Source organism: Psychromonas sp. (assembly GCF_047632995.1).
Lineage (GTDB): Bacteria > Pseudomonadota > Gammaproteobacteria > Enterobacterales > Psychromonadaceae > Psychromonas.
This window is the reverse complement of the sequence record NZ_JBLIEK010000019.1, coordinates 1-46,211: the sequence shown is the minus strand read 5'-3', so window position 1 is coordinate 46,211 and position 46,211 is coordinate 1. Positions and strand designations below refer to the sequence as shown.

The following is a 46,211-nucleotide window of genomic DNA, read 5'->3' as shown; positions in this document are numbered from 1 at the left end:
GCGGACAAGGCATAGCAAACGGCCAAAGTCGTGGACAAGGCGAAGCAAACGGGCAAGGTCGCGGACAAGGCGTAGCAAACGGCCAAGGTCGCGGACAAGGCATAGCAAACGGCCAAAGTCGTGGACAAGGCGAAGCAAACGGGCAAGGTCGCGGACAAGGCGTAGCAAACGGCCAAGGTCGCGGACAAGGCATAGCAAACGGCCAAGGTCGCGGACAAGGCATAGCAAACGGCCAAGGTCGCGGACAAGGCGTAGCAAATGGTCAAGAGCAACAGGGTTAAAACAAACGTCTAACCTAAAATAGACCTGCTTTATTGAAGAAGAATGTAAAAAAGCAGGTTTATTATTTTCAAGTAATATAAGGCAACAATGAACAAATTATCTTGGCTGCAAAAAAATCTAATATTCAGCATTCCGTTGACTATGATACTTGCCTTAATTTATGGCTCTTTCAGTGAGGTGAGTTATCTTAAAAATCTGATTATCCCGCTTACTTTCCTTATGGTTTTACCTATGATGATCACCCTGCCTATCCGTAAGGTATTTGAAGGTGGGGATATGAAAGTACAGTTTGTGACTCAGTTTCTTAATTTTGCAATTACTCCATTTATTGCTTTTGCTATCGGTTTAGCCTTCTTTTCTGATAATAAATATCTGGCATTAGGACTTTTATTAACAGGTCTGCTACCGACATCAGGTATGACTATCTCATGGACGGGTATGGCAAAAGGGAATATGGCTGCCGCCATTAAAATGACCATTTTTGGTCTGTTACTCGGTTCTCTCCTAACCCCACTTTATATTAATCAGCTGATGGGCGCAGAAGTAGAAATTGAGATGATAAAAATCATCCAGCAGATTACTATTATTATCATTATCCCGCTTATTCTTGGTCACCTTATTCAACGAACGCTCATTCGCCGGTACGGTATGGCACATTATCAGGAGAAATTAAAAAATCAATTTACGCCAATATCAACCTTAGGGGTGTTGGGTATTGTATTTGTTGCAATGGCACTAAAAGCAAAAACAATTTTCCATGATCCATTTCTATTAGTTAATATTTTTATACCGCTTTTACTACTTTATGTAAGCAATTTCATTATCAGCACTGTTATTGGAAAACTGTTCTTTAACCGTGAGGATGCGATTGCACTGCTTTACGGTAGTGTAATGCGTAATCTATCTATCGCTCTGGCGATAGCAATGACCGCATTTGGTGAGGAAGGCTCTGATATCGCATTAGTGATTTCACTTGGTTATGTTATTCAAGTGCAGATGGGTGCATGGGTAGTTAAATTTACCGAGCAAATTTATGGCAAAGCAGAAGCACCTATTGCCGAGCAGTTTATACATGAAGGGATATTCTCACTGCACCAGTCAGATACACTACAGCAAGCGATTCATCTACTTTCAGAAGAGAAAATTCATTCTCTGGCGGTACTCGATCAGCACGAAAAAATAACGGGCATACTCACTCTTAAGCAAGCTCTTAATTTAGTAGCAGAAGAGAAATCGATGCAGACATTATTATCAAGCCTGACGCTAATAAAACCGACTCTAATGGATATACAACAACCAATAGCCTTAGTCGCTAAAGAGATGAAACGTACCCATAACTACAAGGTGCTTATCACTAATAAAAAAGGTCAGATCGAAGGGGTTATTTCCAGTATTGATATACTAGAATTTCTTAATGCATCGATTGATAAGTAGCGACTATATAAATAATTTTTTAACCACACTATGAAGATTTGCTTCAATAGGATTAATAAAAAGGTAATTAATATGAACGATATTGAACAAAATATAGTTGCATTCCCACAGTTGAATAAGCCGGCGCCTGCTTTTGAAGCAAAAACAACACATGGCGTAAAAAAACTAGCTGATTACAAAGGCAAGTGGCTAATACTCTTCTCTCACCCAGCAGATTTTACACCCGTATGCACAACAGAGTTTATCGCTTTCGCCAAACATCATGATGAATTTTTAGCAGAAGGCGCAGATCTACTAGGTTTATCCATTGACAGTTATTACAGCCATGTTGCATGGGTACGTAATATAAAAGAGAAATTTTCAGTGGATATAAAATTCCCAATTATCGAAGATTTATCGATGTCCGTGGCTAAGTCATACGGAATGGTTCATCCTGGTGCCTCCGACACATCGGCAGTACGCGCTACTTTTATCATCGATCCCGAGGGTGTTTTAAGAGCAATGGTTTACTATCCCATGAGTAATGGCCGTTCAATTCCTGAGTTTTTACGTTTACTTCGAGCTTTAAAAACAGCGGATGCCCATAAAGTTGCCACGCCTGAAGGTTGGCAGCCGGGTGATAAAGTTATAGTACCACCACCACAGGATAGTGCTGCAGCAGAAAGTCGTATGAGTGAAGGTTATGAATGTACCGACTGGTATTTCTGTAAAAAAGAGATATAAATAACCTTCGGTAATATCGTTCGGGTATATCAATGCCACTGCATATTAACAATATATACCCGTTCAACCCCATCCTCCTTTGAGGATGAAAGTAAAATACCTTCTTCAATAATCTAAAAAGAGTATAAATGAATAATCCAGAAAAAATATTATTACAAAATGAAATTAATAAACTTGATCTTATTGATTCAACTTTACTGGTAGGGCAAGTCGCTAAACAGCCAAACCATCAATACTGCATGTTGTGTGGGGAGCAGTCCACTTTCGGTTTAAAACTTGCTTTTTATGGTGATCAGCAGGGAGTTGTTTGGGCAAGGGCTAAAGGCAGTATCCACCAGCAGGGTTACCAAGGTATTTTACATGGCGGTTTTATTGCGGCACTACTCGATGCAGGGATGTGCCAATCTATTTTTAACCAAGGTGCACAAGCGGTAACTGCAGATATAAATATCCGCTATCTTGCCGAGATCCCGCTTAACGCAGAGATCTTGATCCGCGGAAAAATAAACAAACACTCATTATCACTTTATAAAGTGGAAGCAGAGATCTATGTTAAGCAACAACTAATGGCTAAAAGTACAGCACGTTTTATGAAACGCCAATAAGGAAAAATGATGACAACCACAATCACATTGCTCGTTGATAACCGGGCAGAAACAGGATTGAAACATGAACATGGCCTGTCTGTTTTAATTGAGCAGCAAGGCAAACGGATCTTATTTGATAACGGGCAAAATGATGCACTGTTTTATAATGCAGAAAAATTAGCTACCCCCCTTCACTCTCTGGATCTGATTATTCTAAGCCATGGCCATTATGATCATGGTGGTAATTTAGCACGCCTGTTAGACATCAACCCTGATGCACTTTTTTATGCACATCCCGACTGCATGCAAACCCGCTACTCGCTCCACCCTAATAAAGCCCCCCGCACTATCTCTTTAACAAAAACGGTCGTCGAGGCAATTGAGGCATTCCCTGATAATCAAAAAAAATTTATCACTAGTCCGACTGAAATATGCTCAGGAATTTGGCTAACAGGTCAGATCCCACGTCTTTGTGAGATTGAAGATACCGGCGGCCCTTTTTTCCTAGATAAAGAGAAAAAGCAGGTCGATCAACTCAATGATGATATGAGCCTGTGGATTGAAACAGAAGATGGATTGACAGTTATTTGCGGGTGTTGCCATTCCGGCATTATCAATACACTTAACTATATCAAACAGCAAACAGGCGAAGCTGCGCGAATCAATAATTTACTGGGCGGTTTGCACTTGGTAAATGCAAATCAACAACGGCTAAACGGCACCATTGATTATTTAAATAAGCAACATATTGAAACCATCTACCCGGCACATTGCACGGGCGATAACTCTATCTTATTACTCAAAAAACAATTTAAGAATAAGCTGCAAACTGCCAAAGCAGGATTGCAACTGACACTATAACAGTCAGAGAAATCTACTATTGAACGCGCTATTTAAGGGCGGCCCAGCAGCCTAACTATAAGCACAATCAGTAACAAAACCAGATAATGGGAAATCATGAGTAACAAAGAGTTTAAAAAATCGCAGGTATTTACTATCTCTGCCGCGCATATGCTACATGACACATATTCAGCATTTTTAGCCCCCTTATTACCCCTTTTGATCGAAAAATTGGGAATGTCTTTATCAATAAGTGCTTTATTAGAGATTGCCAGAAGAATTCCGACACTTTTAAATCCGTTTTTTGGCCTGCTCGCTGAAAAAACAGGGGTAAAGTATTTTGTGATTTTAACGCCTGCAATCACGGCAATATCAATGAGTTTAATTGGGCTTGCACAATCATATACTGTTCTTTTTATCCTGTTATTTGTATCAGGAATCAGTTCTGCACTTTTCCATGTACCTTCTCCAGTAATTATAAAAGAAGCATCGGGCGACAAAATAGGAATGGGCATGAGCTGGTTTATGGTCGGTGGAGAATCGGCAAGAACAATCGGACCATTACTCGTAACAGCTGCCGTCACTCTTTGGGGATTGGAAGGGATCTATAAACTAATGCCTTTAGGCCTGATAGCATCTTTTATCTTATACCTGAAACTCAAAGATATTGATCTGCATCGCCCGATTAGAAAAGCAAAGGAAAAAGGTGATACCAGAAAACTATTGAAAAAATACACACCATTTTTTACAGTTTTGGCCTCTTATCTGTTTTTTCAGGCGGGGATGAAAAGTGCCGTAACACTTTATCTGCCTGTCTATTTAACAAGTCAGGGGGAGAGTCTTTGGTACGCAGGTATCTCTTTATCTATCCTGCAGTTTTTTGGTGTCTTGGGGGCTTTTTTTGCCGGAAATATATCTGACAGGATAGGTAGAAAAAATACGCTGCTTATTAGCAGTATTGCCTCAACTTTATGCATGGGGCTTTTTATCTACTTCGGCAGTATCTATATACTCGCCTTTTTAGGTCTGTTTCTTTTGTCTTCAGGTCCAGTGATTATGGCCAGTGTGCAGGACACACACACCCATATGCCAACATTTATGAACAGTATGTATATGTTGATAAGCTTTAGTATCTCCTCAATGGTTATCTTTGGCGTTGGACTTTTAGGAGATAATTTAGGCCTGCAAACAACCTATATTATCTGCAACGTTTTAGCGATTGGCTCGATTCCTTTTGCCTTTTTGTTAACAAAACAGATCAAATAGAAATTGTAAAATCACGCGAGTGTCAACAGACTAAAATTCTCATTATTATATACAAAATTAATATGCTTATTTAAGTCTGAAGGCGCTGTTGCTTAAGGTAACGTTCTCACTTAACTCAGATGATCATTAAAACTGATTTGTTCTTAGCATTACTAACGTGCAGCCAATAACAACTTCAATATCATTCTCAATAAATTTTGCTTGTAGCTCAGAATGTTCAGTCCCTGGATTTAAAATAATTCTTTTAGGCGCTAAGTATAAAATATCATCAAGATATGACTCTAGAATTTTAGGGTTTACATAAACAGTTAGAGTATGAATATCATTATGGCGATCTTTTAATGAAGTTAAATTAGGAAAAACATTATAACCTTCAACCTTTTTATAACGTGGGTGAATGAGATGAACCACATGTTTATATTCCTCTAACATTTTTAATGCTTTATATGCATATCGATCCGGTTTATGACTTGCTCCTAAAATCGCTGTGTTTTTCAAAGTGTGCTTCCTTATTAATTTATATTGATATCAATACCTTAATACGGGAATAAGCTTAAAAGCTTATTCCGTACTTCTTCATTTTACGAAATAGCGTAGTTTTATGTATCCCTAATGCTTTTGCCGTTGCTATTTTACTGTGGTTATTTTTTAAGGCATCCATAATCACCTGTTTTTCAGCCTCCTCCCTGCCACTTCCCAACGCACCTGGAATGTCACCTTGCCGCTTTTCCAGCGCTAAATTTGCCGTCTCGGCAAAGGGAAAACAACTCAGTTGAATATAATCTTTTTGCGATAGCACACAAGCACGTTCAATGCTGTTTTCCAATTCTCGAATATTGCCCGGCCAGGCATAAGACTGCAGAGAATGCAGTGCCTCTGCGCTGATCCCCTGAATCGATTTATTATGCAGTTGATTAAAGCGCTTAATAAAAGCTTCTACTAAAAAAGGAATATCTTCAAATCGTTGTGCCAATGTCGGCAAAGATATTTTAATCACATTTAAACGGTAATAAAGATCTTCGCGGAATTTACCCTGAGACACCAAATCCGATAAATTTTTATTGGTTGCTGTGATAATTCTGGCTTGCGTTTTTTCTACCTTATTACTGCCAACAGGTTCAAACTCATGTTCTTGTAAAACCCGCAATAAACGCACTTGCAGTGCAGGCGAAATATCGCCGATCTCATCTAAAAACAAGGTTCCCTTACCTGCTCTGGCAAAGTAGCCCAGCTTGTTTTCAAGTGCGCCAGTAAACGCCCCTTTTACATGACCAAACAAGGTGGATTCTAATAAATTTTCCGGTAATGCGGCACAATTAACGGCGATAAAGGGGGCTTGGTTTCTGCTGCTTAAATAATGTAGCGCTTTGGCTGCCACCTCTTTTCCTGTTCCGGTTTCGCCATTAATCAATACCGTTGTAGAGGTATCCGCTACTGCTTCAACCAGACTTATCACCGATTTCATCGCGTCACTATGGCTGCTTAAAAGTGGGGTTTTTGACTGTTGATCAAGCTGCTTTTTTAATATTTCTATTTCCGATATATCGCGGAACGTTTCCGCCCCGCCGATTATCTCTCCTGAATGATCTTTTAACACTGCGGTTGATAAGGTAACAGGAATTTTTCTGCCACGACTGTTAATAAAATAACAACGCTTGTCGATAATCGGTTTACCCGTGCGCAGTGTTTCCCGCAAGGCGCATTGCTCACCGCATAAACTCGAACGAAAAACTTCCGAACAATGCCGCCCTAATGCAGCATTACGCTTAATACCTGTAATGGTCTCAGCAGCGCGGTTAAACGAGCTAATTTTCCAGTCTCGGTCAACACTAAAGACACCATCAGAGATACTCTCTAAAATAGTACTGTTATCTAATGTCTGTTTGCTGGCCATTACATTACTCTCCACAAAAAGAGCGCATTAAGTGCGCTTAATTCATACGCGGCAAACCACCAGAAAAGTGAAGGGCCGGTGGTTTGTGCAAGGTTACTTATGCATCTTCAAATTAATCATACGGATAGTAGCGCCAACACCGGCTAACACTTGATTAGAATTTACCCCTCGCGTGGTTAATCTTTGTCCATTATCCTGCCAAGTCACCAAACATTCTGTTAATGCACTTGTTTGTCCACCAGGGGGAATACGCAGCTGATAATCGAGTAACTCTGGAAATTCAAAATGCTCTTCCGCTAATACTTTTTTCATCGCCCCGATAAAGGCATCAAAACCGCCATTACCGCTACCGCTGCGTTTGTAAATTTTATCGTTAACACGAACCCGGATACTGACTGTCGATTCAAGATCTAAACCTGAGTTAATTGAACAGTTTAATAGCTCAACATAATTATAATCGTTGCGTTCTAAAAGATCCGCAATAATAAAAGGTAAATCGTCAGCACCAATACTGGCTTTTTGATCGCCCAGTCGAACGATACGTTTCAACAGTTTTTTCTGCTGATCAGGATCAAGCTCGATATCCATCGCTTGTAAGTTTTTAGCCAGAGAAGCTTTGCCACTCATTTTGCCAAGTGCATAACGGCGAGAGCGTGCGAAACGCTCGGGTGTTAATGCGGATATATACAGCCCCCCTTTTGTATCACCATCAGCATGAATACCGCTGGTTTGGGTGAATACATCGGCACCCACAATTGGGGTGTTATCAGCAATGCGTTTGCCTGAAAAGTTTTCAACCAGTTGGCTTAAATTGTGGATTTCACTTTCATCAATATTCACTTTTTTGCCAAGTTTATCTTGCAAAACTACCGCAACTTCAGTTAATGAAGCATTCCCCGCACGTTCGCCTAAACAGTTCATCGTACAGTGAATCGAAGAGACTCCGGCTTTGACTGCAAACATCGCATTAGCGGTTGCCAGGCCGTAATCATTATGCGGGTGGAAATCAAACTGTAAATGGGGGAAACGAGCAATCATATCGCTTAAACTGGCAAAGACCTCATCGGGAGACATCACGCCTAAGGTATCAGGCAGCATAAAATGCTGGATGCCGCTATCTTGCAGTTTAGCAACCATATCATAAACATACTCAGGACTGTCTTTATAACCATTTGACCAGTCTTCAAGGTAAATATTTACGCTTAATCCCTGCTGCTGTGCATATTCAATCGTTTGCTTTACATCATGAATATGCTCATCGAGTGTTTTACGTAACTGATCACTGCAATGTTTTAAACTACCTTTGGCAAGCAGGTTTAATACCCTGCCGCCGGTGTCCGTTATCCAATCAACACTTAAAGTATGATCGACAAAGCCCAGTACTTCAATCCGCTCAACCACCCCTTCTGCAGCCGCCCAGCGGTTAAGCTTTGTCACCGCCTCTTTCTCACCTTCAGAAACGCGCGCTGATGCAACTTCGATGCGGTCAATTTTTAGCTTCTGCAATAGTGCTTTCGCGATACTGACTTTTTCAGCAGGAGAGAATGAAACAGCTTGAGTCTGCTCGCCATCACGTAAGGTTGTATCCATTAACTGCACAGTGGCATTTTGCTGCGTCATTGCCTTACTCCATCTATAAACGGGTTTAAAAGCTTATTGAATTGAGTATTAAAATCAATCCGATAAGTTTTCTCTCAAAAAATAAATAAAAAGGCGCAACAGGTGCGCCTTTTATTACAAAAATCTAATCATTGCACTTTCAAAATTTTAACGTGATGATTATTTCCATAACCATGGAAGTGATTTTTTCTGTTTCTCTTCAAACGCGGTGATCTTATCTTCGTGTTTCAACGTCCATGCTATGTCATCAAGACCTTCAAGCAAGGTTTCCTTACGGAACTGATCAACGTCAAAATTGATTTCAATACCGCCAGGTGTCGACAATTTTTGTGCTTCAAGATCAACACTAAACGCAACACCTTCATTTGCAGAAATTTCAGCCATTAATGCAGCAAGTTGCTCTTTGCTGACTATAATAGGCAAAATACTGTTTTTGAAACAGTTGCTGAAGAAAATATCAGCATAACTTGTTGATATAATGGTGTTGAAACCGTAATCTGCGATTGCCCATTGAGCATGCTCACGCGAAGAGCCACAACCAAAGTTTTCTCCGGCAACTAATATCTTAGCGCCTTTAAAAGCCGGTTTGTTGAGCTCAAAATCCGGGTTTGGTGTAACGTTATCGGCAAGGAAACGCCAGTTATGAAACAGGTGAATACCAAAACCTGTGCGTTCCACTTTTTTCATAAAGTTTTTAGGAATTATTTGGTCTGTATCAACGTTACTGCGATCCATTAATGCCGCAATACTCGTATGTTTAATATATGGTTGCATTATCTATTCCCTATTTCCAATCTCGAATGTCTACAAAATGGCCTTCAACTGAAGCAGCCGCAGCCATCGCAGGTGAAACAAGGTGAGTACGACCGCCTTTACCTTGACGACCTTCGAAATTACGGTTTGAAGTAGATGCGCTACGTTGACCCGCTTTCAGCTCATCACCGTTCATTGCAAGACACATTGAACAACCTGGATCACGCCATTCCCAACCGGCGTCGATAAATATTTTATCTAGACCTTCAGCTTCAGCTTGACGTTTCACCGGGAAAGACCCAGGGACTGCAATAGCTTGTACGCCTGCAGCCACTTTTTTGCCTTTCAGCAATGCCGCAGCGGCACGGAAATCTTCAATACGTCCGTTTGTGCAAGAACCGATAAATACGATATCAATATTGATATCAGTAATTTTTTGTCCCGCTTTCAGATCCATATATTTAAGTGCATTTACACATGCTTGTGATTTAACTGCATCGTCAAAATCACTTGGTGCAGGAACAACACAGTCTACCGAAACAACTTGCTCAGGAGATGTTCCCCATGAAACTTGCGGTGCAATATCTTTGGCGTTAAGCGTAATAACCTTGTCAAACTCAGCACCTTGATCTGTCGTCAACGATTTCCAGTATGCAACAGCTGCATCCCAATCATCACCTTTAGGCGCAAATTCACGGTCTTTTAGGTAATCAAATGTAGTTTGGTCTGGCGCGACTAAACCGGCGCGAGCACCCGCTTCAATTGCCATATTACAAAGTGTCATGCGACCTTCCATTGTAAGGTCAACAATGGTATCTCCCGCAAATTCCATTACGTAACCCGTGCCGCCAGCAGTACCAGTCACAGCGATAATTGCCAGTGCAATATCTTTCGCAGTTGCAAAATCAGGAAGTTTGCCTTCAACTTTCACCAGCATAGTTTTAGCTTTATTCTGCTGCAGCGTTTGTGTTGACAATATATGTTCTACTTCAGAAGTACCGATACCAAATGCTAAAGCACCAAATGCTCCGTGTGTTGCAGTATGACTATCACCACAACAAACCACCATGCCCGGATGGATAAAACCATGCTCAGGTACAATAATATGGATAACGCCAGTTTGGTTGCTGTCCATGCCGTACAGGTTGATATTATTTTCAGCACAGTTTGCGGCCATGGTTTCAACTTGTTTTTTCGCAATAGGATCAACAATATTGTAACGATCTTTTGTCGGTACACAGTGATCGATAGTGCCCAGGATGCTGTGTACGTTGCGCACTTTACGGTTTTCTAGACGAAGACCTTCAAAAGCTTGAGGACTTGTCACTTCATGCATCAGATGTCTGTCAACATACAGAAGCGGAGAACCTGATTCTGGTTCATAAACCAAATGTTCATCCCAGATCTTTTCATACATAGTTTTAGTCATTGTTTTCCTTACCACGCTATACGCATTTTGCTATTACAATCTATCGTCCGTTGATAGATACCCGATTAGGATCATTATCAGAGATGGATTGTTTGAGGTTTCCAGAATCTTCATTCTAATTGATCAGCATCAATCTCACAAGATACGAGCTAAAAAATCATTTCTATTATTGATTATTTATGCAATTAATAACAACTTATATTCACTTTAAAACTTTTTTTACCAATAGCTTAACGCACAATGTCTGCTGCAATAAATTAATGACAGGACTTTTTTGAATATAAATGGATGATTTTCGATTAATTCCGTAAGATATGGTGATTAAATTTATCTCTGGGAATATCTATGCAATTTGAAATCATTACTACACAAGCGCAATTGCATGACTTTGTCACCGCACTCGATAATAGCCCTATCTCTCTCGATACTGAATTTGTACGTACTCGTACCTTCGTCGCTAATCTTGGTTTATTGCAGGTTTCACAAAATAAGAAAATCACCTTAATCGATCCGATTGCTATCAATGACCTATCTGAATTTTGGCTGGCAGTTGATGGGAAAAATTTGATTTTGCATGCCAGCAGTGAAGATTTAGAAATCATTCGTGATCATAAGGGCGATCTCAATTTCAAACTGTTTGATACACAGGTCGCGTGCGCATTCTTGAATTTTGGCGCGTCACTTGGTTACGCTAAAATGGTTGAAATCTTGCAAGATGTGATCGTCGATAAAGGTGAATCTCGTGCTGACTGGTGTGCACGCCCGCTAACGGCAAATCAGCTCAATTATGCGGCGGCTGATGTATTACATCTGCAACCTTGCCTGGAAAAATTGCAGCAGCAGCTTGAAAATAAAAACATGACCCGATTTTTTGAACAAGAGTGTCAGACAATTATGGATCTTAAAATGAAAAAAGAAGATCCGGATAATGCTTATAAGTCGTTAAATAATCTATTTAAATTAGACAGACAAGGCATTGCTGTTATCAAAGCTCTGGCTAAGTGGCGTTTGCATACAGCAAAAGAGCGCAATCTGGCACTTAACTTTGTCGTTAAAGCTGACCACCTCTGGTTATTAGCAAATTATCGCCCTGCCTCTATTGATGATCTGCACCGTTTGCATTTATCACCAAGTGAAATCCGAATCCACGGTCAAACCGTTTTGAATATTATCAATGCAGTAGAAAAGCAGGATGAAAGCAGTTATCCCCCTTTTATTAAACGTTTAGTGGATTTTCCCGCTTACAAGAAAACACTTAAATCGATGCGAGACAAAATCACACTCTGTGCTGAAGAACATGATTTACCTATCGAGTTAATCGCTTCTAAACGTATTATCAATGAATATTTAAGCTGGTTATGGAAACTCGACGATATCCAAAGAGAGCGCGCTGACAGACCTAAATTATTGACAGGCTGGCGATTTGAGCTGATCGGGCATCAATTTGAACATTAGTAGCTGACATGTGTATTTTGGGGTTTATTAACAGACCTCAAAAATTTTCCTGCAGAACTTAGGCAGCCTCTCATTTTTAATAAAAAGCACTGTTGTTATGTCTAAATTAAAATCATGGTTACAAAGCGCTGAAATATATCTTGAAAAGCGCGTCGTCATTTTATTCTTCTTCGGTTTTTCTTCTGGACTGCCCCTGCTTTTAATCTTTACTACGCTCGGATTATGGCTGCGCGGAGCGGGTATTAGTCTGGAAAATATCGGCTATTTTAGTTGGATTCCACTCGCTTATGGTTGGAAATGGGTTTGGTCCCCCTTGGTTGATCGCGTCTCCATTCCACTTTTAACTAACTGGTTAGGGCGCAGGCGTGCTTGGTTATTGTTATCGCAAATTGCCGTTGTATTGGCATTGATTGGTATGGCAAATAGTGATCCTCAGCAAAACTTGAGCGCATTTGTTATCTTCGCCCTCATTGTTGCTTATAGCTCGGCTACCCAAGATATCGTGATTGATGCTTTTCGTATTGAATCTGCGCCGGAGAAATTTCAAGCAGCGATGGCCGCAGCATATATGACAGGTTACCGCATCGCTATGATGGTTGCCGGAGCAGGAGCATTGATCATTACTGCCTGGGCAAGTGATGGCGATGCGTATCAGTTATCTGCATGGTCCATCTCCTACTTGGTTATGGCGGGATGCATGAGTGTGGGAATTATTACCACCTTTGTTTGCCATGAGCCAGATTATGAGAATAAACAAAAAGACAGGGATGCACTGATTGCCAGCAAACTCAAACATCAGCATCTACCTAAAACTATTGCGCACTTTTTAGCCTGGCTTGATATTGCGATTGTTGAACCCTTTGCCGACTTTTTCAACCGTTATGGCAAACCTGCCGCGGTTATCTTACTGCTCATTGGCACTTACCGTATTTCCGATATTGTAATGGGAGTTATGGCCAACCCATTTTATCTGGATATGGGCTATACATTAGGCGAAGTTGCGGCAATTTCCAAAGTGTTTGGTGTGATAATGACTCTGCTGGGCGCGGCGCTTGGCGGTGTTTTGCTGAGCCGTTACAGTACCTATTCAATTCTGTTTTTAGGTGCGTGCTTAGTGGTTATCACGAACCTTATTTTTGCCGTTCTGGCTTTTGTGGGTAAAGATCTGGCTTTATTAACCCTGATTATATCAATGGACAATATCAGTGCGGGGATTGCCACCACGGCATTTATCACTTATATCTCTAAGCTCACTAATATTGAGTTCTCAGCTACGCAGTACGCCCTGTTTAGCTCCCTGATGCTATTATTCCCTAAATTTATTGCCGGTTTCTCAGGCGTATATGTTGAGAGCTTTGGTTATATTGAGTTTTTTGTCGGATCGGCATTAATTGGCGTCCCCGTGTTGGGGTTGATTATCTTACTCAAGAAAATAATTGACGAATAAGCGCGTTGTCCAGGACGGTTTTAACCTGTATTTTGCGAACAATATTGAGGAAGTGATTAGCTCGTAGAGAGTGTCTGCCTATCTGAAGGCGATATCGGTATTACCATCAAAGCAATACCGATAAATAGAGAGTGATCTAGATTTAAAAATGAACTGCTTACAACTCCAGCTCGAGTATGCGTTGGTTATTCTCTTCATACTCTTCGCGCGCAGCTGTAATTTCATGGAGTATATTGTCTACATCGGTTTCTTTATTTGCTTCAATAAATATCCCCGTTAATACTGTATTGCTGGATAATAACCCCGCTTCATATAACATCCATATTTCCTGACCATATTTACTTTGTTCAAGTTGCGGCGCAAATTGAGAATAATAACGGGTCATATTAGCCACATCACGCAGTAACATCCGCTTGGCATTATTGTTCGCTGACGCATCGACCGCTTGCGGTAAATCGATTATCACAGGTCCCCGCTCATCAACCAACACATTAAATTCAGACAGATCGCCGTGGATAATGCCAACATTTAACATGGATACAATATAATTCATTATTTCAAGATGGTCTTCCAATGCCTGCTCTTCTGACATAGAGATATCATTAAGACGAGGCGCTGCACAGCCTTCTTCATCGGTGATCAAATCCATCAAAAGCACACCTTCAAAACAGCCATAAGGTTGCGGCACACGCACACCTGCATCGGCTAATTTATAAAGCGCATCCACTTCCGCATTTTGCCAAACGTTTTCTTGTTGTTCACGGCCAAACTTTGAATTTTTTTCCATTGCGCGAGCACGTCGGCCATTGCGCACTTTGCGTCCTTCACTGTATAAAACAGCTTGTTTAAAACTACGTTTACTGGCTTCTTTATATACTTTAGCGCAACGAATAAAATCGCCACACTGCACTACGTAAACAGTTGCTTCTTTGCCGCTCATTAACTGTTGTAAAACACTGTCGACTAAACCATCGTCCACAAGTGGTTGTATTCTTTTCGGTATTTTCATGTTCTCTTTGTACTTTAAATAATGATTAAAAATAAAAGCAAATGCTTTTAACTGCTTTGAAACCTCTCAGAAGAGGTTTAATATGGCTTTATTTTATTATAGTTGCATTTAAAAACGCAGGCTAATTCTGATTCTCCCTGTTATTGAGTCACCTTTTTTATGATCAGCGCGCAAATAAACAAGCCATCTATTAAAATGTGCGCTCGTCGTTAACTTAAACAAGTGACAACGAAGTTCAAAATAGGGAGATAAAAACTACGTTAGCATGGAGGGAGCATAGCATAAACGGGTAAGCAAACATCTTAAATTAGTTATTCTATCAATCAAGGTATTTTAATTAGTCGCCTAAGGAGAGTGAAGTACACTAAACAATTGGACTTATTCCTGCTTTATGTAAAGTCCAATCACTACAGCCTGCAACTCTTTTCATTTTCTCCTGTACCTATAAGCATAAATTCTAAAAAAAATTTAAAATTATTGCTATAAAAAAACTAACGAGGCTTAGTAATAATTTCTTCGCTTTCAGATGCCTGACCTTGCATTATCATTATCTCGACACGGCGATTACGGCGACGTGCAGCCTTGGTGTTATTGTCGCTCAGCGGTTTGCTGTTGGCGTATCCAGAAACTACTAATTTTTTATCTTTCATTCCCTGCACTTTCAACATTTCATGGGCAACCGAAATAGCGCGCTGGGCAGACAGATCCCAATTGGAACGGTACAGTTCGGATTGTACCGGTTCATTATCAGTGTGCCCTGAAATGGTGATCACGCCAGGTACATCCACTAATATTCCAGCGACCTTATCTATTATTGGACGAAATCGAGGCTGTAAAAATGCAGATCCAGATGGAAACGCGCCTTTTTCACGCACACGAATAATTAACTGTTGGCCAAGTGCCTCAATTTCAATCGCACCATCTTCAATCTCTTCTCTTAGTTCAGCTGCTATTTTTTTAGCTAGTCCGTGCTGCGCAGAAACGCCGGGAGCCGGGGTAAAATCTTGCAACTGAGTTTCCTGAGATTCACTTGTTTTATCTTGCCTTGGCGCCTCTTCTTTTTGTCCTTCAGCATCGCTTTCAGATTTCGATTGCGACATGTTTTCAGCCTGCGCATCCTCTTTTTCCGGCGTGGCTACTTTGCGTTCTTTTACATTTTCTTGACCACCGACTCGGCTTGAATCACCCTCCTGGAAATCCAACTTAGCTTTTGTCACCTCAATGGTTTGTTGCATAATAACTTCAATAGGGGTGGGATCGGGTCTACCGGGGGTAAACTCCTGGGCGATAACGGACGTTCCTTTGGGGATATCTTTCACTTCCAGCATCGACTGCACACCAAATGCATATTTCATAGATCCGGCAATTTGCTTGAATTTGAGCACATCCATTTCCGAAAATGAAAGCAATAAAACAAAGAAACACATTAACAACGCCATTAAATCCGCAAATGTCCCCATCCAAGGAGGCAATCCCTCTGGCGGACAGTTGCACTCTTCTTTCATTATTCGCCACTCGCTTCATCAGTGGTCTTTATATTTCGTTTTGATTCGGGAAGGTAATTACGCAATACCCCCTCAATTACACGCGGATTTTGACCGTCTTGAATACCTAAAACAGCGTCGAGTATCAGACTACGATTGAGTTTTTCTTCCGCCGATCTTAATTTTAATTTATCAGATATAGGGATACAAGCCATATTGGCAATCATGGCCCCATAGAGAGTGGTTAATAAAGCAACCGCCATTGCCGGGCCGATTGACTTAGGATCATCCATATTTGAAAGCATTGCCACCAGCCCCACCAGCGTTCCAATCATCCCCATCGCAGGTGCGACATCGCCAAACTGTTTAAATATTTGCGCCCCGACTTCATGACGGTCAGACGTTAAACGAATATCATTTTCCAATGTAGCCCGCACCACATCTGCATCATGTCCATCAACCAGCATATCAACCCCTTTTTGCATAAAAGGGTTACTGATTTCAGCTTCTTCTAGTGCTAAAAAGCCCCCCTTACGTGCTGCATCTGCCATCTCAACTGATTTAGAAATCAATTCTTCAGTTGAAGCTGCTTTAAACATAAAGGCTTTAGCCGCAATTTTAACCGCGCCCAAAAATTGTCCCATGTTATATTTCATCATAACCACAAAGAATGAACCGCCGAATACGATTAGAATTGATACTGTATCCACAAACATACTAATGGAGCCGCCCAATACCATTGCCATAATAACAAAGCCAAAGGCGCCGAGTATTCCTATCAGAGTTGCTAAATCCACAAAATTTTCCTTTAAAATGACAAACCACAACGAAATGCAAAGTATAGCTTTTTCTATTTATATTACAGTTAAACATTTATAATGTTTAACAATATTTTGCATTCAGTCGGAAGCAGATCACAACTTCACTGTTTAGAGACTATTAATCTGAATGATAATTGACTTGTTATCATGTCATGGTACTTTAAAAAATCAAGCGTAAAGGGAGCAATATGGCGTTGAAAAAACCTGAAAACATGCATTACGAGGAAGCAATTAACGAACTGGAAAATATTGTCAGCCAGTTAGAAGAAGGTGACCTACCTTTAGAAGATGCTTTAAAACAGTTTGAGCGCGGCATTTCTCTGGCGAGAAGTAACAGCCAAAAACTACAAAAAGCACAACAACAAGTCAATATTTTGATGCAGCAAGATACCTTGGCACCACTTCAAGAATATAATGAATAATAAACTCTATGAAACAATTTTCAAATACGCTAAATAACTACCAGCAACGCGTAAACAGACAATTAAAGCAATATATCCATAGCGCAGATCCAATTTCACACACGCTCAATAACGCGATGGATTATGGTACGTTATTAGGTGGGAAACGTGTCCGTCCATTTTTAGTTTATGCTGTCGGAGAAATGCTTGGGTTAACATTAAAAAGCCTTGATCCGCTTGCTTGCGCCGTTGAGTGTATTCATGCTTACTCTCTTATTCATGATGATCTTCCGGCAATGGATGATGATGATCTGCGCCGCGGCCAACCAAGCTGCCATAAAAAATTTGATGAAGCAACGGCCATTTTGGCGGGTGATGCATTGCAAAGTTTAGCCTTTGATATTATCTCTATGCCGAATCCATCGATCAATAGCCAAACACAAATCAAAATGATTAATCGGCTTGCTAAAGCATCGGGTGATCATGGCATGTGCGCGGGGCAAGCTTTGGATTTGGCGGCTGAAAACACACAAGTGGACTTAACAACATTAGAAACTATCCATAATGCAAAAACAGGCGCATTAATACAAATTGCTGTTGAGTTAGCTGCATTAAGCAAGCCAGAGCTGCCTGCTGAACATCTGCGATTATTAAATACTTTTTCAAAGTCGATTGGACTCGCATTCCAAGTTCAAGATGATATCTTAGACGTTATCGGCGATACACAAACACTTGGCAAACCGCAGGGCTCAGATAACTTACTGAATAAATCGACCTATCCCAGTTTACTGGGATTAGAGCAAGCGATGGAAAAAGCGCAGCTGCTTTATCAAGAAGCGCTTCATGCTTTATCGCAATTGCCTTATAATACTGAGTTGCTTGAGTCATTTGCTCAATACATTATCAAACGAGATAGATAATTTACGACCATTTTTGCTGCAACCGCTGACCATAACGTTAGCGGTTTTCTCTTTTAATTTTTTAATAAATGCGACTACTATTTATGCCTTTGGATTTAAAAAACTACCCGTTGCTTGCAAACATTAACTACCCTGAAGATCTGCGTTTATTAAAAAAACAGCAATTACCAGAATTTTGCGATGAATTACGCCTTTTTCTGCTTAATACGGTCAGTCAAAGCAGTGGTCATTTAGCCTCTGGTCTCGGTGTTGTTGAATTAACAGTGGCATTGCATTATGTCTATCACACCCCTTTTGATCACCTTATTTTTGATGTTGGACACCAAGCATACCCGCATAAAATATTAACGGGTCGACGTGACCAAATGAGCAGCATTCGCAACTTTAAAGGTTTACACCCCTTTCCATGGCGTGAAGAGAGTGAATACGATGTATTAAGTGTCGGCCACTCATCGACTTCGATTGGTGCTGCATTAGGTATGTCAATTGCGGCTGAGAAGGAGCAAAAAGACCGTAAAGTCGTTGCCGTTATTGGCGACGGGGCAATTACAGCAGGCATGGCATTTGAAGCACTTAACCATGCGGGTGCACTGCACAACGATATGTTAGTGGTACTTAATGACAATGAGATGTCAATTTCAGAAAATGTAGGTGCGCTAAACAACCATTTAGCTAAAATCTTATCAGGCGATCTATATACCCGGCTGCGTGAAAGCAGTAAAAAAGTACTCTCAAATATCCCGCCAATTAAAGAATTAGCGCGGCGCACCGAAGAGCATATCAAAGGGATGGTCTCACCTGCGACGATATTTGAAGAGTTTGGTTTTAATTATATTGGCCCTATGGATGGCCATAATGTAATAGATTTAGTCGATACATTACACAATATGCGTAACCATTCAGGCCCGCAGTTTTTACATATTATGACCAGAAAAGGCAAAGGTTATAAACAAGCGGAACTCGATCCTATCCGCTATCATGCGGTACCAAAATTTACGCCTGATCAGGATCTCCCAAAATCAGCACCAAGCTCAGCGACATTCTCACAAGTATTTGGTGATTGGTTAAATGATATGGCAGACCAAGATGAGAAGCTTGCTGCAATCACACCAGCCATGAGTGAAGGGTCAGGCATGGTCAAATTCTCTAAACGCCATCCAGATAAATTTTATGATGTAGCGATTGCAGAGCAGCACGCCGTCACGCTTGCCACCGGCATGGCTATTTCAGGCTTAAATCCGATTGTTGCTATCTACTCCAGTTTTTTACAGCGCGCCTATGATCAGCTGATTCATGATGTTGCCATTCAAAATCAAGGTGTCCTGTTTGCTATCGACCGAGCCGGCATTGTCGGCGCGGATGGCCCGACCCATCAAGGTGCTTTTGATTTAAGCTTTTTACGCTGCGTACCCAATATGATAGTCATGGCGCCCTCCGATGAGCAGGAATGCCGCAATATGCTCTACACAGGACACTTACTTAAGCAGCCCGCTGCGGTTCGTTATCCACGCGGCGTCGGCACAGGCATTAAAATAGATAAGCAGATGACACAATTGGAGATAGGTAAAGCGAAGATCGTTTATGAAGGCCAAAATATGGCCATATTATGTTTTGGTACCTTACTGCAACAAGCATTACCCGTCGCGCAAAAACTTGGTGCTACGCTAGTTGATATGCGCTTTGTAAAACCGCTTGATAAAGAATTACTGAATCAGCTGAGTAAAACGTATAAACAGTTTGTTACCATTGAAGAAAATAGTATTGCCGGAGGCGCTGGCTCAAGCGTCAATGAGTATTTCATGGCTCAAAAGATAAATAGGTCGGTCTTAAATATAGGTTTGCCGGATCAATTTATTGAGCAAGGTACGCAACAGGAGATCTATAAACTGCTTGGTTTAGACAGTGCCGGTATTGAACTGCAAATAAATAGCTATTTTAACTAATTCGTTGTTAATAGATGCCAATATGGAATACCGTTTATGGAAAAGATGGTCGCCAGGTTATATTTATTGTCTGTTGCCCAAATTTTATTTTGGAAAAAAAGCGGGATAATGCGATGCTGCTCTTGCATCTCGCCAAAAAGGTTAACTTTATCTTCAATCGAGTTTAGTGATTTTTCTTGCTCAAATAGTGCGCCAATATAGCTGGCTAACTCACTATCAACAAATAAATCCTGGTAGATATTATTACTGTCCATCAAAGAGGTCTGCCAAACGGACAGCGTGAAATCATAATCAAATAGCTGCTTATTCCACACTCCAACGTCCGTTACTTCAGTGACAACCAGTTTTATCCCGACCCTTTTCATCATATTCACTAATGCCTTAGCAACTTCTGGCGTATTGCCCACTTCGTCAACTAAAACCAGTAAGGTCAAATAAGCTGGCATCTCTATTTTATCTAATAGATATTTTGCTCTTGGCACATCATAGGTTGGTAATTGGGGATTGGGTAATTCCAGTTCCACTTGCTGCACAGGTGTAAAGGTGGCTCTGACACTGCCCATATTGTTAATAATGTGTTTGACCATCCCTTCTTGATTGATCGCCAGATGGATTGCATTTCTCGCCACACTACGTTTAAAAACATCCGATCGTTTATCGTTAATGGTAAAAAAAACAACGTTCGAGGAAGTCACTTCAACGAGTGATTTAGATTTAGCAAAATGCACAGTATCAATTGTTTTATTGGAAATGGAGGCACTGATATCAATATCATTAGCTAACAGGGCAAACTGCCGCGAATTAGCCGATTTTATTTTAATAAAATTAAGCTCATTGGTGGCCGCTTGCCCCTGCCAATAATCTTTATTAGCGACAACATCGAGGTGAAGAGCTGGATTATATTGTTTGATTTGGTAAGGACCGGTGCCTGAAATTAACAATTTATTGTGCTGCGGAGATATTATCTCTTGCGCTGTATTGGGATCTATTTTGTTTTGCGTATAAAACGCCGCGTCGAGCACAAAAAAATGGGTTAAATAGTCTAAAAGTTGCGTGTTAGATAAAGCGCTGTGCAGATCAAAACTGTATTTATCGACCCGTTTAATAGAGTTGATCCCGGCAAAAAAGCGCTTTAATTGCGGCTCTTTTACTATTTGCGAAAAGGTCCAGATGACATCTTTACTGCTAAGCTGATTACCTGAGTGAAATTTAATGTTTTTCCTCAAATAAAAGCGGGTAACCCCCGGCTTAATGGTTCTCCATTTTGCCACTAAACGCTTCTCTATTTGGCGCTTATCTGTCCAACGAAATAACGGATCAAAAAACAGATTAGCATATTGCAACTCAAGTGGATCGGTTGCATAAGGCGAAAAGAAGACAGGAAGATCATCCACAGCTATCTTAACCATGTCTGACGCTTGGCCATTTTGATTCGCATTGGCAAACGCAGCGGGTAATAGCGTTAGCGAAGCAAGTATGAGCAGATAAGATAACAATCGAGCCATATTATTAACCGTAAAGTTGAATTAAAAATTGTAACGCGATAGCGGCACATAATCCTGCAATAATATCATAAATCATAATGCCAAAGCCGCCATCCACCTTTTTATCTAACCCAAAAATTGGATAAGATAGCTTAATTGTAATCCTTGTAAATCATCACGTTTCATAATGTTAACCTAGCGAAAATGATCCCAGCCTTGAAGCGAAAAAGAGACAGCTTGATGGTCGTCGAATAACTGGATTAACGGCTGCTGCAACAAAGTAACGGCGCCAATCACGGAAATATTAGCCGCTGTAACGTCACTTTTTTCTAGAAGCGTATTTAACCGGGTAATATTTGCAGCGCTGATAGTAAACAACAGTTCATAATCATCACCCCCTGTTAAGGCATATTGATACGCACGCTGCTTATCAATAGTACCGACTTCTATTTCTTCGCGCAGTGAGTCGGATAAAGGTAATTTATCAAGATCGAGTTTTGCAGCACAATGTGAAGATTTTAAGATATGCGTTAGGTCCTGCGTTAAACCATCAGAAATATCAATACAGCTAGAGGCTAAACTGCGTAATAAAATGCCTAATTCAACGCGCGGCTCAGTCAACTCTAAGGCATCGATAAACGCCTGCTCATTTTCCAGCGCTATTGTTTTTTGCTTGCACGCCAGTCCTAATCCACCATCACCTAACTTTCCTGAAACACAGATAAGATCATCAATAAGCGCACCATTGCGCTGCAACGCCAGACCGCGCGGAATAACACCTTGCGCTGACACTGTGATGGATAATGGCCCTTTGGTCGTATCACCGCCGACCAGCGCAACGTTAAATTTATTGGCGAGTTCAAAAAAACCCCGTGAAAATTCGCTAAGCCAGGACTCATCCATCTCTGGCAAAGTAATAGCCAATGAAACCCACTTAGGCATTGCGCCCATTGCGGCTAAATCACTGAGATTTACTGCCAGCGCTTTATAACCTAAACGATAGGGAGAAACATCGGAAAAAAAATGGATATCACAAACCAAACTATCAGTACTCACCGCCAGATGGTGACCGTCAGGTACCTCTAGCAGCGCACAATCATCACCAATTCCCAGCACAATACCACTACCCTCTGCTACCGGGTTATTGTTAAAATATTGGCTAATCAAATCAAATTCGGTCAAACTCATTTTCGGTTTAACTTTAATACACGCTTAGTTGATAGATTTTCATCATCAGCTATTTTACTGTTTTTATTAACAAATATTTTCTTAGGGGCGCGCGGATTATTCTGCTTATTCAGGCCGCGCGGACGCGTTTGCGCGCTCGTTGCATTGCGGGCTGATTTTGGCTGCGTCGTATTCACGGCAGTTTTCGAAGAGGAGGAGACCGCACTGTTAATTTCAGCCATTTCCTTTCCCGTTAAATTACGCCATTGCCCCGATTTTAAGTTATCTAGCGTTACCTTCATAATACGCGTACGTTTAAGCTGCATTACTTCATAACCCAGGTATTCACACATACGACGGATTTGGCGGTTTAAACCTTGCGTCAAGACAATAGTAAATACAAAACGGCTCTGCACTTTTACACAGCATGGCTCAGTAATAGTGTCAAGAATCGGAACGCCGCGCTCCATTCGCTCAACAAAACGCTCACTGAGGGGTTTATCTACGGTGACTAAATATTCTTTATCATGCACATTCTCTGCGCGAAGAATTTTATTAACAATGTCTCCATCACTGGTTAAGAAAATCAGACCTTCGGAGGGTTTATCTAAGCGGCCGATAGGAAAAATACGCGCTTTATGGCCGATTGCATCGATAATATTGCCATACACATCGCGTTCAGTGGTGCAGGTGATACCAATGGGTTTGTTATAAGCAATGTAAACACGATCGGAATTGTTTTCCGCAATTGCATTGATCCGCTTGCCATTTACGAAAACCTTATCACCGGGCTGTACTTTTGTGCCAAGTAAAGGTATCTGACCGTTGATTTGAACGCGCTGCTGCTCAATTAATTTGTCCGCCTCACGACGGGAACAAAAACCTGAGTCACTGATATATTTATTCAGCCGTTTTTCACTGCTTGTGTTCACAATATTATCCCATATACATTATTTTAAACCCAAATTACTTGAGTTTATATGGCGCATATTATACCCGTTATCATTCAAGATGCAAAAATCAGCAAGCCGTAGATGAACAGGTTTTAGGCGTGAAGGTGAAGATCTAACGGGTTAAATATAGACTTCACAACAACCAAGATGTTTGCCTGACGCTTCTAGCTCGTTGTTATAAACCCATGGCAATCGGGTGTTGCAGCGGCTGTTAAATGCATTTTTATTGGTAACGGGTAGATACAGCTAGTCGGAATTGGGTATTTAAGACTCTGTTGATAGCGCCACAGTAAGCCTCAATATGCCCCCCCCCTTCCTTGTTATAACAAAATTAAGTAAGCTAAATCATCCCTGCTTTTCAGTCTCAGAGTCACTCTTTTCTACAAACTCACTGCGCCACAAAACCACCTTGCACTCAGAGCAGGCATGGTAATGTTTGCTATTGTCGGGATTTTCTTTGTCCGAATTCAATAAACGCTCAACTGTTGTCGTAGCCCCACAATAACGGCAACATAATTTCCCCTCTTCATTTTTAGACTTAGCTATTTTTTTGTATTCATCTAAAAAAGGTAATGTTTCCCAGTCTGTTTTACGGGCGGGTTTATTGTGGATTTGCACATAATAAATAAGAGCGATAATAGCAAAAAGGATCAGATATGCGGTCATGACGTTCCTTAACAATAGATTTTGTAGTAAAAGTATTGATAGGATAAAAAGAATAATTTACCTTTTGATCATATCGCTATTTGTTTAGCGTAATAGTAACAAACTGAATGAGTGAAATTAACAGGTAAATTAAACATTCAATCTTGTTCAGTGATTTTCAGGTAAAAAAAAAGCTTCAACATAAGTTGAAGCTTTTTCTTGAATTGGTGCCCGGAGCGAGACTTGAACTCGCACACCCATAAGGCGAGGGATTTTAAATCCCTTGTGTCTACCGATTCCACCATCCGGGCAATCACTTAAGTCGTTCTAAGCAAGTGCGGCGTATTCTATAGAAGTTTTATTGCAGCGCAAGCTGTTAAGGTGAAATAATTTAATAAAAACGCTCAACAGATTGAAAAGCAACCAAATAATACTGTTTTGTTAATATTTTTAACTTTTTTGGGCAAAAAAGTGTTCTGCTAAAGCAGATAATGAAAAAGAGTCATTTTTATAGTGGAATAACAATGAGATGAATTATTAGTCAGTTATTGTATAAAGTGATTATTTTGATTTATATGTGCAATGTTTTTTTTAAAGGATAACTGGCGAACAACCACGTTGTCTCATACAATAGTCATCGCATCATTCCACTTCCAGAAAAACAGACAAATCTTAATACCATTCAAAAAACAAACCACTCAAGGCAGATAAATGCTCATCAAACATAAATTAATCCTTAATACCAGCGTATTCATTGTCAGTATGATAGCAATGCTATCGCTAATGAATTTCTCTTCATCATCTCTGCAAAAAGATATATCAATTGCGCATGATCTCGGACAAATAGAGGTTAATGTATTACAGCTAAGACGCAATGAAAAAGACTTTATTGCACGTAAAGAAGAAAAATATCTCGATACCTTTAATAAAAACATAGCCGTTTTAAATAGCGATATTGACAGCATTAGTCACGATCTTGAGTCAATAGGGGTATCAACGACTGAAGCCAAAAAACTTAAAAATGTGTTGGCTGAATACCAGAAACATTTTACCGCACTGGTAAATTCACAAAAAGTGATTGGTTTTGATTCAAACAGTGGTTTGTATAAAAAATTAACAGACGCCGTTCATATTGCAGAAGTAGCGGTAGGTGATGTCGATTACCGTGCATTAAGTATGATGCTGAAATTAAGACGCAGTGAAAAAAACTTTATGCTCCGTCTTGACGAGAGATATGTTAACGATTTCCAGGACAGTTTCAAAAAGCTAGACACTATCATCTACAAAAGCTATCTCCCTCATTCACAAAAAACTACTATTAATGATGCCTTGAAAATTTACCATAGTGCATTTATGGCTTTAGTAAAAGAACAAAAAAAACAGGGTTATCGCCCAGATCAAGGGTTACAAAATCAGATGCGTGAAACTGTTCATAAAGTTGATAATCTGCTTGCTACCATGGTAAAAAAAGTTGATGGCGCTGTTGCTGAATACCTTAGTTTTATTGAAAAACTAACCTATAGTATTTTTGCACTCGCAATTCTGAGTGCAACCTTAATATCATGGTTTTTAGGTAAAGGGATTATTGCAGCGATCACCTTAATTAAAAATTCAATGGTGAGAGCGGCACAAACTAATGACTTAACCATCAAGATATCCACTAGCAATAATGATGAATTGGCAGATATGGCCAACGCATTCAACAATATGCTCAGTAATTTCAAACATTTAATAATTTCAGTCAATCAAACGGTTGCCAGTGTCAAGAATGCAACGGCTACACTGGTCACTAATATTCAGCAAACCAATGCTGGAGTGGCATCGCAAATGCAAGAAACCGATATGGTCGCAACAGCCGTCACTGAAATGGTGGCTACAATTGAAGAGATTGCCAGTAATACAACAGATGCTGCTGATAAAGCGCAGCAAACAAATGAGAATGCAAATAAAGGTCGATCAGGCGTTGAAGTCACCATCAAGCAAATCGCCATACTTTCAGATAAGTTAATCGCGTCGGAATCCGTGGTTATTGAGCTTGCTAAAGATAGCCAAACTATTGGCTCCGTACTTGATGTTATTCGCGGCATTGCAGAGCAAACCAATCTACTGGCACTCAATGCAGCCATTGAAGCAGCCCGCGCTGGCGAGCAAGGACGAGGTTTTGCCGTTGTTGCTGATGAAGTTCGATCACTTGCCAGCCGTACACAAGAATCAACAAAAGAGATAGAAACTATTATTAGCACACTGCAAACCAGAACCCAGAGTATTGTAACGCTGATGACAGAGTGCCGAAATGAAGGCAAAGAAAGCACTCATCAAGCATCAGAAGCGGGCCACATGCTTGAAGAGATAAACACTGATGTAGTGAATATAATGGATATGACTACCGCCATTGCCACGGCTATTCAAGAACAAAGTACGGTGGCATCAGAGGTGAATCGACATGTTGTTTCTATTCGTGATGTCGCAGAAATTGCAAGTGAATCTGCGCAACAAAACGAGCAGATGAGCGGCGAGTTATCGCAACAGGCAAATGCGTTAACCAATGAGATAAAACGATTTACTATCTAATCCGCTAGGAAATACTCTTAAGGGTAAATTAAAAAAGGCGAATAGATAATATCTATTCGCCTTTTTATTGCAGCTTCCTAAGTAACCTAGGATCTGATTAGCAGTTACCCAGATTAATGTCTGAATTATTGCAGCTATAAAAAACCCACTTTGCTGCTTGCTTGATGGTTTCAAGGCAAATTACAAAATGGGTTTAAAAAGTCAAAGAAGGGTTAATCGGTTGTCTATTCTGAAATTTTACTCTTCACCACCGGGCATTTTTTTCAGAAAACAGGTTAATAACACAATACGCACACCATTAACACGCCCTTCAATATGTTCAGGATTATCCGTTAATGCGATATTACGCACCGGTGTGCCACGTTTAGCGGTGAAATTGCTACCCTTAACATCCAAGTCTTTAATTAACGTCACGTTATCGCCCGACACTAAAATCGTACCATTAGAATCACGTGTAGGTGCTACCTGCTCAATATTATCGGCAGCAACACCATAATCAGCCCACGCTTTTTGCTCATCTTCCATATACATCATATCAAGCAGGTCTTGTGCCCACCCTTCGCTTGTAGCTAAACGCGTTAGTAGGCGGAATGCCGTGACTTGTACAGCGGGAATTTGACTCCACATGCTGTCATTTAAACAGCGCCAGTGGTTATTATCCATCTCGCTGTTTTTTTCAATTTGTGAAAGACAAGTTTCACAAACTAATACTGATTTGTCCGAATTCGGCTCAGCAACGGGCGGCACTTCATAAACGCTAAGATTATCAGTTGCGCTACATAGTTCACATGCAGCGTTACTACGCTCTAACAAGATTTTTTTAATGGGCATGAATTAATACCTTACAATTTGGAGGGGGTAAAAGTGGCGCGTATTATACCCCTTATCATTCAAGATGCAAAAATCAGCAAGTCGTGAGGTGAGCAGCTTATAGGCGTGAAGTTAAAGCTCTAACGGGTATCGACCCAAGCCGCGTAAAAATGCGAGTTCAGCATTTTAAGCGGCTTATTATCAATATAGAACTAGTCGCAGAGAGTCACTGTTTCGCCTGATGCGGTTTCACTCATCACATTCAATAATGAATACTCAAGTAAACTGTCCTTATAGGTATCTTGCTCAAGTGACATGAGCATCACACCACCGGCATAGCTCAGTGCATAATCAGTTTTATAGATAACCGTTGGAATACCATTATAATTACGATCTAGACTTTCATCAGTACAGGCATATGCACGTTTGGCGTCGATAATTTCAGCGTAAGTGTCAACGCTATCGCCAGCCGAATAAAGGGGGATACCAAGGACTAATTTATTTTGAATAAGACAACGTCCAGTCCAATAATCGATGGCATCAATGGCATCTTGCTGAGATGAATGGAGATCATCACTGTTATCCGTATCAAAAGCCCTGACATTCACAAAATCTACATAATCAAACACCGAGCTGTCAATCACGTCTGCAAGATCTTCATCATCATCACCGACGCCGGAAATAACCGATATACTAAAAAAATAACCGTCATCCCATAGCGAATCAGAGAGCTCTTCCACTAAATCTTCAAAAAGCTCTCCTTCATCATCATCCGATGGTGTCTGCCAATTCAGATCAACCCCCTCAAGATCATTGTCTTCAAGGAACGTAATAACATTATTTACAAATGTATTAGTAATAGAGGAAGAGTTAGCAATAGTTTCAAAAGTACTAGCGTAACCAGGTCCACCAATGGAAATACCAACAGTGGCTCCTGCCGTGCGAGCGTCTGAAATCATATCCGCAAAATCATCCATTTCAGCATCATCAAAATCGTTTAGACTCCCATCTGCATTAACTGTTAAATAAGTGTAAAGAAGATATGTTAACTGTTCATAATCTACATCATCCAGATTATCCCTATCATTGCCATTCCAATAACCCACTTTTTTGAAGTCAACATAGGTGGTGTCAGTGTCGCAGACAGCGTCTTCCATAGATTCCAAGTCATCGATCATTGACTCAAACATCCCCTCACAAGCGGTTAAACTGAAAAGAACCAATAAGCTCGGCAGTATTTTTTTATTATTAATGTGTTTTCTTATATTAAACAAAGTTGCCTTCCATTCATCTATTTATTTATAGGGGATAATATCACTTACCTAAAGTGGAGAAGCAAGTTAAAATGAATCGTTATTACTTTATCACTCTTATTAGGCAAAAAATTCTATGAATGAAACATTGAACATTGCAGATCAAACACTGATCCTGCATCGTCATCCAAGAAACAAGCAAGAAACACTACAAGCATGGGATTCAGCTGATGAATACCTGATTAACTACTTTAACGATAACGAGCTTGGGAAACATCTTGGCGAAGATGAGCAAATGCTACTGATCAATGATGGCTTTGGTGCATTGAGTTGTTATTTTCAAGAATTTGAACGTACCGTTATATCGGACTCTTACCTGTCTCTGAATTCTATTAAACTCAACCTGCAGCGTAATAACTGCTCGGAAGAGAATATCCTTATTCAAGACAGCCTACAAAGTTTCCCGAAAAACATAAAATTAGTGTTTATTAAAATCCCTAAAACGCTCTCCTACCTTGAATATATTTTACAACAGCTGCGTGAGGTTTTATCGCCAGAAACCATTATTGTTGCAGCGGGTAAAGTGAATATGATTCACAACTCTACACTGCAGTTATTTGAACAATATATCGGCAGCACAAAAACGTCGTTAGCTAAAAAGAAATCACGTTTGATTTTCAGCTTAGTTGAACAACAGCAAGTACCTGAAAAAGAGATTGCAATCACGTGGGAAATCGAAAAACAGCAATGGAAAATTCATAACCACGCCAATGTTTTCTCTCGTAACCATCTAGATATTGGTGGTCGTTACTTAATGGATAACCTGCCTGAAGGTGATTTTTCTAAAATTGTTGATTTAGGTTGCGGTAACGGTATTGTCGGTATGGCTGCAGCGGATGCGTTCCCTAAAGCACAAATCACCTTTATTGATGAATCTTATATGGCGATTGATTCTGCGCGTATTAACATGCATAAAAACTTACCTGAAGAGCAGGCAGAAAACGCACGTTTTGTAGTGAATAACGGTTTGGTTGGTTTTAAACCAAATAGTTACGATCTTATTTTGTGTAACCCTCCGTTCCATCAACAGCAGGCGATTACCGACAATATTGCATGGAGCATGTTTAATGATGCACGTTTCTGTTTGGTCGATGGTGGTGAGCTTGTTATCGTGGGTAATCGTCATCTAGATTACCAAGACAAATTAGAACGTATTTTCGGTAACTGTGAACTGGTCACTGAGAATCAAAAATTTGTTATTTTACGATCTGTAAAAACGGATTAATTTTCCCAAAAAATTAAAAAAAGGCAACTCAATGAGTTGCCTTTTTTGTTTCCGAAATGCAGTGACAAACATAAAAAAACCGCTTAGTTTGCACTAAACGGTTTTTAGATTAAGCGGTTAGGTTGATTGTTTAATGAAATCTAAAATACCCACTGAATTAGCGAATACGAATAAGATCCCCAGTGGCGCAATATAACGTAGTAAGACCATTACAAGAGTGAACTGCCATTGCGCAAGATTAAACTCTTTTTTAACCACGTCAGACTTCATCACCCAACCCGCAAAGATTGAAATTAACAATCCACCGAGCGGCATTAAAATATTTGTGGTTAAATAGTCGAACATAGCAAAAATATTGTCCCCCATAAAACCAAAATTAATTTGCGCCCATTCTGTGCCTGCTAGGGAGAACACAGTACCTAGACTGAAAATCCAGATAACAACACCCGCAATAATAGCCGCTTTAACACGAGAGAGTTTCTGACGTTCTTCCAGGTAAGCAGCACTGGCTTCAAGCAAAGCGATTGCAGAGGTAAATGCAGCAAATAAAATCATGATAAAGAACAAAGTACCGAAAAAATCTCCCATTGGCATGGAGCCAAAGGCAATCGGTAGAGATTGAAAGAGCAAACCAGGGCCGGCACTTGGCTCTAAGCCATGCGCAAATACGATGGGATAGATGGCTAAACCGGCGATTAAGGCAACCACAGTATCAGCAATAGCAATCATAATTGAGGTTTTCGCGATGGACACGCCTTCCGGCAGATACGCCCCATAGACCATCATAACGCCAGACGCTAAACTGAGTGTAAAAAAGGCATGCCCCAATGCCACTAATACCCCTTCGATGGTAAGTTTAGAAAAATCGATATCAAACATAAATGAGAACGCAGCCGCAAAATCCCCCACTACAGCCGAATAGAGCATAATACCGACAAGCAAGATGAATAATGCAGGCATCAAATAGGTAACCGCCGTTTCAAGCCCCCCTTTCACGCCCTTAGAGATAACGTAGATAACGGCCGCCATGGTTATTGTTGTCCAGGCAAGCAGTTTCGGGATACTACTAACTAAATCGCCAAATAGGTTACCGATCACCTCTGCATTTGTAGCAGGATCAGCGGCAGCGGCACTAAATTCACCGCTTCCTGCGTAGAAGACATAAGCGGCAGCCCAACCAGCGATAACGATATAAAAACTTAAAATCAGGAAACCTGCGAGCACGCCCATTGAACCTATAATAGACCAGTGTGATGAGTGACCAGATTCCTTGGCAACAAGCGCAACAGCATTCGCAGGGGTAGAACGACCACGTTTACCAATGACAACTTCAGCCATCATTATCGGAATTCCGATAAATAACACACATAAAAGATAAACAAAAACGAATGCACCACCGCCGTTTTCTCCCATAATATAGGGAAATTTCCATATATTACCTAATCCAACTGCAGCACCCGTTGCAGCTAAAACATATGCGTATCGACTTGACCATCGATTTGAAACATGTGTGTCGCTATTCATTTAAAACCTTTGCGTTAATAAAATATGCGTCTTTATAGACAGAAGCGGCAGTGAATTCAAGCAAACAAGCCTGTTAAATTTACCAAAAAATAAGATATTAAAAATCAACGCGTGCATACAATATAAAATCAGTGAATAAACACTCACTAATTGCAATGTTTTATACATAAACATGCAAAAGGAAGCGTTTTTTATTTTTGGATTTAAATTGTTAAATTGGAGTTAAGTTAACATTAAAAACGATTCTATTATGGCAATAAATATAACCGTTCGAGTCAACACGACGAATGTGCGCGCCGTTATTTTAGCCGCTGAAGATGATTAAAGGTCAGTCTGTTTTGCAAGGTGATTATTTTAATCAAAAAGTGCAAGCGTACTTATGGATAATTAAAGAAGATTATTTACTGGAAAGCAGCACACACTGGCAGATCAGAAGATAAAATAAGCAGGCTTATTTTATCTTCTGGTCAACTGTCTATTAAATATTATTGATAATTTTCTTAACCAGTTGCGGGCCGTGATAGATAAAGCCCGAGTAAATTTGTACTAAGCTTGCACCCGCCTCTATTTTTTCTTTCGCAGCGATCACGCCATCAATGCCGCCAACGCCGATAATCGGGATTTGCCCTTGCAGCTGCGCGGCAAATTTTGCAACCACCCGTGTACTTTTACTTTGCAATGGCCGGCCGCTTAATCCGCCCTCTTCGCCTGCATGGGACATGCCTTTGATTATCTCACGATCCAGTGTTGTATTGGTTGCGATTAAACCATCAATTTTATATTTAAGTAACGAGGATGCAATTGCTTCAATTTCTGCATCACTTAAATCCGGTGCAACTTTTAATGCAATAGGAACATACTTATTATGCTTTTCTTGTAGCTCCGCTTGACGTGTTTTTAGCACATCTAAAAGTTCATCAAGCGCCGCACCATATTGTAATGAACGCAATCCAGGTGTGTTCGGGGAGGAAATATTCACCGCAATGTAACCTGCATATTGATACACTTTATTGAGGCACAGCAGGTAATCATCTTTTCCCTGTTCAACTGGCGTGGAGAAGTTTTTACCTATATTAATGCCAATCACGCCTTTAAATTGACTCTCTTTTATATTAGCAATCAGGTTATCAACCCCCTGATTATTAAAACCCATGCGATTAATAATACCTTCAGATTCTAAGACACGAAACAATCGCGGTGATGGATTTCCCGGTTGCGCAACGGGTGTTACCGTGCCGACTTCAATGTGGCCAAAGCCCATTGCGCCAAAAGCATCGATACATTCACCATCTTTATCAAGCCCTGCAGCAAGTCCCAATGAATTAGGAAAGGTTAACCCCATCACTTGCACTGGCCGTTGCTGCACTTTCTGGCGGTAAAAAAGGTCCAAAACAGTCCCATAGGTTAATTTAAGCTGCTTTAATGATAAATCATGTGCTTTTTCAGGGTTTAACATAAATAAAAAACTGCGCATAATACGATAAAACATAACAAAGGCCTTTAAAGTAAAGTGAAAAGTAAGCTGAAAAATAAGGTGGTAAATAAATTAGCGCTATTGTACCGTTTATCGGCTAAAGCTGTACTAGTAAAAAAGAAATAATAGAGGCTTCGCTTAGTAAGCAATAATAGCTTGGTAAGCATGAATGCGAGCACGCCAGCCTTTTAACCAACGAAATTCATCTCTGGGCGAATTTTTAACCCGTCTTGTTAGCACTTCATCAGCAGATAAACCAAAAGCACGTAGGGGATTTTCATATTCTTTCGGCATAGTTAATAACACCTGTTTAAGCCCCCATCCCTCTCCCTGATAGCGCTCTTTTTTCGATACACCATCACCTTTGAAGTTTATATAATCAAGCAGCGTAAAAAGTCCCGCAGTTGTTGAGGTCAATTGGGCTAGATTCGCTTTTATACGTTTTTTTTGTTGAGTATTACAATCCGCAATGATCCTTGGAATGGCCGCCTCGAGACGCAATACAATGAATTTAACCTGCAAATCGAGATGCTCACTTAAAAACGAGCGCAACCCAGTGAGCTTTTCACCGTTAAACTCACTATAAAACTGCTCGCGCGATTTCCACGGCGCAAGAGGTGTTGCAAAAAGCCAAGGGGGTGGTTGCACCCCATTATTTTTAAAATAGTTTAACAACTCAGGAAATTGCTCTTTAAAAGGCCCTTTCCCCTTATTGGGATACCAAATAAAATGGCCTAAACCAAGCGACGGGAAATTTTCACCGCGGTTCCATGTGGTTAAGTGTTGTGATTTCTGCTGGCCCTCATTTTTCCAAATAAGTAAACCTAATGCTTCTGTTTGTTGTGTTGTTAGATTGAGTTTATACGATTGGCTGCATGCAGATAACGTACTGATGAATAAGCTGATAGCAAATAGAAAACGGAGCATAGTATAGGCCTATGGCTGATAAAAAGAGAAGAGGGAATTAAACAACGAAATGAAAACTCATGCTATTTATTATCGCATCGCGATGCTCTTGTCCAGCCACTTGCTGATACGCATCGAGTGCGCCCCTTTGCTTAGGTGAGGGTTGATCATAACCGATCGACTGATCGATTGAATCTTTCTGTTTTTCAGAGAGTACCATTGAAAAAACAGCGGGTTTGGCTTTTTTTGTAACAGGCGCAACATCACTAACACTGGCTTGTGACGGTTTTTTTACAATCGCCGCTTTGCCAGTATTAATCGGTTTGGTTAAAAACGTTGTATTATTGTTTATTGCCATAAATAATCCCAACCACTAAATACAATGAATTACTCTCTTCCAGGTAATTTTTTCCATGTTATTTTATCACGTAAGTAAACCGGGGTTGCTAATTCAGGTAAAACAGTTAATGAATTTTTGACGCAACTCACCACATAATCTAACATATATCGGGCATTTGGAAACTCAATATCAAGCTTGCGGGCATCCTTAAAGTATTCCATTAACTCAGGATAAACAGCCCAACCAGAGCCAACTAACACCGCATTTTGTACTACATCTAACTCAAGCGCCAATAAATCGGCAGGTTTAATCACCACTTCTTCATTCAGCAGTGTCATTAAACTGTTTTTCAGCTGGTAATGGGCAAAATAAACCTCACCCATGCGCGCATCAATAGCCGCGTAGACATCCGTAACCTGCTGAGTTTTATAAGCCTGTTGCGCCATCGCCTGCAATGTTGAAACACCGACCATCTCTTTTTCTATACCGTATGCTAAACCTTGTGCAATACTAATGCCAATTCTAACACCGGTAAAACTGCCCGGTCCACGTCCATAAGCAACCACGTCAATATCAGCCAGTGTCAAACCAGATTGCTGCAGCACTTGCTCAACAGTTGGCAGGATTTTGCTGGTATGTTCACGGGGTGCCAACATAAACTGCTCACTAATAAGGTGTTCTTTATCTGTTCTACAAAGCACCGCAACTGAGCACGCTTCAGTTGAAGTATCCACACATAACACATTTAACTGCTTAGACATATTTGACCTATTTATTTTAAAACGGTTGATCAATTTTCATTAATCAATGGTTTTATCTTATAATCTTGCCGCTGACAAGGAATAACCACACACGATCCGTTTAATCGATCGTTTTTAAAAATTCTATCGCGTTTTCAAGCGATCGGGTTCGCGGCATGCACGGTAAACTATTCAGAAATAAATTTCCATATTTACGCGTGACCAAACGATTGTCGCAAACAATCAATACGCCCCTATCCTGCTCGGCGCGAATCAAACGCCCGACGCCCTGTTTAAAGGTAATAACGGCTTGGGGTAACTGGACCTGCATAAAGGGATCTTTGCCTTTTAACTGCGCATCTTCTATGCGCGCTTTTAATAACGGCTCATCGGGTGACGTGAAGGGAATTTTATCAATAATAACGCAGGATAAAACCTGCCCGCGCACATCAACCCCTTCCCAGAAACTGCCCGTTGCCACCAGCAGTGCATTGCCATGGCTAACAAATTCATCAAGTAACGCTTGTTTGCTCTTTTCCCCCTGCTGTAATACCGGCAGGGTCAGCGTTTGCCGGAAGCCGGCCGCCAACTGATTCATCATGGAGTGGCTGGTACACAAAAAGAAACAGCGCCCTTTGCTGGCGCGGATAACCGGCGCTAATAGTTCCACTAATTTTTCAGCAAGTCCCGGAGTGCCCGGCTCCGGCAGTAATCTTGGGACTACAAAGAGGGTCTGCTTGGCGTAGTCAAAGGGGCTGCTTAATTGTAGACATTGGCTGTCCTGCAAACCTAATAACTCGGTAAAATGGTCAAACCGCCCTTTTACCGACAGGGTTGCTGACGTAAAAATCCAAGCGGCTTCCTTTTTCTGACACTCTAACTGAAAACGTTGCGCAACACTCAATGGGGTAATATTTAATGAAAAATGCTGTTTGCTGCAATCAAACCAATAACTAAATCCACTTTCATTGACGCTATTTAATTTTTTAAACAGTAAGGTAAATTGGTTTAAACGTTCAAAACAATGATCTAATACTTCACTTTTACCTAACAGATCACAGATCACCTCATTTAAAAAATTCATAACCTGCAATAAACGCTGCGCATGGTGTTTCATAGCAGGTTCGCGCAACTTATCACGCCAACTGCCCGTCTCTTTGTCGGTGGCAAACGCCAAACGAAAATCCAGCACAGTCATACGCAATTGCTCCGCCGCTTTGGACATCTGTTTGGCTTCACGCATTTCAGTGCGATAAACAAAATCAATCTCTTTGGCCAGTTCAAGAATTTGCCGGCTGGAAAGTGATTCACCAAAATACAAACTGGCAATATCGGGCAGTTGATGGGCTTCGTCAAAAATATAAACGCCCGCTTCCGGCATCAGTTCACCAAACCCGGTTTCTTTCACCGCTAAATCTGCAAAAAACAGGTGATGATTGATCACAACCAAGTCAGACTGCATCGCTTTTTTGCGCGCTTTAACAATAAAACAGTCGTCAAAACTGGGGCAGTCACGGCCAAGACAGTTGTCATTATTGCTGGTAATAGCGGGGATAATAAAGGCATCTTCCGCTAAGTTGTCTATCTCTGCAATATCCCCTGTTTTTGTCGACAAGGACCAGTTTTTAATTTTCACCAGTTCGATTTGCAGCGCCTTCTCTTTATGTCGACTTTCTAACATAAAGCGATTTAAGCGTTCATTACAGAGGTAGTTGCTGCGTCCTTTGAGCAGCGTCACAGTGCCGGTGAAATTAGTCGCTTCAACAAGTAACGGGAGATCTTTTAAAAAAAGTTGTTCCTGCAGTGCTTTACTGCCTGTGGAAATAATTATCTTGGACGATGCTTGTTTATCAAAAGACAACAATGCGGGGGCTAGATAAGCAAAGGTTTTACCCGTTCCCGTTTCCGCTTCTACCACTAATTTTTGTTTGCTTTTGATCGCATTTACAACCGCGTCTGCCATCTCAACTTGCGCATCTCGCGCTATAAAGTGAGGCAGTTTTTGGCTGAGTGCACCCGAGGGGGAAAAAAAAGATGAAATCAAAACAGTTCACTCTTATGGCATATAATTAAAGGCTAACAGAGGTTATTCTACGTCAATTAACAATAATTAATAAGAGTAAATTGATTATGCCTAAGCTACATTTTTTAGCAGAGCAACTTGGCAGCGAATTTAAAACGATCCAGGCAATGGTTAATATTTACTGTCGCGCCCACCATCACGCCTCAGGAGAGTCGGTTCCTTGTACTCAATGCAGGGAATTTATAAGCTATGCGAATGAAAAATTAGATCGTTGTCCTTACGGTCAAAACAAACCGACCTGCAACAGATGTCCTATTCACTGTTATAAAAAAGAGCAGCGAGCGCAAGCAAAAGTGATTATGCGCTATGCCGGCCCGCGTATGTTATTAAGCCATCCGATTTTAGCGATAAAGCATCTCATTGCAGAGCGGCGCCCCGTGCCAAAAAGGATTCCCGATAAGGCATCGAATCGGCATATTCGTCATGCGGGTAAGTAGAACGATGATTCTTGCGCAAAATCCTAGCGAGAGCATGTAGCCGAATTGGTTTGCTATATGCTTTCGCTTGTGGCTGATGGTTTAGCCTTCATTGTTGGTATTCCGCCCTTGACGGCGTGTTACTTTTTCTCAACAGCAAGCAAAACGTAAACGGAAATTATCGTAGCCACTTAGTTTTAATTTGTAGTGTATTGAATTAATTTAAAACTAAAAGTGGTTGTTCTTTCTCTTTAACCGCTCGACATTGTCAATATATCGGGACGTTTAGATAAGGACAACCAATTGATTAAGCATTTTGCTTTTTTCTTGAAAAGCCAATTCCGACTAAAGCGAGCCCAAGTAAAGCAATAGAAGTTGGTTCTGGAACTGACACATCGCTAGCAACATCAATCGATACAAATGAACTTTGATTACTAGCAGGGTAATAAACAGCTTGATTTATTGTATTAATGTTTCCAGTTTCCCAACCAAAAAAGAAATCATTTGAAGTAGATAAGTCATTAAAAACAAGCCAATCGAAATTATTACTCCCAGCTGACAACCAATTACTGACACTTAAACCATCCCAAGCAAGCGAATATGGGGCCGTTGTCGAATAACCAGAAGCAGCATACTCACCTCCTGACCAACTACCAATAGTTGCACTATCACCACTGTTAGTAACACTAAAGTCAGTAATCGAGTAAGTATCAGCGGTTGCCGTTCCTCCACTAGATGTTCCATCGGTAGTGAATTGCCCTGAATTTGAACCAAATGACCAGTCCCACATTATTGTTGCATTTGCACTTGAAGCCAATAGACTCAATACGAATACATAAACTAATTTTTTCATTTTATTCCCCATAAATGTTTAATAAAAAATAAAAAGCATATTTCACGCCAACTTTTATATTACCTTTATTTTCAATGTCTTATATATTCCTAACAATCTGCCCACCGAGACAAGTGCAAATTTTATCGACACCTTGATGTTGTGTTGTAACATTATTTTCAGCTTAGTAGGAAAGCAGGGACGTACTGAGGTGGTGCGTTAAGAAGTGGTTGGGCAGCACAAGAATAAAAAACGTCTCGGACGGCACTGTGAGTTATGCGATAGCATAGTGTCACGAACAAAACTCTCTTTACCTTATTTCTCTTGCTGTTGAGAGAGCATGACTCCCTCGAACTGCGAAACTGCGTTTCGGTTTCTCATCGTCTACACGCCGTCAAGGGCTTAATACCAACAATGAAAGTTAAATCAACCGTCACAAGCGAAAACTTACAAACAACCGCTGCGGCTATCTACATTATTACTATTCAAAGCAAAGCGGGCTATGCCTAACCGCACCCTTGCTTTATTGAAAGCAGATCAATAAGCGAAATAAATCTGCACTTAAGGCTAATTGCTTATAATCTTACTCAACGGGGAACAGACCATAGTATCAAGAGTTAATTTACCGCTGGATGAGCATTCTCTGAGAGATATTTTTTCATCATCTGGTAGAGATGATTAATACGTTCAGTCTGCGGTAAAGTTTTATAGATAGCCTCTAAATAGCCCCGTTCAGCAGTTAATGACAAGGCTTTATCCGTATTAATATCAAAAACCCAACCCATCTGAACGACTTTAATATCAACAATGGTTTCAATCATACTGTAAGAAATAATATGCTGTTGTTTAAGTGCCTCATAAACAGGAAACGAAAGATCTTTACCCGCAGGTAAATTATGCACAACAGTCGGGTTGTCTTTTTCCAATCCCTGCTGATAATAACCGAGCACCACTTTCCAAATATCGAGTTTATCCGCATCCCGTAGCAGTTTACAGATTTGCAACGTTCTATCAGTAAGGCCGTCTGTGATCACAGCTTTATTATGGTTTTCTACTGCTGTTATTATCAACTGGCTTTCTATGGGATCTAAAGGGTTAAGAATATTCAGTTCTTTTATAATACGCACACCTAACGCGGCGTGATCTTCTGATTTAAAGTCTGAAAAAGTACCGTACCTTTTAAGTTGTTCGAATCGGCCAACATCATGCAAAAGCGCGGTTGTTAACCCGATAATCTGATCATTTTCAGAAAGGTCAGCACAAATTAAAGCCATATTGCTGCAGACACGTAGTGTATGTTCTTTTTTTAACAAAATATTTTCTCTATCTGCATTAAGGTCAGATAAAAAACTATCCGTATATTTTAAGAACCATTTTTTTAATTGCTGATACTCTTTTATATTCATTTAAATATGTTCATCAGTTTTAAAATTTATGCAAAGAAAGCTGTGTAACCTTGCGTACTCGATTTCCATATAATCAATTAAGCAAAGTAAACTTGCTGCTGTTCCCATTTTCTGAACCTATTAGATACCTGAATAAATCATCTTAAATCCAATAACTAACAATATGGTATGGACTATACGGTGAAAATTAATATTGTATTTGAACAGTAAATGATAGCCCCACATTCCGAGAAAAGTGCCTATAACCAATGCTGGAATAGCTTTTATACCATAATTAAAAACATCTTCAGTTAATAACCCTTTGTGCCAAAAAATAAAAGCAGTTGGGAAAAGTTGTACTAAAAACAAACAAGATAACGTCCCTTTAATCTTATGTGCAGACCAAGGCAGCATAGAAGTATAAGCAATTACCGGCGGCCCCGATGCGCCTACGCTAGCACCGCAAGCACCCGAAAAAAAGCCAGCTAACAAGCTACTTGGCAGATTTTCTTTACTAAATAAAGTTGATTTTGAACTTAAAGAATAGATGCTTGATACAACTAAGATACACCCTAAGATCAATAGCAGTGTTGTCTCGGGAAGATAAGTCAATAAACTTGCCCCAAAATAACACCCGGGCAGTGAACCGATAAAAAGAATACCAGCTGTAGACCAATCTATATGTTCACGTAATTGCCATATAATAGGCAGTGCTAATGGCGCACTGAAAATAGCAATTAAAGGAACCGCAACCTTAACGCCAATAATTAAAGATAAAAAAGGAATGGTTACTAAGGCAATACCAAAACCAGTTAACCCCTTAATAAAACCACCACAGGTAATAATAAAAAAAAATAAAAGTAATGTGAGATTCACGATTAATTAAACATCCTATTAGTGCGATAAGTTTGAGCATCTTTTAAGCAAAAGGCAGGATAAAAGTACCTTATCTGTCTTAAAATTATCTGTTAAAAAACATCATACTCTTACAAACTGAAAACTAACATTGCACAATGCTAGACTGACGAAAAATGAAAGGCTTGACCCTATTACCATTAGTTTCAATACAGAAAAAAAATATGGGCTAGTAAAAACCACTTGATAAGCGTACGCTTATCAACTTCATTCTACTTATATCCCTTCTCGAAGCGAGTCAAAATGCCCCATAAGTCCAATCAAACTTGCTGTGTTCACGGTGGGAAACGCAATGGTTGCGGTCGCAAGCCCGGCGTGAAAACTCAACCTATTCGCCTGCCTGCATGGTTGCTTGAGCAATTGAGTGAAGAAGGAGATCCAAGACAGCTGATTATCGACGCCTGCCTTGCACAGCATCCATCGATCTGTAATAAAGGCTCTTCGTTCAATGACTAAATCTAAATTTATACTGCACTATTTCCTGCTAAACAAATTTTCTTATTTGTTTGCGATTGTCTGTATTTTTTTCGTTAATTACCTGCAAGTGGAAATTCCGCGCTACATCCAGCTTGCCGTTGATCTACTCAACGAGTCAACACGGGCTTCAAAAGCGGGACTCATTGAAAACGTGCAGTGGGTGATTGCGCTGTCGGTCGTGATGGTGGTGATCCGTATTCTGTCCCGGGTGTATGCGTTAAACCCGGGGAGAATTACGGAAGCGACCTTGAAAAATGATATTTTTCATCGTTTGAACCGTCTTCCTTCAACCTTTCACGAACAATTTGCATCCGGCAAACTTATATCCATTATCAATAATGACCTCAATGGTATTCGCCTGTTTTATGGTATTGGGTTTTTACAGCTGTTTAATATTTTATTTGCACTGTCTCTTACGCCGATTTGGATGTGGAAAATTTCTCCACAATTAACCCTGTACTCGGTGGTCCCGATCATTATTGCCTCCATTATTTTCCGCATTGGTTTTAGAAAATTGCGCGCCTTACAGGCAGAACGATTGATACGCTTGCAGGATTTGTCCGAACAGTTGATGAACTACCTGGGGGGGATTGACTTGATTAAAAATCAACAGATGGGTGAGTGGGTGACGAGCGAACTCAATGAGGTCAATCGCCGTCTCTTTGAATGCACCATGAAAATAGCCAAAATCCAAACCATCTTTATGCCTATTCTGGATTACGCCAACCATTTCATGAAAGTGCTGATTTTGGGACTGGGCGGTTACTATCTTTTACAGGAAAAACTGTCGATTGGTGAAATTACTGCCTTTTTGTCCTACTCCGTACTTTTGGCTATACCGCTAATGCACTTGGGCCGAATTGTCACGGTTTATCAAATGGGTATGATCAGTATTGATAGTGTGCAGAATATTCTCAATAACGCGGTGCCCAGTACGGATCTGTTGAGAATGGACGACGACCAGCAATCCTCTCTGCGCGGATCAAGACTCTTAGTACAAAACCTTTCTTACCGCTACCCAAGCTCCACAGATAAGGACTCGGTGGTGCTTAAAAACCTCAATTTTTCCATTGAACCGGGCGAGAAAGTCGGCGTTTTGGGTAGCATTGGTGCGGGTAAAAGTACGCTGGTGAATTGTTTGAATCATCACTTGTCCCTTGAAGTCGGGCAAATTTTTTGGGGTGACAAAGATATTACTCAAGTCTCGCGTCAGGATTGGCGCAGCTATGTCCGGACCATTACTCAAGACCCTTTTCTGTTTTCCGATACGATTGCTGAGAATATTAAGTTTGGCGCCAAACAACAAGACCAAGCCGCTGATGAACTCAACGTGGAGCAGGTGCTCGAACTCAGCCAGTTGAGCGAAGATGTGCAGCGTTTTGGCGCTGGTGACCAAACCCTGGTAGGTGAAAAAGGTATTATGCTATCGGGTGGACAAAAGCAGCGTTTGAGTATTGCCCGGGCTTTGCTGACACCCAGCGACCTTATCATTATGGATAATGTGTTGTCGGCTGTTGATTATGAAACCGAGCGAACCATTCTAAAAGCGGTATTTAATCGCATTGAGGGGCAGAGTTTATTGGTCGTTTCTCACCGAGTCAGCGCGCTGGAATACATGGATAAGATCCTGGTATTGGAACAGGGTGAAATTATCGCCCGCGGCACGCACGCCCAACTACTTGAGTCGTCGGATTATTACCGAAAGACCTGGCAATTACAGCAGCATGAGACGGAGGCCAGCGTATGATTAAATCACCGGATCTCGCCTACCTCAAACATTTCTATCATTACGCTTCGCGCTACAAAAACACCGCTGTGATTGGTTTGCTGATGATGCCGATATCCGTACTCGCCAACATATTATTTCCCTGGCTGGTTATTCAAGTAATTGATGAGCACCTCACGCCCGGTAAATACGCCGGACTGATGTTCCTGATTGCGAGCATGCTGGTGGTATTAATTGTCAATTATATTGCCGATGCCATCTACACCTACTGCTTACGCAAGACCGGGCAGAAGGCTGTTTTCGATATGCGCATGGCCTTGTTTGGTCGCATTTTGAAACTGCCCAGAACCTATTTTGATAAAACGCCTACGGGTATCACTTTGTCGCGATTGACCAGCGATCTTGAAGCGATCGGTGAATCCTTTGTGCTGGGCGTGCTGAACTTGGTAAAAGACTCCATTAACACCTTGGCGGTGCTGATCTTTATGTTTTTCATCAACTGGCAATTGGCCTTGTTGGTCTTGCTGGTGTTTCCTCCCGTGTTGCTGCTAACCCAGTATGTCCGCAATCGCCTGCGTGAAATGTATAGCATAACCCGTTCGTCTTTGGCCAAAGGCACCGGCTTTTTGCAAGAGTGTTTGTTGGGGGTAAAAACCGTGCAACTCTATGGCGCCGAAGAAGAGGTGGAGTCCAAGTATCACGGTTACACAGAAAATTTTCTGCGGGCGCAATTAAAAACCAATAAATACGATGCCACCCTGTTTTCGATTATAACCGGCATCACCAGTATCACCATCGGACTGATTATTTGGTATGGCTCCGGTAAGGTGCTCGCCGGTGTTATCAGCCTGGGTGTCTTGATCGCCTTTATCAATACCTTGGAAAAAGTGTTTGTGCCTCTGCGGGATTTCACTTCGCAGATCGCGGCCATCCAGCGTTCTTTTGCGGCCTTTGAGCACATTGAAGAACTTTTTGAGGAAGCCCTCGAAGAACAAGGGCGAACGCTGTTGCCGGCAGACACGCTGAAGGACAAGCTGGCTAATTTCGAGTCTCTGGAATTCAAAAATGTACGTTTCCGTTATGGCGGCACTGGCCCCTACGTTTTGGATAACGTGTCCTTTAGACTCAACAAAGGCGAGCAGTTGGCTTTGGTGGGCACGACCGGCTCAGGCAAGTCGACCATCATTCGCATCATGAGTAAAACCTATATGGACTACGAAGGCAGTATTCTTCTCAACGGCATTGAGCTGTCTAGCATTCCCAAAGACTCAATGTCGCACCTGTTTTCTCTGATGCAGCAGGACGTGTTTCTATTTGAGAAGAATATCCAATTTAATATTTCCCTTGGCGCCCCCGAAATCAATGACGACGCAGTGATCGACGCCGCGGAATACGTTTATGCCCACGACTTTATTTTGGAGCTACCGGATCAGTATCAATTTGAGCTAAAAAAAAGCGGCAGTAATTTGTCGGCCGGCCAAGCTCAGCTGATCTCTTTTGCTCGGGTCGTGGCTCAAGGCGGACAGGTAATGATGTTAGATGAGGCCACCAGTTCAGTGGATTCCATAACCGAAAATCTAATCCAAAAGGCGATCGGGCGCTTGTTTGAGGAAAAAACCGTTATCGCAATTGCTCACCGCCTGAGTACCATTCGCCACTCAGATCAAATCTTGGTGCTCAATCAGGGCAAGATTGTGGAACAGGGCAACCACCAGGAGCTGATAGCGATCAACGGCGTTTATTCCCGCTTACTCAATACTGAAGACGATAAGCGCTCAATCTTGCCCGAGCCAGCCTGATTTGTGGCGAGCCCTTCTAAAACAGCAAACACCGACGCGGAGATTAATGAAAATACAGAGAATTTACCCACTTATATCTGCACAAAAAGATTCCAGCAAGCAAACATTTTTGCTTGCTTAGATAAAGTTCCTGAAAAATTTTATAACTCAAAACCTTAGCGAGTTTTGTTAATTTAACTAATTTACTGTGTTTATCATTCGCATTATCAAAACGTTTTATTACTCCCCGTTTGTAATCCGATTAAGCACCATTGTTAAACCGCCCGTGCTAAATAAATAGAGCAAAAGAGCTAAGTAGATAGATATGTCTTGCCAGAAAGGCAACGGCTAGATATTATCTTCCTAGAAAGATAAAAAAGAGATTCTTATGAAAAACAATATTTCAATGTCATTGCTGCTTTTACTGGCATCTATTTTTGCCATGTCACCGTTTGCAATTGATAGCTATTTGTCTGCTATTCCTGTGATAGCTGATGATCTAAATACACAAACATCACTGGTCGCGGTTACCGTCAGCATTTATATTCTCGGTTTAGCGATGGGTCAACTGCTTGGAGGCCCGTTATCTGATAGATGGGGTCGTAGGCCAAGTACCATTCTTGGGTTATTGGTTTTCGCGATCGGTAGTGTGCTGCTTGCCAACGTGCAATCAATAGAAATGTTATGGATCTGGCGTATTGTACAGTCTATTGGAGGGGGAATTGCTGTCGTCAATGTACCTGCAATCATACGTGATAATGCAATAGGTAAGGAAGCTGCTCGGCTGTTTTCTCTTATTGCGTTAATAATGATGATTGCGCCTGCAATCGCGCCAACAATCGGAACCGTTATACTGCACACATTAAGTTGGCATTGGATTTTTATTATGCTCAGTCTGGTAGCGGTGATTGTCGCTATTGCCGCTTTTAGGATAATGCCCGACACCAAAAGAGCTAAAAAAGTCAAACCGTCAGGCGGCTTTCTCTCAGTATTAAAAGAACGTCGCGCGCTGGGTTACCTCATTGCACAGGGATTTGGTTATGCGGTGATGATGACTTTTATTGCCAATGCTCCCTTTGCTTATATAGAACACTTTCACGTATCACCCGAGCTTTTTTCTGGATTATTTATTGCCAATG

General features: G+C 40.9%; 39 protein-coding genes, 1 tRNA gene and 1 pseudogene. 17 read left to right on the top strand and 24 right to left on the bottom strand.

Going from position 1 to position 46,211, the window contains the following annotated elements; genetic code table 11:
* The 6 genes and pseudogenes from ACJAT7_RS05465 to ACJAT7_RS05440 all read left to right on the top strand — a co-directional run.
* Positions 1-281 (top strand): annotated as a pseudogene (locus ACJAT7_RS05465) (hypothetical protein); the annotation flags it as partial.
* Positions 282-369: 88 nt separating this feature from the next.
* Positions 370-1,716 carry a bile acid:sodium symporter gene (locus tag ACJAT7_RS05460; protein ID WP_415225793.1) on the top strand — a complete coding sequence of 449 codons (1,347 nt, stop codon included), beginning with the start codon at positions 370-372 and terminating at the stop codon, positions 1,714-1,716.
* 72 nt (positions 1,717-1,788) lie between these two features.
* Positions 1,789-2,439, top strand: coding sequence for a peroxiredoxin (locus ACJAT7_RS05455; protein ID WP_415225792.1), 651 nt, complete (start codon positions 1,789-1,791; stop codon positions 2,437-2,439).
* Positions 2,440-2,567: 128 nt separating this feature from the next.
* Complete coding sequence (locus ACJAT7_RS05450) at positions 2,568-3,044, top strand: PaaI family thioesterase (protein WP_415225791.1); 477 nt, start codon at positions 2,568-2,570, stop codon at positions 3,042-3,044.
* Between the two features lie 9 nt (positions 3,045-3,053).
* Complete coding sequence (locus ACJAT7_RS05445; protein ID WP_415225790.1) at positions 3,054-3,887, top strand: MBL fold metallo-hydrolase; 834 nt, start codon at positions 3,054-3,056, stop codon at positions 3,885-3,887.
* Positions 3,888-3,983: 96 nt separating this feature from the next.
* Positions 3,984-5,132, top strand: a complete 1,149-nt coding sequence (locus ACJAT7_RS05440) for an MFS transporter (RefSeq protein WP_415225789.1) — start codon at positions 3,984-3,986, stop codon at positions 5,130-5,132.
* A 126-nt stretch (positions 5,133-5,258) separates the two neighbouring features.
* Here ACJAT7_RS05440 and ACJAT7_RS05435 read toward each other — a convergent pair whose 3' ends face one another.
* The 5 genes from ACJAT7_RS05435 to leuC form a co-directional block, all read right to left on the bottom strand.
* Positions 5,259-5,630 carry a CoA-binding protein gene (locus ACJAT7_RS05435; protein WP_415225788.1) on the bottom strand — a complete coding sequence of 124 codons (372 nt, stop codon included), beginning with the start codon at positions 5,628-5,630 and terminating at the stop codon, positions 5,259-5,261.
* A 55-nt stretch (positions 5,631-5,685) separates the two neighbouring features.
* Entirely contained in the window at positions 5,686-7,026 is a 1,341-nt protein-coding gene (locus ACJAT7_RS05430; protein WP_415225787.1) for a sigma-54 interaction domain-containing protein, read from the bottom strand.
* 93 nt (positions 7,027-7,119) lie between these two features.
* Positions 7,120-8,646 (bottom strand): alpha-isopropylmalate synthase regulatory domain-containing protein, encoded by a 1,527-nt coding sequence (locus ACJAT7_RS05425; protein ID WP_415225786.1) that lies wholly within the window; start codon positions 8,644-8,646, stop codon positions 7,120-7,122.
* 159 nt (positions 8,647-8,805) lie between these two features.
* Entirely contained in the window at positions 8,806-9,420 is a 615-nt protein-coding gene (gene leuD / locus ACJAT7_RS05420; protein WP_415225785.1) for a 3-isopropylmalate dehydratase small subunit, read from the bottom strand.
* A gap of 10 nt (positions 9,421-9,430) precedes the next feature.
* Positions 9,431-10,828: a 3-isopropylmalate dehydratase large subunit gene (gene leuC / locus ACJAT7_RS05415; RefSeq protein ID WP_415225784.1), complete on the bottom strand. Its 1,398-nt coding sequence runs from the start codon at positions 10,826-10,828 to the stop codon at positions 9,431-9,433.
* Positions 10,829-11,173: 345 nt separating this feature from the next.
* Here leuC and rnd point away from each other — a divergent pair, with 345 nt between their 5' ends.
* Together rnd and ACJAT7_RS05405 are read left to right on the top strand one after the other, a co-directional pair.
* The gene (gene rnd, locus ACJAT7_RS05410) at positions 11,174-12,283 is read left to right on the top strand and encodes a ribonuclease D (RefSeq protein ID WP_415225783.1); all 1,110 of its coding nucleotides are present in this window, start codon (positions 11,174-11,176) and stop codon (positions 12,281-12,283) included.
* A 97-nt stretch (positions 12,284-12,380) separates the two neighbouring features.
* Positions 12,381-13,730, top strand: coding sequence for an AmpG family muropeptide MFS transporter (locus ACJAT7_RS05405; RefSeq protein ID WP_415225782.1), 1,350 nt, complete (start codon positions 12,381-12,383; stop codon positions 13,728-13,730).
* Positions 13,731-13,887: 157 nt separating this feature from the next.
* Here ACJAT7_RS05405 and ACJAT7_RS05400 read toward each other — a convergent pair whose 3' ends face one another.
* The 3 genes from ACJAT7_RS05400 to pomA all read right to left on the bottom strand — a co-directional run bounded on the left by ACJAT7_RS05400 (position 13,888) and on the right by pomA (position 17,020).
* On the bottom strand, positions 13,888-14,739 hold the full coding sequence (locus tag ACJAT7_RS05400; RefSeq protein ID WP_415225781.1) for a PA4780 family RIO1-like protein kinase: 852 nt from the start codon (positions 14,737-14,739) through the stop codon (positions 13,888-13,890).
* Between the two features lie 491 nt (positions 14,740-15,230).
* Positions 15,231-16,244 (bottom strand): flagellar motor protein MotB, encoded by a 1,014-nt coding sequence (locus ACJAT7_RS05395; RefSeq protein WP_415225780.1) that lies wholly within the window; start codon positions 16,242-16,244, stop codon positions 15,231-15,233.
* Positions 16,244-17,020 (bottom strand): flagellar motor protein PomA, encoded by a 777-nt coding sequence (gene pomA, locus ACJAT7_RS05390; RefSeq protein ID WP_415225779.1) that lies wholly within the window; start codon positions 17,018-17,020, stop codon positions 16,244-16,246. Before pomA ends, ACJAT7_RS05395 begins: the two co-directional genes overlap by 1 nt.
* Positions 17,021-17,232: 212 nt before the next feature.
* Between pomA and xseB the strand changes: the two genes are divergently transcribed.
* From xseB to dxs, 3 genes are all read left to right on the top strand, one after another.
* A complete protein-coding gene (gene xseB / locus ACJAT7_RS05385; protein ID WP_415225778.1) occupies positions 17,233-17,466 on the top strand; it encodes an exodeoxyribonuclease VII small subunit in 234 nt (77 codons plus the stop codon).
* An 8-nt stretch (positions 17,467-17,474) separates the two neighbouring features.
* A complete protein-coding gene (gene ispA / locus ACJAT7_RS05380; protein ID WP_415225777.1) occupies positions 17,475-18,365 on the top strand; it encodes a (2E,6E)-farnesyl diphosphate synthase in 891 nt (296 codons plus the stop codon).
* 83 nt (positions 18,366-18,448) lie between these two features.
* Positions 18,449-20,308, top strand: a complete 1,860-nt coding sequence (gene dxs, locus ACJAT7_RS05375) for a 1-deoxy-D-xylulose-5-phosphate synthase (RefSeq protein WP_415225776.1) — start codon at positions 18,449-18,451, stop codon at positions 20,306-20,308.
* On the opposite strand, the gene ACJAT7_RS05370 is transcribed toward dxs, so the two are convergent.
* The 5 genes from ACJAT7_RS05370 to ACJAT7_RS05350 all read right to left on the bottom strand — a co-directional run bounded on the left by ACJAT7_RS05370 (position 20,305) and on the right by ACJAT7_RS05350 (position 24,868).
* The gene (locus ACJAT7_RS05370; protein ID WP_415225775.1) at positions 20,305-21,813 is read right to left on the bottom strand and encodes an ABC transporter substrate-binding protein; all 1,509 of its coding nucleotides are present in this window, start codon (positions 21,811-21,813) and stop codon (positions 20,305-20,307) included. The two genes, dxs and ACJAT7_RS05370, sit on opposite strands and share 4 nt — an antisense overlap.
* 174 nt (positions 21,814-21,987) lie before the next feature.
* Positions 21,988-22,980: a thiamine-phosphate kinase gene (gene thiL, locus ACJAT7_RS05365; protein WP_415225774.1), complete on the bottom strand. Its 993-nt coding sequence runs from the start codon at positions 22,978-22,980 to the stop codon at positions 21,988-21,990.
* Entirely contained in the window at positions 22,977-23,891 is a 915-nt protein-coding gene (gene rluF / locus ACJAT7_RS05360) for a 23S rRNA pseudouridine(2604) synthase RluF (protein ID WP_415225773.1), read from the bottom strand. The genes thiL and rluF overlap by 4 nt, the downstream gene beginning before the upstream one ends.
* 366 nt (positions 23,892-24,257) lie before the next feature.
* A complete protein-coding gene (locus ACJAT7_RS05355) occupies positions 24,258-24,578 on the bottom strand; it encodes a hypothetical protein (RefSeq protein ID WP_415225772.1) in 321 nt (106 codons plus the stop codon).
* 204 nt (positions 24,579-24,782) lie between these two features.
* Positions 24,783-24,868: transfer RNA gene (locus ACJAT7_RS05350), tRNA-Leu, on the bottom strand.
* A 400-nt stretch (positions 24,869-25,268) separates the two neighbouring features.
* Between ACJAT7_RS05350 and ACJAT7_RS05345 the strand changes: the two genes are divergently transcribed.
* Complete coding sequence (locus ACJAT7_RS05345) at positions 25,269-27,128, top strand: methyl-accepting chemotaxis protein (RefSeq protein ID WP_415225771.1); 1,860 nt, start codon at positions 25,269-25,271, stop codon at positions 27,126-27,128.
* Between the two features lie 237 nt (positions 27,129-27,365).
* Here the strand turns inward: ACJAT7_RS05345 and ACJAT7_RS05340 are convergent, their stop codons facing one another.
* The gene (locus ACJAT7_RS05340) at positions 27,366-27,959 is read right to left on the bottom strand and encodes a PhnA domain-containing protein (RefSeq protein WP_415225770.1); all 594 of its coding nucleotides are present in this window, start codon (positions 27,957-27,959) and stop codon (positions 27,366-27,368) included.
* Positions 27,960-28,150: 191 nt separating this feature from the next.
* Positions 28,151-29,212 (bottom strand): glycosyl hydrolase family 18 protein, encoded by a 1,062-nt coding sequence (locus ACJAT7_RS05335; RefSeq protein WP_415225769.1) that lies wholly within the window; start codon positions 29,210-29,212, stop codon positions 28,151-28,153.
* A gap of 115 nt (positions 29,213-29,327) precedes the next feature.
* Here ACJAT7_RS05335 and ACJAT7_RS05330 point away from each other — a divergent pair, with 115 nt between their 5' ends.
* Positions 29,328-30,476, top strand: a complete 1,149-nt coding sequence (locus ACJAT7_RS05330) for a methyltransferase (RefSeq protein ID WP_415225768.1) — start codon at positions 29,328-29,330, stop codon at positions 30,474-30,476.
* 117 nt (positions 30,477-30,593) lie between these two features.
* Here ACJAT7_RS05330 and ACJAT7_RS05325 read toward each other — a convergent pair whose 3' ends face one another.
* The 6 genes from ACJAT7_RS05325 to ACJAT7_RS05300 all read right to left on the bottom strand — a co-directional run bounded on the left by ACJAT7_RS05325 (position 30,594) and on the right by ACJAT7_RS05300 (position 37,504).
* On the bottom strand, positions 30,594-32,000 hold the full coding sequence (locus ACJAT7_RS05325; protein ID WP_415225767.1) for a sodium-dependent transporter: 1,407 nt from the start codon (positions 31,998-32,000) through the stop codon (positions 30,594-30,596).
* Between the two features lie 478 nt (positions 32,001-32,478).
* Complete coding sequence (pyrD, locus tag ACJAT7_RS05320) at positions 32,479-33,489, bottom strand: quinone-dependent dihydroorotate dehydrogenase (protein WP_415225766.1); 1,011 nt, start codon at positions 33,487-33,489, stop codon at positions 32,479-32,481.
* Positions 33,490-33,612: 123 nt separating this feature from the next.
* Positions 33,613-34,401: a hypothetical protein gene (locus tag ACJAT7_RS05315; RefSeq protein ID WP_415225765.1), complete on the bottom strand. Its 789-nt coding sequence runs from the start codon at positions 34,399-34,401 to the stop codon at positions 33,613-33,615.
* A 37-nt stretch (positions 34,402-34,438) separates the two neighbouring features.
* Entirely contained in the window at positions 34,439-34,738 is a 300-nt protein-coding gene (locus ACJAT7_RS05310) for a hypothetical protein (RefSeq protein WP_415225764.1), read from the bottom strand.
* Between the two features lie 29 nt (positions 34,739-34,767).
* Complete coding sequence (gene tsaB, locus ACJAT7_RS05305; RefSeq protein ID WP_415225763.1) at positions 34,768-35,481, bottom strand: tRNA (adenosine(37)-N6)-threonylcarbamoyltransferase complex dimerization subunit type 1 TsaB; 714 nt, start codon at positions 35,479-35,481, stop codon at positions 34,768-34,770.
* 100 nt (positions 35,482-35,581) lie between these two features.
* On the bottom strand, positions 35,582-37,504 hold the full coding sequence (locus tag ACJAT7_RS05300; RefSeq protein ID WP_415225762.1) for an ATP-dependent DNA helicase: 1,923 nt from the start codon (positions 37,502-37,504) through the stop codon (positions 35,582-35,584).
* 86 nt (positions 37,505-37,590) lie between these two features.
* On the opposite strand from ACJAT7_RS05300, the gene ACJAT7_RS05295 reads away from it, so the two are divergent.
* Complete coding sequence (locus tag ACJAT7_RS05295) at positions 37,591-37,980, top strand: nitrous oxide-stimulated promoter family protein (protein WP_415225761.1); 390 nt, start codon at positions 37,591-37,593, stop codon at positions 37,978-37,980.
* Between the two features lie 286 nt (positions 37,981-38,266).
* Here the strand turns inward: ACJAT7_RS05295 and ACJAT7_RS05290 are convergent, their stop codons facing one another.
* From ACJAT7_RS05290 to ACJAT7_RS05280, 3 genes are all read right to left on the bottom strand, one after another.
* Complete coding sequence (locus ACJAT7_RS05290; protein WP_415225760.1) at positions 38,267-38,812, bottom strand: PEP-CTERM sorting domain-containing protein; 546 nt, start codon at positions 38,810-38,812, stop codon at positions 38,267-38,269.
* A gap of 596 nt (positions 38,813-39,408) precedes the next feature.
* Entirely contained in the window at positions 39,409-40,197 is a 789-nt protein-coding gene (locus ACJAT7_RS05285; RefSeq protein WP_415225759.1) for an HD domain-containing protein, read from the bottom strand.
* A gap of 120 nt (positions 40,198-40,317) precedes the next feature.
* Positions 40,318-41,052: a sulfite exporter TauE/SafE family protein gene (locus tag ACJAT7_RS05280; RefSeq protein ID WP_415225758.1), complete on the bottom strand. Its 735-nt coding sequence runs from the start codon at positions 41,050-41,052 to the stop codon at positions 40,318-40,320.
* A 487-nt stretch (positions 41,053-41,539) separates the two neighbouring features.
* Here ACJAT7_RS05280 and ACJAT7_RS05275 point away from each other — a divergent pair, with 487 nt between their 5' ends.
* The 3 genes from ACJAT7_RS05275 to ACJAT7_RS05265 all read left to right on the top strand — a co-directional run.
* Entirely contained in the window at positions 41,540-43,315 is a 1,776-nt protein-coding gene (locus ACJAT7_RS05275) for an ABC transporter ATP-binding protein (protein WP_415225757.1), read from the top strand.
* Positions 43,312-45,093 (top strand): ABC transporter ATP-binding protein, encoded by a 1,782-nt coding sequence (locus tag ACJAT7_RS05270; RefSeq protein WP_415225756.1) that lies wholly within the window; start codon positions 43,312-43,314, stop codon positions 45,091-45,093. Before ACJAT7_RS05275 ends, ACJAT7_RS05270 begins: the two co-directional genes overlap by 4 nt.
* Before the next feature lie 367 nt (positions 45,094-45,460).
* A partial coding sequence (locus tag ACJAT7_RS05265) for a Bcr/CflA family efflux MFS transporter (protein WP_415225755.1) occupies positions 45,461-46,211 on the top strand: 751 nt, incomplete at its 3' end.

Excerpts from the sequence above, each read along its gene's own strand:
- ACJAT7_RS05445 (WP_415225790.1), top strand. The coding sequence starts at position 3,054 with ATGACAACCACAATCACATTGCTCGTTGATAACCGGGCAGAAACAGGA.
- tsaB (WP_415225763.1), bottom strand. The coding sequence starts at position 35,481 with ATGTCTAAGCAGTTAAATGTGTTATGTGTGGATACTTCAACTGAAGCG.
- ACJAT7_RS05430 (WP_415225787.1), bottom strand. The coding sequence starts at position 7,026 with ATGGCCAGCAAACAGACATTAGATAACAGTACTATTTTAGAGAGTATC.
- ACJAT7_RS05450 (WP_415225791.1), top strand. The coding sequence starts at position 2,568 with ATGAATAATCCAGAAAAAATATTATTACAAAATGAAATTAATAAACTT.
- xseB (WP_415225778.1), top strand. The coding sequence starts at position 17,233 with ATGGCGTTGAAAAAACCTGAAAACATGCATTACGAGGAAGCAATTAAC.
- ACJAT7_RS05395 (WP_415225780.1), bottom strand. The coding sequence starts at position 16,244 with ATGAAAGAAGAGTGCAACTGTCCGCCAGAGGGATTGCCTCCTTGGATG.
- ACJAT7_RS05345 (WP_415225771.1), top strand. The coding sequence starts at position 25,269 with ATGCTCATCAAACATAAATTAATCCTTAATACCAGCGTATTCATTGTC.
- ACJAT7_RS05355 (WP_415225772.1), bottom strand. The coding sequence starts at position 24,578 with ATGACCGCATATCTGATCCTTTTTGCTATTATCGCTCTTATTTATTAT.
- ACJAT7_RS05330 (WP_415225768.1), top strand. The coding sequence starts at position 29,328 with ATGAATGAAACATTGAACATTGCAGATCAAACACTGATCCTGCATCGT.
- ACJAT7_RS05310 (WP_415225764.1), bottom strand. The coding sequence starts at position 34,738 with ATGGCAATAAACAATAATACAACGTTTTTAACCAAACCGATTAATACT.
- ACJAT7_RS05460 (WP_415225793.1), top strand. The coding sequence starts at position 370 with ATGAACAAATTATCTTGGCTGCAAAAAAATCTAATATTCAGCATTCCG.
- leuD (WP_415225785.1), bottom strand. The coding sequence starts at position 9,420 with ATGCAACCATATATTAAACATACGAGTATTGCGGCATTAATGGATCGC.
- ACJAT7_RS05270 (WP_415225756.1), top strand. The coding sequence starts at position 43,312 with ATGATTAAATCACCGGATCTCGCCTACCTCAAACATTTCTATCATTAC.
- ACJAT7_RS05325 (WP_415225767.1), bottom strand. The coding sequence starts at position 32,000 with ATGAATAGCGACACACATGTTTCAAATCGATGGTCAAGTCGATACGCA.
- ACJAT7_RS05370 (WP_415225775.1), bottom strand. The coding sequence starts at position 21,813 with ATGGCTCGATTGTTATCTTATCTGCTCATACTTGCTTCGCTAACGCTA.
- ACJAT7_RS05405 (WP_415225782.1), top strand. The coding sequence starts at position 12,381 with ATGTCTAAATTAAAATCATGGTTACAAAGCGCTGAAATATATCTTGAA.
- leuC (WP_415225784.1), bottom strand. The coding sequence starts at position 10,828 with ATGACTAAAACTATGTATGAAAAGATCTGGGATGAACATTTGGTTTAT.
- rnd (WP_415225783.1), top strand. The coding sequence starts at position 11,174 with ATGCAATTTGAAATCATTACTACACAAGCGCAATTGCATGACTTTGTC.
- ACJAT7_RS05340 (WP_415225770.1), bottom strand. The coding sequence starts at position 27,959 with ATGCCCATTAAAAAAATCTTGTTAGAGCGTAGTAACGCTGCATGTGAA.
- ACJAT7_RS05400 (WP_415225781.1), bottom strand. The coding sequence starts at position 14,739 with ATGAAAATACCGAAAAGAATACAACCACTTGTGGACGATGGTTTAGTC.
- ispA (WP_415225777.1), top strand. The coding sequence starts at position 17,475 with ATGAAACAATTTTCAAATACGCTAAATAACTACCAGCAACGCGTAAAC.
- ACJAT7_RS05455 (WP_415225792.1), top strand. The coding sequence starts at position 1,789 with ATGAACGATATTGAACAAAATATAGTTGCATTCCCACAGTTGAATAAG.
- ACJAT7_RS05275 (WP_415225757.1), top strand. The coding sequence starts at position 41,540 with ATGACTAAATCTAAATTTATACTGCACTATTTCCTGCTAAACAAATTT.
- thiL (WP_415225774.1), bottom strand. The coding sequence starts at position 22,980 with ATGAGTTTGACCGAATTTGATTTGATTAGCCAATATTTTAACAATAAC.
- ACJAT7_RS05295 (WP_415225761.1), top strand. The coding sequence starts at position 37,591 with ATGCCTAAGCTACATTTTTTAGCAGAGCAACTTGGCAGCGAATTTAAA.
- dxs (WP_415225776.1), top strand. The coding sequence starts at position 18,449 with ATGCCTTTGGATTTAAAAAACTACCCGTTGCTTGCAAACATTAACTAC.
- ACJAT7_RS05425 (WP_415225786.1), bottom strand. The coding sequence starts at position 8,646 with ATGACGCAGCAAAATGCCACTGTGCAGTTAATGGATACAACCTTACGT.
- ACJAT7_RS05285 (WP_415225759.1), bottom strand. The coding sequence starts at position 40,197 with ATGAATATAAAAGAGTATCAGCAATTAAAAAAATGGTTCTTAAAATAT.
- pyrD (WP_415225766.1), bottom strand. The coding sequence starts at position 33,489 with ATGTTTTATCGTATTATGCGCAGTTTTTTATTTATGTTAAACCCTGAA.
- ACJAT7_RS05440 (WP_415225789.1), top strand. The coding sequence starts at position 3,984 with ATGAGTAACAAAGAGTTTAAAAAATCGCAGGTATTTACTATCTCTGCC.
- ACJAT7_RS05315 (WP_415225765.1), bottom strand. The coding sequence starts at position 34,401 with ATGCTCCGTTTTCTATTTGCTATCAGCTTATTCATCAGTACGTTATCT.
- ACJAT7_RS05290 (WP_415225760.1), bottom strand. The coding sequence starts at position 38,812 with ATGAAAAAATTAGTTTATGTATTCGTATTGAGTCTATTGGCTTCAAGT.